At 54.7% G+C, this 57,671-nt stretch carries 50 protein-coding genes (1 of these 50 cut by a window edge); 11 read left to right on the forward strand and 39 right to left on the reverse strand.

Annotation, left to right across the window (positions count from 1 at the left end):
- Nucleotides 1-393, reverse strand: a 393-nt coding sequence (locus POTG_RS08020) for a sugar-binding domain-containing protein (protein WP_036644690.1), incomplete at its 3' end; no start/stop codon positions are given.
- Nucleotides 394-507: 114 nt separating this feature from the next.
- Between POTG_RS08020 and POTG_RS08025 the strand changes: the two genes are divergently transcribed.
- Complete coding sequence (locus tag POTG_RS08025) at nt 508-1,389, forward strand: AraC family transcriptional regulator (RefSeq protein WP_009224326.1); 882 nt, start codon at nt 508-510, stop codon at nt 1,387-1,389.
- A 26-nt stretch (nt 1,390-1,415) separates the two neighbouring features.
- Here POTG_RS08025 and POTG_RS08030 read toward each other — a convergent pair whose 3' ends face one another.
- Entirely contained in the window at nt 1,416-2,336 is a 921-nt protein-coding gene (locus POTG_RS08030) for a dienelactone hydrolase family protein (protein WP_009224327.1), read from the reverse strand.
- Between the two features lie 170 nt (nt 2,337-2,506).
- Here POTG_RS08030 and POTG_RS08035 point away from each other — a divergent pair, with 170 nt between their 5' ends.
- The 3 genes from POTG_RS08035 to POTG_RS08045 all read left to right on the forward strand — a co-directional run bounded on the left by POTG_RS08035 (nt 2,507) and on the right by POTG_RS08045 (nt 6,682).
- On the forward strand, nt 2,507-3,538 hold the full coding sequence (locus tag POTG_RS08035) for a LacI family DNA-binding transcriptional regulator (RefSeq protein WP_009224328.1): 1,032 nt from the start codon (nt 2,507-2,509) through the stop codon (nt 3,536-3,538).
- Between the two features lie 226 nt (nt 3,539-3,764).
- Nucleotides 3,765-5,207, forward strand: a complete 1,443-nt coding sequence (locus POTG_RS08040; RefSeq protein WP_009224329.1) for a tagaturonate reductase — start codon at nt 3,765-3,767, stop codon at nt 5,205-5,207.
- A complete protein-coding gene (locus tag POTG_RS08045) occupies nt 5,195-6,682 on the forward strand; it encodes a UxaA family hydrolase (protein ID WP_009224330.1) in 1,488 nt (495 codons plus the stop codon). Before POTG_RS08040 ends, POTG_RS08045 begins: the two co-directional genes overlap by 13 nt.
- A gap of 56 nt (nt 6,683-6,738) precedes the next feature.
- Here the strand turns inward: POTG_RS08045 and POTG_RS08050 are convergent, their stop codons facing one another.
- The 7 genes from POTG_RS08050 to POTG_RS08080 form a co-directional block, all read right to left on the reverse strand.
- A complete protein-coding gene (locus tag POTG_RS08050) occupies nt 6,739-8,118 on the reverse strand; it encodes an MFS transporter (RefSeq protein ID WP_009224331.1) in 1,380 nt (459 codons plus the stop codon).
- Between the two features lie 13 nt (nt 8,119-8,131).
- A complete protein-coding gene (locus POTG_RS08055; protein ID WP_036644808.1) occupies nt 8,132-8,758 on the reverse strand; it encodes a cysteine hydrolase family protein in 627 nt (208 codons plus the stop codon).
- Between the two features lie 42 nt (nt 8,759-8,800).
- Nucleotides 8,801-9,835 carry an ABC transporter substrate-binding protein gene (locus POTG_RS08060; protein ID WP_009224333.1) on the reverse strand — a complete coding sequence of 345 codons (1,035 nt, stop codon included), beginning with the start codon at nt 9,833-9,835 and terminating at the stop codon, nt 8,801-8,803.
- 54 nt (nt 9,836-9,889) lie between these two features.
- Nucleotides 9,890-10,792, reverse strand: coding sequence for an ABC transporter permease (locus POTG_RS08065; protein WP_009224334.1), 903 nt, complete (start codon nt 10,790-10,792; stop codon nt 9,890-9,892).
- A gap of 40 nt (nt 10,793-10,832) precedes the next feature.
- Nucleotides 10,833-11,615, reverse strand: coding sequence for an ABC transporter ATP-binding protein (locus POTG_RS08070; RefSeq protein ID WP_016311240.1), 783 nt, complete (start codon nt 11,613-11,615; stop codon nt 10,833-10,835).
- 123 nt (nt 11,616-11,738) lie between these two features.
- On the reverse strand, nt 11,739-12,119 hold the full coding sequence (locus POTG_RS08075) for a Na-translocating system protein MpsC family protein (protein ID WP_009224336.1): 381 nt from the start codon (nt 12,117-12,119) through the stop codon (nt 11,739-11,741).
- 205 nt (nt 12,120-12,324) lie between these two features.
- Entirely contained in the window at nt 12,325-12,498 is a 174-nt protein-coding gene (locus tag POTG_RS08080) for a hypothetical protein (protein WP_157268794.1), read from the reverse strand.
- 256 nt (nt 12,499-12,754) lie between these two features.
- Between POTG_RS08080 and POTG_RS08085 the strand changes: the two genes are divergently transcribed.
- A complete protein-coding gene (locus POTG_RS08085) occupies nt 12,755-13,096 on the forward strand; it encodes a cupin domain-containing protein (RefSeq protein WP_009224338.1) in 342 nt (113 codons plus the stop codon).
- Nucleotides 13,097-13,164: 68 nt separating this feature from the next.
- Here the strand turns inward: POTG_RS08085 and POTG_RS24730 are convergent, their stop codons facing one another.
- The 10 genes from POTG_RS24730 to POTG_RS08125 form a co-directional block, all read right to left on the reverse strand.
- Nucleotides 13,165-13,317 (reverse strand): hypothetical protein, encoded by a 153-nt coding sequence (locus POTG_RS24730; RefSeq protein WP_009224339.1) that lies wholly within the window; start codon nt 13,315-13,317, stop codon nt 13,165-13,167.
- A complete protein-coding gene (locus POTG_RS24735) occupies nt 13,305-13,541 on the reverse strand; it encodes a carbohydrate-binding protein (protein ID WP_009224340.1) in 237 nt (78 codons plus the stop codon). The genes POTG_RS24730 and POTG_RS24735 overlap by 13 nt, the downstream gene beginning before the upstream one ends.
- A gap of 27 nt (nt 13,542-13,568) precedes the next feature.
- Entirely contained in the window at nt 13,569-14,837 is a 1,269-nt protein-coding gene (locus POTG_RS08095; protein WP_009224341.1) for a glycoside hydrolase family 125 protein, read from the reverse strand.
- 111 nt (nt 14,838-14,948) lie between these two features.
- Nucleotides 14,949-15,998, reverse strand: a complete 1,050-nt coding sequence (locus POTG_RS24260) for a glycoside hydrolase family 76 protein (protein WP_198136174.1) — start codon at nt 15,996-15,998, stop codon at nt 14,949-14,951.
- On the reverse strand, nt 15,998-17,116 hold the full coding sequence (locus POTG_RS24265) for a glycoside hydrolase family 76 protein (protein ID WP_232282252.1): 1,119 nt from the start codon (nt 17,114-17,116) through the stop codon (nt 15,998-16,000). The genes POTG_RS24260 and POTG_RS24265 overlap by 1 nt, the downstream gene beginning before the upstream one ends.
- A gap of 19 nt (nt 17,117-17,135) precedes the next feature.
- On the reverse strand, nt 17,136-18,062 hold the full coding sequence (locus POTG_RS08105; RefSeq protein WP_009224344.1) for a carbohydrate ABC transporter permease: 927 nt from the start codon (nt 18,060-18,062) through the stop codon (nt 17,136-17,138).
- The gene (locus POTG_RS08110) at nt 18,059-18,946 is read right to left on the reverse strand and encodes a carbohydrate ABC transporter permease (RefSeq protein ID WP_036644696.1); all 888 of its coding nucleotides are present in this window, start codon (nt 18,944-18,946) and stop codon (nt 18,059-18,061) included. Before POTG_RS08110 ends, POTG_RS08105 begins: the two co-directional genes overlap by 4 nt.
- Before the next feature lie 28 nt (nt 18,947-18,974).
- Nucleotides 18,975-20,294, reverse strand: coding sequence for an ABC transporter substrate-binding protein (locus POTG_RS08115; protein WP_009224346.1), 1,320 nt, complete (start codon nt 20,292-20,294; stop codon nt 18,975-18,977).
- A gap of 754 nt (nt 20,295-21,048) precedes the next feature.
- Nucleotides 21,049-22,245: a GntR family transcriptional regulator gene (locus tag POTG_RS08120; protein ID WP_009224347.1), complete on the reverse strand. Its 1,197-nt coding sequence runs from the start codon at nt 22,243-22,245 to the stop codon at nt 21,049-21,051.
- Nucleotides 22,246-22,354: 109 nt separating this feature from the next.
- Nucleotides 22,355-23,236, reverse strand: a complete 882-nt coding sequence (locus POTG_RS08125) for an ROK family protein (protein ID WP_036644698.1) — start codon at nt 23,234-23,236, stop codon at nt 22,355-22,357.
- Nucleotides 23,237-23,277: 41 nt separating this feature from the next.
- On the opposite strand from POTG_RS08125, the gene POTG_RS25345 reads away from it, so the two are divergent.
- Nucleotides 23,278-23,586 (forward strand): M15 family metallopeptidase, encoded by a 309-nt coding sequence (locus POTG_RS25345; RefSeq protein WP_198136175.1) that lies wholly within the window; start codon nt 23,278-23,280, stop codon nt 23,584-23,586.
- On the opposite strand, the gene POTG_RS08130 is transcribed toward POTG_RS25345, so the two are convergent.
- The 3 genes from POTG_RS08130 to POTG_RS08140 form a co-directional block, all read right to left on the reverse strand.
- A complete protein-coding gene (locus POTG_RS08130; protein ID WP_009224349.1) occupies nt 23,507-24,463 on the reverse strand; it encodes a 3'-5' exoribonuclease YhaM family protein in 957 nt (318 codons plus the stop codon). The genes POTG_RS25345 and POTG_RS08130 overlap by 80 nt on opposite strands.
- A gap of 159 nt (nt 24,464-24,622) precedes the next feature.
- On the reverse strand, nt 24,623-26,848 hold the full coding sequence (locus POTG_RS08135; protein WP_157273360.1) for an FMN-binding protein: 2,226 nt from the start codon (nt 26,846-26,848) through the stop codon (nt 24,623-24,625).
- 408 nt (nt 26,849-27,256) lie between these two features.
- Nucleotides 27,257-31,642, reverse strand: coding sequence for a WIAG-tail domain (locus POTG_RS08140; protein WP_009224351.1), 4,386 nt, complete (start codon nt 31,640-31,642; stop codon nt 27,257-27,259).
- A 269-nt stretch (nt 31,643-31,911) separates the two neighbouring features.
- On the opposite strand from POTG_RS08140, the gene POTG_RS08145 reads away from it, so the two are divergent.
- Complete coding sequence (locus POTG_RS08145; protein ID WP_050769719.1) at nt 31,912-33,231, forward strand: MFS transporter; 1,320 nt, start codon at nt 31,912-31,914, stop codon at nt 33,229-33,231.
- A gap of 46 nt (nt 33,232-33,277) precedes the next feature.
- Here the strand turns inward: POTG_RS08145 and POTG_RS08150 are convergent, their stop codons facing one another.
- Entirely contained in the window at nt 33,278-35,251 is a 1,974-nt protein-coding gene (locus POTG_RS08150) for a glycoside hydrolase family 127 protein (RefSeq protein WP_036644700.1), read from the reverse strand.
- A gap of 131 nt (nt 35,252-35,382) precedes the next feature.
- Between POTG_RS08150 and POTG_RS08155 the strand changes: the two genes are divergently transcribed.
- Nucleotides 35,383-36,264: an AraC family transcriptional regulator gene (locus tag POTG_RS08155; protein WP_009224354.1), complete on the forward strand. Its 882-nt coding sequence runs from the start codon at nt 35,383-35,385 to the stop codon at nt 36,262-36,264.
- Between the two features lie 60 nt (nt 36,265-36,324).
- Here the strand turns inward: POTG_RS08155 and POTG_RS08160 are convergent, their stop codons facing one another.
- The 13 genes from POTG_RS08160 to POTG_RS08220 form a co-directional block, all read right to left on the reverse strand.
- Nucleotides 36,325-37,032, reverse strand: a complete 708-nt coding sequence (locus POTG_RS08160) for a hypothetical protein (RefSeq protein WP_050769720.1) — start codon at nt 37,030-37,032, stop codon at nt 36,325-36,327.
- A gap of 77 nt (nt 37,033-37,109) precedes the next feature.
- Nucleotides 37,110-37,556 (reverse strand): disulfide oxidoreductase, encoded by a 447-nt coding sequence (locus tag POTG_RS08165; RefSeq protein WP_009224356.1) that lies wholly within the window; start codon nt 37,554-37,556, stop codon nt 37,110-37,112.
- 15 nt (nt 37,557-37,571) lie between these two features.
- Nucleotides 37,572-38,285, reverse strand: a complete 714-nt coding sequence (locus POTG_RS08170) for a DsbA family protein (RefSeq protein WP_009224357.1) — start codon at nt 38,283-38,285, stop codon at nt 37,572-37,574.
- 406 nt (nt 38,286-38,691) lie between these two features.
- Nucleotides 38,692-40,404 (reverse strand): phosphoenolpyruvate--protein phosphotransferase, encoded by a 1,713-nt coding sequence (ptsP, locus tag POTG_RS08175; protein ID WP_009224358.1) that lies wholly within the window; start codon nt 40,402-40,404, stop codon nt 38,692-38,694.
- Nucleotides 40,397-40,672: an HPr family phosphocarrier protein gene (locus tag POTG_RS08180; protein ID WP_009224359.1), complete on the reverse strand. Its 276-nt coding sequence runs from the start codon at nt 40,670-40,672 to the stop codon at nt 40,397-40,399. Before POTG_RS08180 ends, ptsP begins: the two co-directional genes overlap by 8 nt.
- Nucleotides 40,673-40,804: 132 nt before the next feature.
- Nucleotides 40,805-42,880 carry a glucose-specific PTS transporter subunit IIBC gene (gene ptsG / locus POTG_RS08185; RefSeq protein ID WP_009224360.1) on the reverse strand — a complete coding sequence of 692 codons (2,076 nt, stop codon included), beginning with the start codon at nt 42,878-42,880 and terminating at the stop codon, nt 40,805-40,807.
- Between the two features lie 232 nt (nt 42,881-43,112).
- Nucleotides 43,113-43,958 (reverse strand): glucose PTS transporter transcription antiterminator GlcT, encoded by an 846-nt coding sequence (gene glcT, locus POTG_RS08190; RefSeq protein ID WP_009224361.1) that lies wholly within the window; start codon nt 43,956-43,958, stop codon nt 43,113-43,115.
- Nucleotides 43,959-44,149: 191 nt separating this feature from the next.
- A complete protein-coding gene (locus tag POTG_RS08195) occupies nt 44,150-45,736 on the reverse strand; it encodes a flotillin family protein (protein WP_036644703.1) in 1,587 nt (528 codons plus the stop codon).
- Between the two features lie 24 nt (nt 45,737-45,760).
- Entirely contained in the window at nt 45,761-46,291 is a 531-nt protein-coding gene (locus tag POTG_RS08200) for a hypothetical protein (RefSeq protein ID WP_009224363.1), read from the reverse strand.
- A 146-nt stretch (nt 46,292-46,437) separates the two neighbouring features.
- Nucleotides 46,438-47,601, reverse strand: a complete 1,164-nt coding sequence (locus tag POTG_RS08205; protein ID WP_009224364.1) for an iron-containing alcohol dehydrogenase — start codon at nt 47,599-47,601, stop codon at nt 46,438-46,440.
- Between the two features lie 189 nt (nt 47,602-47,790).
- Nucleotides 47,791-49,368, reverse strand: a complete 1,578-nt coding sequence (locus POTG_RS08210; protein WP_009224365.1) for a UDP-glucose--hexose-1-phosphate uridylyltransferase — start codon at nt 49,366-49,368, stop codon at nt 47,791-47,793.
- Between the two features lie 14 nt (nt 49,369-49,382).
- The gene (gene galE, locus POTG_RS08215; protein ID WP_009224366.1) at nt 49,383-50,369 is read right to left on the reverse strand and encodes a UDP-glucose 4-epimerase GalE; all 987 of its coding nucleotides are present in this window, start codon (nt 50,367-50,369) and stop codon (nt 49,383-49,385) included.
- A gap of 5 nt (nt 50,370-50,374) precedes the next feature.
- Nucleotides 50,375-51,550 carry a galactokinase gene (locus POTG_RS08220; RefSeq protein WP_036644705.1) on the reverse strand — a complete coding sequence of 392 codons (1,176 nt, stop codon included), beginning with the start codon at nt 51,548-51,550 and terminating at the stop codon, nt 50,375-50,377.
- Nucleotides 51,551-51,727: 177 nt separating this feature from the next.
- On the opposite strand from POTG_RS08220, the gene POTG_RS08225 reads away from it, so the two are divergent.
- Nucleotides 51,728-52,591, forward strand: coding sequence for an AraC family transcriptional regulator (locus tag POTG_RS08225; protein WP_009224368.1), 864 nt, complete (start codon nt 51,728-51,730; stop codon nt 52,589-52,591).
- 27 nt (nt 52,592-52,618) lie between these two features.
- Here the strand turns inward: POTG_RS08225 and POTG_RS08230 are convergent, their stop codons facing one another.
- Both POTG_RS08230 and POTG_RS08235 read right to left on the reverse strand, forming a co-directional pair.
- Nucleotides 52,619-53,368 carry an NAD-dependent protein deacylase gene (locus POTG_RS08230; RefSeq protein WP_009224369.1) on the reverse strand — a complete coding sequence of 250 codons (750 nt, stop codon included), beginning with the start codon at nt 53,366-53,368 and terminating at the stop codon, nt 52,619-52,621.
- Between the two features lie 13 nt (nt 53,369-53,381).
- Entirely contained in the window at nt 53,382-54,161 is a 780-nt protein-coding gene (locus POTG_RS08235; RefSeq protein WP_009224370.1) for an HAD family hydrolase, read from the reverse strand.
- Between the two features lie 208 nt (nt 54,162-54,369).
- Between POTG_RS08235 and POTG_RS08240 the strand changes: the two genes are divergently transcribed.
- Complete coding sequence (locus tag POTG_RS08240; RefSeq protein WP_009224371.1) at nt 54,370-54,636, forward strand: KGG domain-containing protein; 267 nt, start codon at nt 54,370-54,372, stop codon at nt 54,634-54,636.
- A gap of 187 nt (nt 54,637-54,823) precedes the next feature.
- The gene (gene ilvD / locus POTG_RS08245; protein ID WP_009224372.1) at nt 54,824-56,509 is read left to right on the forward strand and encodes a dihydroxy-acid dehydratase; all 1,686 of its coding nucleotides are present in this window, start codon (nt 54,824-54,826) and stop codon (nt 56,507-56,509) included.
- 92 nt (nt 56,510-56,601) lie between these two features.
- Here the strand turns inward: ilvD and POTG_RS08250 are convergent, their stop codons facing one another.
- Nucleotides 56,602-57,671 carry the 3' portion of a polysaccharide deacetylase family protein gene (locus POTG_RS08250; RefSeq protein WP_036644708.1) on the reverse strand. Its footprint extends 352 nt past the window's final position, so only the last 1,070 of its 1,422 coding nucleotides appear in the window; its start codon lies beyond the right edge, outside the window; it ends in the stop codon at nt 56,602-56,604.

Genomic DNA, 57,671 nt, shown 5'->3' on the forward strand with positions numbered 1-57,671 from the left:
CCTCTTCATCCACGCTTCAGGCAAATTGAAATCCCTTACATATGTACCCGCAGGATTGTCGTCCGGCACAAACGGCGGATCGTAAGGAATCGGATAGTTGACGTTCGTATAATGTAACTGATCATAGCCGTTCGTTTGCCAGCAGGAAGGCACGATCAGATCGTCCCAAGCGCTCACATCCGTTTCCGTCTCAAAGAAATGGTTGTCTACCTCGCGAACGCTGCGATGATAGCGGAATTTCCAGCTTCCGTTTAACGTTTGATAATGCGGTGAGCGCCCGCGTTTTCCCGTTCGGGCTGTCTCGACGCTCCCATACGGAATATAGGAGGCGCGGGCCGGCAGCCGGCCGATGTGCAGACACGATAAATTTTCCCATTCACGGTTCAGTTCCACCTAATTCACACTCCCCAAACGATTTGCTCTCATTATAGAGGTGGGATATAATCGGGCGGAAGCCACAAATCGGACAAACCACCAGACAAAATGGACAAATTGGAGGAACTCCCCATGGACCTGCTTCCGCTCAGAAGTAATTTAACCCCTTCCCGCAACGAGCTTCTGCCGTTATCCGTTTATACGGTTGGTACGGAAATTCAGCCTCCGCTCACGCGGATGAAGGGATTCTCGGCGCATCAGCTGTTCTTGACGATCTCCGGGACAGGGCAGTTTCGCCGGCTTTATGTTAACAAGGACAAATGGGACATTCTTCGCCCCGGCCAATTACTCTACATCCCTGCCGGCTGCGCTCATGAATATATGCCTTACGGGGAGGAGCCCTGGTTCGTCGGGTATGTCACATTGCTGGAAAACTTCGGCGAGGTGCTAAGCCATTGGGGCTTTGGGGATGCCCCTCGGCTGCTGCAGCTCTCGGACGTCTCGTTATTTACGGATCGCCTGCTTGCCATCTGGCAGCTGTCCGGCAACGAGCATGACCCTTGGCGAACGACCGAGCTGCTGTATTCGTTGTTTCTAGCCATCCTCAAGGATACGTCAGGCCAAACGAGCGTAGAGGCCGATTCAGGCGTCCCAGTGGTACCGCCCGCCGCTCCCCCCGCCTCATACCGGGCGTCGGTTGTAGATGTTGCGATTCGCTTCCTGCATGACCACTTGAATCGGCCGATCACCATCGCCGGGCTGGCAGGCCACGTCGGCTACTCGCAGAAGCAGCTGACCCGGCTCTTCCGGCAAGCAATGGGGTTAACGCCGCTGCAATACCTTCATCAGATCCGGCTGAAAACAGCCCGGCACCTATTGATGGATCATCCCGACATGACGATCCGTCAAGCCGCGGCTTATGTCGGCTTAGAGCCGGTTTATTTCGCCCGGCTTTACAAGCGCGAGTTCGGCCGGCTGCCGTCGGAGGAGCTTCGCGGAAGGGAAAGCGGCTGATGACCGCTCCGGGCGCGAACCCCTTCCTATGGCGCGGAATGCAGCAGATGCTGGGCGATAAATTCTGGCCACGCCGCGCGCATTTCCGCGGTTTCCATATGACCGCCGCCGGTGATGACGGTTTGCCAATGGTTGGGCTTTCCAGCGGCTCCATAGGCTTCACGTAAGCCTTGATCAAGCAGCTGTACCCCTTCAAATGGGCATAACCGGTCGTTGCGGCCAACCAGGCTGAGACGGGGGCGGGGAACGATGAGCTTTTGAATATCGAGGGTCGTAAAATGCTTCAGCAGCCCGGGTACGTAGTAATAAAACCCGTGATGTTCCAGACCGCGCCGCGCAATCAATGTTTCTGCATCAACCTGCCCGCAGAGGTCAACGACGACGCCCACCCGTTCGTCGAGCGCTGCCAGCCACCACGCCATCAGCCCTCCCATGGACATGCCGATCGTGCCGATACGCGAAGGATCGATGTCTTCCCGGGTACACAGATAGTCGATCAGCCGATAATTATCGTAAATCATCATGCCCCATAACGATCGTCCGGTCCACAACATTTCTTTTACAAGCTCGCCTTCGGTCTTGCCGCTGCGCTCATGAAAGCCCCACATATCGATGCTGCATACCGCGCAGCCTAGGCCGGTCAGCACCTTGGCAAAAGACGGTTCTTGAAGATAACCGCTGCTGCGAATCAACTCCTTGCGGCCGTTCCCGTAATTTCCGCCGTGGGAGTGATTAAACACGACAAGCGGGTAAGGTCCCTCCCCTTCCTGCGGCTTAGCGAAATATGCCGGTACCGGCTCCAGCCCGTTTAAATCCAGCAGCAAGGTCTCCAGCTCATATCCGTCCAACGCCTCCCGCTTTAATAACCGGGCGGAAACCGGTCTTTCAAAGGACGGCAACTCCCCAAGCGCCTCCCATAGCTTTGATCGCTGCTCCTCAACGTGCATATCCGCTCATCCTCTCCGTTTATTTTACCGATAATTATAGCGCTTACATTTAACTTGGGGCAAATTTTATTTTCACGTGTGCATTGCTTGTTTTTCTTGACTTTTTTAGATATCTGGGAATAGAATGAAAACGTGAAAAACTTGCGAATTCCTGCGGAAGTTGAGGTTCTATGATTACGATTAAAGACATTGCCCGCGTGGCCGGTGTGTCCCACACCACGGTGTCCCGGGCGTTAAACGGGAGCCCGCTGATTAAGCCGGAGACGCGGGCGAAAATCGAAAAAATCGCCGCCGAAATGAATTATGTTCCGAATGTCAGCGCCAAAAGTCTGGTGATGAAGAAGACGTATACGATCGGTTTGTTCTTCTCCAGCATCGATCAAGGCACGTCGGCCAGCTTCCTCGTGGATGCGATTAAGGGCATTCACCATGCGCTGGATGAAAACTACAGTCTTACTGTGCACGGGATCGACGGCATCCGCCATTTGGAGGGCATTTCGCCGCACCGCTTCGATGGTATCCTAGTCATGAGCCAAAGCGATGCCGACAATGCGTTTATTTACCATGTGAAGCAGGCGGGCATCCCGCTCGTTGTCCTAAACCGCTATCTGGACGATCCCGGCATCGTGAACGTCGTTGCCAATGATCGGGAAGGGGTGCGGGAAGCGATCAACTATGCGATCGCCCAAGGCCATCGGCGGCTGGCCATCATGGAAGGCAAAGCAGGCTTTCGGTCTGCGGCTGAACGGAAGCAAGGCTTCCTGGAAAGCTTACTCGCCCATGGTCTTGCCCTTCCCGCTGAATATCAAGTTGCCGGAGATTACAGCATCGACAGCGGGTACCGGATGATGAACGCGCTGCTGGATCTGAAGGAGCCGCCAACGCTGGTGTTTTGCGCGAACGACGATATGGCGATCGGGGCGATGAACGCCTGCTTCGCCCGGGGCGTGAACGTGCCCAATCAGGTGTCGCTGATCGGGTTCGACGATATCGTGTTCGCAGGTTACACGAATCCAGCCTTGACGACCATCCGCAAGCCGGTTGCTGATATCAGCGAGCTGGGAACCCGCAAGCTGATCGAGCTGATGCAACCCCCGAGTACAGAATCATCGGATAAGGAACAACCAACAGAACCACCTGGCGAGACCCTGTTCGTCCCAACGACGCTGGTGATCCGTCAGTCCGTGGCCAAGATCTCTTGATTTGAACTGTAGCGCTGAATTATGCTTATCGTCTGCAAGCCGCTATGGGTTGCTTCTGTTAGCCGCTAAGGGTTCGCTTCGTCCCGCACTTCGACAGCTTCTCAAGCTTGTCCTGGTCCTTTCCGGCAAGCCAGGCAGCTCGCCATACTCCAAAATGTTCACGTGTGCAAATACCTAACTTCTCTTAATCTCCTATCAGCATCTAAAACAAGGAGGCGAAAAAACGATGGACACACCGCAATACCCGCTCTTATCCCGAACCTTATTTCCCGATTTGCCTGCCTACCCGGAACGGATGATCCAGTTCGGCGAAGGGAATTTCATGCGTGCCTTTACCGCCTGGCAGGTGCAGCAGATGAACAAGCAAGGCCGGTTTCAAGGCAGCGTGGTGATGATCAAGCCGCAGAGCAGCCCGGTATCCGAACATTATGCGAAGCAGGATCACCTTTACACGGTTCTTATTAACGGGATCGCGGAGCAGCAAGTGGTCAACGAACACGAGATCAATCACTCCGTCAGCCGGCTGATCAGTCCTTACACCGATTATGAGCAATTTCTCGCTCTAGCGGAGCAAGATTCGCTGGAGTTCATCACCTCGAACACTACCGAGGCCGGCATCGCCTACAACCCGGAGGACCGCCTCACGGACGCGCCGCAGCGGAGCTTTCCCGGCAAGCTGACCGCCCTGCTCTACCGCCGCTATCAGCTGGGCAAAGCGGGATTTACGATCATCCCCTGTGAACTGATCGACCGCAACGGCGAGAAGCTGCGCGAGATCGTGCTGCGCTACGCCGCCGAATGGGATCTTGGCGATGGGTTCATTCAATGGCTTGAACGGGAAAACACCTTTTGCTGCAGCCTCGTGGACCGGATCGTCCCCGGATTTCCGCAGCAGAAAGCGGGGCAGCTGGAACAACAGCTTGGCTACCAAGACCGCTTGATGGTGACCGCCGAGCCTTACCTGCTGTGGGTCATCGAAGGCCCGGCCTGGCTGCCTGAACGGCTGCCGCTGTCCGAGGCGGGATTAAACGTCATCTTCACCGAGGACCTGCGTCCGTACCGCGAGCAGAAGGTTCATCTGCTGAACGGCCCCCACACGGCGATGGCCGCGTTGGGCTTACTCGCCGGTCTGACAACGGTCGAGGATGTGATGAACGACGAGGATTTGTCTGTGTTCGTTAGGGAGCTGATGGAGCAGGAGATCGTTCCGATGCTTGATTTGCCCAGATCCGGGCTGTTGTCTTATGCCGAGGCCGTGCGGGAACGCTTTATGAACCCGTTCATCCGACACGAGCTGGCTTCGATCTCGCTAAACAGCATCGCTAAATTCCAGACCCGGCTGCTGCCTGTGCTCCTCCGCTACCAGCGGGAACGGGGCGAGCTGCCGAAGCGGATCACGCTGGCCTTCGCCGCCTTGCTGGTTGGTTATCGGGGCGACCGGCTTGTGCGGAAGGACAGCCCGGAGGTGCTGGCCCTCTTTGATCAGGCGTGGTCGCAGCCCGCTGAAGCGATTCCGGCCCTGTTACGGGAAACGAAGCTGTGGGGAGAAGACTTATCCAGCGTTCCCGAACTGGCCGACACCCTGGAGCAATATGTCCGGAAGCTGGACGCTTTTGGCGCCCGAGCGACATTACAATGGTTGGGAGGCGGCAGCCGATGCGACGATTAATGAAAATGAACCCGCGCGACAACGTAGCGGTGGCTTTGCGGCCAATCGCAGCTGGTGAAGATCTCCAGCTTGACAAGGAGTCCGTTCGAGCGGTGCAGGACATTCCCCAAGGCCATAAAATCGCACTCACCGCCATTCCCGCCGGTTCGTCCGTTACGAAGTACGGCTATCCCATTGGCCGCGCTGTAACCGCGATCGCTCCTGGAGAGTGGGTGCACACGCATAATATCAAAACGAATCTCGCCGGTGAGGAGCAATACGAGTATCAACCGAACCTGCACCCCGTCATTTATCCGAAGCGTTCCTTAACCTTTCAGGGATACCGTCGGGCCAACGGAAAAACCGGCATACGCAACGATCTGTACATCGTGCCTACCGTCGGCTGTGTGAACGGGATTGCGGAGCAAATGATCCGCGCCTTTAAAGCGGAGCACCCGGATCTTGGCCCCTTCGATAACATTACCGTGTTGAAGCACCCCTACGGCTGCTCGCAGCTTGGGGAAGATCATCTCATGACGCGCAGCATTCTCGCAGACGCCGTGCTTCACCCCAATGCAGGCGGCGTTCTCGTGTTTGGACTGGGCTGCGAGAATAACGTCGTATCCGAGTTCCGGGAGCGGCTAGGCGATTACGACGAGCAACGCGTCAAATTTCTTGTAGCTCAGGAGGTCGAGGATGAGCTGGAGGCTGGTCTGGCGCTGCTGGAAGAACTGGTTGAGGCGGCGCGCAACGACCGCCGGGAGCCGGTGCCGGTCAGCGAGCTGAACGTTGGGCTTAAGTGCGGCGGCTCGGACGGTTTCTCCGGCATTACGGCCAACCCGCTGCTCGGCGCTTTTTCCGATTTTCTCATTTCGCAGGGCGGCTCTACGATTCTAACAGAAGTTCCCGAGATGTTTGGGGCCGAGCAGATGCTGATGGCCCGCGCGGAGAGTCAAGAGGTGTTCGAGCAGATTGTTGCTCTCATCAACGATTTTAAGCAATATTTCCTGTCCTACGGCGAGCCTGTCTATGAAAATCCCTCGCCCGGCAATAAAGCCGGCGGCATTAGTACGCTGGAGGACAAATCGCTGGGCTGCACGCAAAAAGCCGGGACCGCTCCGGTGGTCGACGTCCTGAAATACGGCGAGAAGCTGCGCAAGAAAGGCCTTAGCCTGCTGCAGGCACCAGGAAATGACCTGGTCGCCTCCTCTGCGCTGGCCGCCGCCGACTGCCAGCTAGTCCTTTTCACGACCGGCCGCGGGACGCCGTTTGGCAGCTTCGTCCCTACCGTCAAGGTCGCCACGAACAACGAACTGTTCGCCCGGAAACAGCACTGGATGGACTTCAACGCCGGGGTCTTGCTGGATACGCCGATGGAAGAAGTGCTGGAGCAGTTTATCCATTACGTTATCGCGGTAGCCAGCGGTCAACCCACCCGGAACGAGCAGAACGAGGTCCGCGAGCTGGCTATTTTCAAAACGGGGGTCACATTGTAAGCGAATCACGCCAAAAAGCCATTGCCCAGACGTTAACGTCCAGGCAATGGCTTTTTTTAGGATGGCGATACCGTCTCCTCATGGCGACGACGGTGCCGTGCTTGACGAACGGTAACAAGCAGAAGAACTACGGAACCTAACACCAACGCGAGACAAAGGACGAAAACCATCCGATAACCGTCTGCGCCGGCTATGAACGCGCCGCCTGCCGCAGTACCGAATATCATGCCAAGATTACGCGACAACGCGAGTAAACTGCTGATTAACCCCAAGTGACCAGGATCCACACGGCCCATCACCAGGCTCGTATTGGGCGAAGTGATCATCCCCATGGATGCACCCAGCAAAACAATCAATGTAATTAATAGAAACATCGGATACGAGGAGGAAAGAAAACCTAAAGCAACTAACGTCCCGGACATCGCCAACAATCCGGCCGTCAACAACGGTAAGGAACCGTGCTTGTCCGACAAACTGCCAAATAACGGGGAGGCGACGATCAACGCCAGCGGATAACCCATCATCATCAATCCGGCCATCGCCGGCGGAGTGCTAAGCTCATGGCGAAGAAACACCGGCAATACGAGTTGCGCCGAAAACGCGGCCATATACGTAACGATGGTGATCCAGAGCCCGGTATTCGTCGCAGCATCGCCGAGCAGCTTGAGATCGATGAAGGGGGAGTCGCTGGTGGAGAGACTCCACATCACAAACCCGGCGGCACAACCCGCAAACAACAGCAGCAACACGACCACAGGCAGAGATCCCCATCCCCATTCCGAGCTTAGATGAATCGCTGTGACAAGGCCGGTTAACGAAGTCCCAAACAGCAGAGCTCCGGTTACATCGATGTGCCCTTGCTCCTCCGGCTGATCCTTCGGAATAAACCGCTGGGCCATCATCCAAGCCACTAACGCGGTACCGGCCAGCAGCCAGAAGCATGCCTCCCAAGATATCCATTGAATCAGTACACCGCCCAGGCTGGGGCCGATCATCGAACCGGCGGCCACGAAGGTGCTGATCATCCCTAAGGCTCTCCCTCTCTTTTCAGGAGGAAACAGAGAAACGATCAGCGCCATGTTCGTCGCCTGATACATCGAAGCGCCAAGGCCTTGCACGATACGGAAGGCAATCAGCCAGCCCAGTGACGGGGCAAGCGCGCAGCCAAGCGCCCCTAACGCGAAACCGAGATAACCCAGATTATGCACGGACCGCCGTCCCCGGATATCCCCGAGTTTCCCCATCACCGGCAGGAGTACGGAAATGACCAGCAGATAAGCCGTAACAACCCATTGCGCGGAGGCAAGACCGATCTGATAATCTCTAGCGATATCAACCAGCGCGATGTTGAACATGCCGGCGGAACAGTTGGATAAGAATGCTCCCGTACAAATAATATATTGAACCAGTGTACGGTATTTGCCGTTCATGCCCATGCCTGCACCTGCTTTACACTTGTGTCATTGTCATTGGGTTCACGGTCGTCTTCCAAGCCCGTTCCCACAAGGAAATCACTTCCCGGGTGTCCGTGACCTCACCGAAATATCCTTCGATATTTTTGATCGTCATTTCATGAGCTTGATTGGAATAAGAGGCGCAAGCATCGCGAAGCAGCACGATGTGATAATCCAGCATAAAACCGTCCCGGGCCGTCGATTCCACGCACACATTGGTGCTGACACCGGTCATGATCAGCGTTTCGATCTTCTGGCTCCGCAGGATCGAATCGAGCCGGGTATTCACAAAAGCGCTGTATCGGTGTTTGTTCACGACAACCTCACCCGGCTCGGGGGCAACTTCGTAGAAATCCGCCCCCCAGGTGCCCTTCCGGCATACCGCCATCGATTTTCCGTTAGATCGTTCTTTCCAAGCTTCGGAATCGGTCGCTTCTTCATGAAAGGTCTGGATAAACATCACCGGTACCCCGAATTCTCTGGCCGCCGCCAGCAAGCGATGTAAATTCGGCATCATGTCGGCCACGGCACCAACGTCATTACCCGCTTGGGCTAAAGCTCCCTCCGGGTGACAGTAATCATTTTGAACATCTACCACCACGATGGCTGTCCGGCTGTTCATTAGCTTCTGCTCTAAATTCACTTCGCTTCACCTTTCCTTTCCTTACTTGGATGAATTAACGAACTGCATGTCGACCAATTGATCATAGGAGTAATCGCCCGTATAAATCCCGGTTTTGATCAGCACGTCCATGTCTTGTTTCACGGCGGCTTCCGTAATGAACCCATCCCTGCTCCATAGGCTGTCCGCATAGGCGCGGTCAAGGGAGGCCTGAATCGCAGCATCGGATAACGTAGGGAACTCGGCTTTCATGTTTTTCATCGCTAGTTCTTTGTCCTCTTGAACCACCTTCAGCGCCTCAATAATAGCGTCGGTGAACAACTGCACCGTTTCCGGATCTTTATCGATCGTCGATTGTTTCACGCTGAGCACGGAATAGGAGAAATCGCCGAAGTCATGGAATTTATAAAAGGGTTCGCCCCAGACGTCCTTGGAGATCCCGTCGCTAATTTGCGGCTCCGCCCCATTGCCGATATCTGCCGCTCCCTGCTGCACCATCGTCACGACCGTCGAGGCATCCGCCGGCTCAAGCAGAGTGACATCTTTCTCCGGATCCAGTCCCAAGTAGATCAGCAAATAACGGATCAGCAAATTAGGAGTACCGCCATGACGTCCGGCGTTGATCTTCTTCCCCTTAAAGAACTCCTTCAAATCCGCCTCTGAACTGCCGGCCGGAGCCAGCCCCTTCTTGGCTACCAAGTAGACGTTGGCTCGGTTAACGACGTTGACGATCGACACGATGGGATCGGAATTTTTCTTGTTTGCCAGCGCATTGGACTCTGTTCCACCGATGACGCCCCATGCGTCCCCGCTAACCACCGCCGTGACGTGAGCGCCGCCGGCAGCCTGAATCACTTCTACATCCAATCCCCGTTTCTTAAAGTAACCTTCCCGCTGAGCCAAATAGAGCGGAAGATATCCCGTGGAATGAACCGGTTCGGCGATGACGATCTTTTTGAGCTCTGTGCTCCCCTCTGCCGCTTCCGCCGTTGGCTCGCTTTTCCCTCCGCATCCTGCAAGTAAGCTGCCCGTCAAAGCCAATCCCAATAATAACGGTAACAGTCTGCTCTTTCTCATCCAACTTCCCCCTCATGAACATTTTCTAATTCCGGTTGACTGACAGGTTTCCCGCTACTTGACGCCGAAACCTTTGGACAACCCTCTTTCCAAGAGTACAACTCCCCAATACATGGCCATGGATAGCACAGACAAAACCACTACGCCAACCCACACGAGATTGATGTCAAGAATCGTCCCCGCATACATGATCATGCGTCCAACGCCTTGGCTGGAGGCGATGAATTCACCGACGATGGCCCCGGCAAGCGCCAGAGCAATGTTGATACGCAAGCTGCTGATGATCCAAGGCATCGACCATGGAATGACGACTTTGGTAAACACCTGCCAGCGTTTGGCCCCAAGCGAATACATCAGCTTCTCCATGTCCGGGTCCACGCTCTTCACCCCGCTGTAGGCGGACAAGGCAGATACCACAACCGTCATGGAAAAAGCCAGCGCCACTTTGGAGAAGAAGCCGATTCCCAGCAAAATGACGAGGACAGGCGCAAGAGCCAGCTTGGGCATCGCGTTTAATATAATCAAGTAAGGTTCGCTAATGCCGGCATAGCTCCGTGACCACCAGAAGGACAAGCCCAACAAAGCTCCGCATAATGTGCCGAACACAAAGCCCAGCACGGTTGAGCCTGATGTATAGGCGATATCCCCCAGCAGCCCGCCCTCTGCCACTTGCAGCCAGGTCGTTTGCCATATCGCGCTCGGGCTGCTCCAATAATAAGAATCCAGCCAACCGATCCGGGTAAACACCTCCCAGATGATGAACAGCAGAACCCCTACGGCCACCCTTCCCCAGCCGATTCTGCGGGCTTTCTTCCGCTCCGCTGCCTCCTCGTCATAAATCAGCGGTGCTGAATTTGAGGCAGACGGGGGCTTCAGCTTTTTTTCGGCTACCGTTACCGCCGCATCGGTGGATAGAGAATGGATCACAAAGGTCGATTTACGCACAGTTTCTTCCACACTTCATCCCTCCTAGATCGTTATTTTTTTATCCAAACGGTCAAAGCGCGAGTTCTTCCTCCGCATGTCCCGCCGATAACTGGTCAAGCAAGAGATGTTTCAGTTCCATAAAATCCGGGGACGTCATATCCTCCGTTTTGCGCGGGCGCTCCATCGTGACCGTGATTTTCGTTTTGACCCTGCCTGGCCGCGAAGAGAAGACATAAATATCGTCTGACAAGTAAATTGCTTCATCGATGTCGTGGGTGACGAACAACACCGTTTTTCCAAAGTCGGTCCAAATTTGCAACAGCCAATTTTGCATCGTTAGCCGGGTCTGTGCATCAAGCGCGCCAAACGGCTCGTCCAGTAAGATGATGTCGCGGTCGTAAAGCAACGTTCTCAGCAGCGCAGCCCGTTGCCGCATACCTCCCGACAATTCCTTGGGATAATGCTTATCAAAACCTTTGAGTCCATACTTCTCCATCAGGGGCAAAGCTCGATCCACCGCTTCCTTTCTAGGGACGCCGCGAATTTCCATCCCCAGAATGATGTTGTCCAGAATCGTCCGCCACGGCAGCAACATATCCTTTTGCAGCATGTAACCGACATATCCCGTCTTCCCCACGATATTCTCCCCGTCCGCAAGCACCTCTCCGGTAGAGGGTGGAATGAGTCCGGCAATGATGTTGAACAAGGTAGACTTGCCGCAACCACTTGGGCCAATGATGCTGACAAACCTTCCCGCTTCAATCTTCAGGCTCGTTTCTTGCATGGCCGGGATATCTCGGCCGTTCCGGCGAAACCATTTACTAACTCCGTTAATTTCGATTTTGGGTTGCATGCTCCACGCCTCCACTCCTTGAAATTTTCATTTTTTGATATAAAAAAATCGCCAGTCAAAACCCATAGCGCCTCCTAACAATAGCGCTGCGAGTCCAAACTGACGATTGGTCGGCTCTTTCGATTAGCGAAGTTCCGACGACTCCTTCAGATAATCCTCCACGTCGCGATCCAAGACAACGATCGTACCGGAAAATTCGGTCTCTGCATCGTAATCTTTGAGTACGGCGACGATATTCAGTTGAAATTGCCGTTCGAGGGTTGCCTTAATCTCCCGCTTGAACACCTGAAACAACAAGTAATCCAGCTGCCTCGTGGATTGAGGATAAGCCTCATCCAATAGCTTTAAGACAGGCACTCGCCCGTTCAAAGAAATAATCACAATTTTGTTGCCGACGAAATCTACTTTTTGCTGTTTTACACCCACGTTAAAGATTTGCTTATTTATCGCGTTGTAAATCCTCAAAATGTCCTGCTTCCATTCGCCAGCGGTTGAGATGGCCATACTCACACCCTCCTTCATGTCAGGTATTATATCATAACTCTTGGGTGTGATTGATTAAACTATTATTCTTGTGATTAATTATAGGCGTTCAAAAGGGATTGTCAATACATTTACGTCAAAAAAATAACATCCATCCACTCTGATGTGATGTTATTTTACATGAGAGCTATATTTAAACGTATGGCTTAGGATGAAATGTGTCAAATTACCCGGTGAGCAAAGCCAACCTGTCAATTTGCTGGTACAACCGCTCCGCTTCGTCCGCCAAGCTGGGTTGATTCAGCCGAATTGACATCGCAAGCAGCCGGTCAGCTTTCTGCTTGAGCTGCTTAATCTCCATCATGACCGCTTCTTGATCCATCCCCGGAAAACGTTTCACGAGCGTTACTCCTTTCACCACATTTTCAAAAAACATCCATATCCCCTTTCTCCAATTTACTCCAATTTGCAGTAGTGGCCATTTCACAGAGTTTTGAAATAGGGGCATTTTTTCGCAAACTTGATCTGAATCAAGAAGAAAGGAGCAACTCGATGCTAACATAGGAGACAAGGAGCAGGGATTCCGGCGATCAAACCGGAGAAACCCAGCCAAACGATCCGGTCCACGCGACCGTTACAAGGAGGAAATCATCAAGATGGAAAAATTAGCATTAGCCCAGCTTCAGGACTTCCAAGCCGAGAAATTCACCAAACGGATCGCCTTCAAAAAAGGCGAAAGCGTCGTGTTCGTGCTGAACTTTATGCCGGGCCAAGAGCTGCCAACCCACACGCATCCGAATACGGACGTATTTATTCTAGCCCTGCAAGGCAGCGGGTCGATCACGGTGGACGGAGCAACCTCGCCGCTGAATCAGGGTGAAGCACTGCATCTGGAAGGAGCGGAAGCCTTTTCCTACCGGAATGACGGAACGGAGCCCGCCAGCCTGTACGTTGTCTTAACCAAAGTTCCCGCACCAGAGTACGCGCAGAATATTTAAGACGCTAATTCTAATCGCGAAAAACAGACCGAAGGCAGGATCCCACATCCGCCCCGGTCTGTTTTTATTTACTTCTTGAGCAAGTCTCCCAGCGAAACGGTATATCCATTGGAGACATTCTTCTTGTTCTTGAGCAGACGGATCTGCACCTTCACGCCGTCCATATCATACGGTCCGTCCCATGTTAGCCGAATCTGTCCATTTTCCTTTACCGCTCGCACATGCTCAACCTCTCCTGGTGGGGTGTGGTCACGAGGCGGCTCAGGCGTAACAGGCGGTGCCGTAAATACGGCGGGATCGCCAACGTAAACTTATCCAGGTTAAACAGCCAATCCGAGCCTTTGAAGTACAGGAAAACGATATGCTTGCTGCGTACCGGAGCGGTGACCTCCGCCGAGAACATCTTAAACTCCTGCCAGCCGCCGGTTCCCGTAACCTTCTCCATTTTCGGATTGTTTTCCTTACCCGAAAGCTAGCGCATGGCAATTTCCAGACCACATAAACTGAGCACGAATTCAACAAACATGGCGTTGGACCAGGAGAACCATTCCCGCGTATACTCCGATGGATTATCCTTGTGAAACCCTTCATGCACCAGATTCGTTCCGGCATCGGTCCGCTCGAACATATCCAGAATCTCCAGCTTTTCCGATTCCTCCAGCGCGGTGATTCCCTGAATGGACAAGGCGATGTGCCAAATGTAGTCTGGCGGAGTGTGCGGGCTGCCGATGCCTTTGGCATACGTTCCTTCATAGTAGTAAGGGTTGCGGCGGCTCAGAATCATCCGGCGCGTGTTGAGATAGATCGGATCGTCTTTGCTGCAGTAATCGAGATAAGGCAGCGACAACAGGCTGGGCACGTTGGCATCGTCCATCAGATTCACGCCGCCAAGCCCGTCAACCTCGTACGCGTACACCTTCCCGAACTCCGCATCCTCGATGATGGCGTATTTTTCAATCCCCTGCCGAATGTCCTCTCGCAGCGCACGTACCTCATCGGCGAAAGCGTCATCTCCGAAAAACCGCTCATTGATCTCCAGCAAATAACCCAACACTACGATGGCAAAAAGGTTCGACGGAACGAGATAGCCGTATTTGCAGGCATCGTCGCTGGGGCGGAAGCCCGACCAGGTCATCCCCGTATAGCCGACCGGTCCCGGAAGCCGATCTGTTTCCCCGCTGTTTTCCCGGACGAACGTGTATTTTGACAGTTCCTCATGCCGCTGCTCAGTCCGCCAGGTTTGCAAAATCAACTCGGCCGCTTGCTTAAATTCCGGCGTGAAGTGGCGGGTTTCCCCGGTATTTTTCCAATAAAGATAGGCTAACTGCAGAGGATAACATAACGAATCCACCTCGTATTTACGTTCCCAAATCCAGCCGGACATCTCAGTCAAATCCGTCTGATGGCCGCGGAAATTCTCAAATTCGTTAAACGCGTTGGCATACGGGTCCCGCAGGATCGATTGGTATTGCGTTCTCAACACGCCCTCGATAATCTCGCGCAAGCCGGCATCCTGCGCCGCCGGGATCAGATACGGCCGAAGCTGGTTCACGGAATCGCGCAGCCACATGGCCGGGATATCGCCGGTCAGCATAAACACCGTCCCGTCGTCGTGGCGATGGATGGTGGTTTCCAGCGTATTTTCGTAACACCGTTTGAACATCTCCACGATTTTCGGGCGATGCTTCATTTTCGTCTCCACCAAGACAATAATATCGGATTGAGTCAGTTGCTCAGTCATGGTTAATCTCCTCCGTGTTGTCTCGTAGTCGTTGTGCTTATTGTGCTCGTTATGCTCGTTATGCTCGTTATGCCGTACGTTCGCTTCCGGCGGTTCTGTATGACATGTTCCTCACTTTCGCGCCTCCAGCCTTGCCGCCGCTTCCAGCAGCATCAAGCCGCTCAACTGGACGCTGAGCTGAACCGGCAAGGTCGGCGGCTCCTTCCAAGAAGGGCCGCACAGCGCCAGGTTCTCAAGCAGCCCGCTGGATCGAAGGGTCTCCGCATTGGCGAAAATAACCTCCCGCACGCGTGGACACTCTGGGTCGATCTCCAAGAGACGGTCGAGGTAGCGAATGAGGATGCCTTTGAATAACCCGGTATCGTCGATGCCTTCCGCGGGAAGCAGGCAAATATCAGGCTCGCACAGCTCCTCGAAGCAGGCGGCTGCGGTGCGCCTTGCATCCTCCAAGTAGGCTGATTCGCCGGTGTAGAAGTATAATTCCGCTCCCGCGCCAATAAAGACGCCCTGGCAATAGGTGAACCGCCAGTCCTTGTCGATTGTTCCGTCCCCAGTGCGGTTCATGCCATCCCAAACAAAGCCGGTCGCAGGGTCAACCAGATGCGCTTTGTTCCAATCGTATATCCGTTTGGCCCAAGCGAGATCGTCAGGCCGACCGAACAAGCCGTAAAGCTGGGCGGCAAGAATCGCAGCAGGCGCATTGGCTGGGGTATTTTTGTAATCCAGTTGATCCTTCTTCCACGCCATCCCCCCGCCGCAATGCTCATTCCAAGCCGTTTGGATGTCCGCCCACAGCTCTTGGACCTTCTCCTCATACCACGCCTCACCGGTCGCCCGGTAAGCCCGCAGCAGCGCCAGCGCCGTCCACTCCATGTCGTCGTAATAATTATGCGTGAACGTCCCGCCGTTATAACGCTCCAGACTGCGGCAGAACTGCCTCATCCGATCGGGCAGCGCCGGGTTGCCGGTCCGCTCGTAAGCATCCACCAGCACGTCGAGGACATGGGCTTGCCACCAGTAGTAGAAATTTTCGCCGGCCCGGCCCGCCGTACGCGGATACCACTGGTCCAGGATGCCGGTCTGCTCATTCCCGTAGCAGTCGAACAGGTCGCGGTGCATGCGGTCCGCCAGTTGGGCCCAGCCTAGCTCGCGGCGATCCATCACGGCATCTCCCCTTGGGGCGCAGCATCCGGCGTTAGCTCCGAGGCCGCCTGATCCGCACCCGTTTCAAGCGCTGCCGCCGCCTCCATCAGCATCACGCCGCTTAGCTGCGAGCTGAGGGACACGGCCCCCTCCGGTGCTGGACCACAGCTCCAATCCGTGCCGAACCGCGGTTGCTGCGGAGCGGCCAGCCGGCTCCAGGCGCGTTCCGCCTGAAGGGCGACGTACTCAGCAATCTCGGGATGGTCTGGAGCCGCTTGTGCCAACTGCACCAAGTAGCGGATCAGGATGCCTTTGAACAGTCCGGCATCGCCATCCCCTTCCTCCGGCAGCAGGCCGGTCTCGCTGGAGGTGAACTCCTGAAGGACGACGCGAAACGTGCGAAGCGCCGCCTCCAAGTAAGCCGCATCACCGCTTACCCGGTACATCTCCACCGAAGCTCCAATAAAGACGCCTTGGCAATACGTAAACCGCCAATCCTTGTCGATGGTGCCATCCCCGGTACGGTTCATCCCATCCCACACCAGGCCGGTGACCGGGTCGATCAGGTTCGCCGCCTGCCACTCATAGATCCGCTGCGCCCAAGCCCAATCGTCCGGATCGCCAAACGCTTGGTACAACCGGGCCGCCAGGATGATGGCAGGGGCGTTGGCCGGGGTGTTTTTATAGTCCAGCTGCGATTTCTGCCAGGCGATCCCGCCGCCCATTTGCTCGTTCCATCCGGTTTGGATGTCCTGCCACAGCAGCTGGGAGACCTCCTTGTAACGCGGTTCACCTGTGGTCTGATAGGCGCGCAGCCAAGCGAGCGCCATCCACTCCATATCGTCGTACAGCTCATTGGGCCAAGCGCCGCCGTTACGCTGAAGCAGACCATCATACAGCTGCTCCAGCCGCTGGACATACCGCCGCTCCCCTGTGCGCCGCAGTCCGTCAACTAGTACATCCACCGCATGCGCCATCCACCAATAATGGAAAATCTCATTGCAGGTTCCATTTTCACAGGGCGTTTGAATATTGTACATCCGAATTTTTTCGTTCCAGAATAATGCATCCAATGCCGTCTGAGCCAGGTCGGCCCGTTGCTGCCGGATTTCCGTCTCTTTCATGGTCGTCGTCATATGAGCTCTCCCCTCTGTCCTATCCCTTGATTCCACTAAACGCGATCCCCTGAATAAAATACCGCTGCAGCAGCAGGAACAGCACCAGGATCGGCAGAATGGCCACCAGCGCCCCCGCCATCATCGGCCCATAATCCGTCTGATAGTTGTACGAAAAAGCCTGCAGCCCCATCTGAATCGTCGCCTTCGCCGGATCGTTCAGGACGATCATCGGCCAGAGGAAGCCGTTCCAACCGGCCTGGAACGTAAAGATTCCGAGCGTCGCCAGCGCCGGCTTGGTCAGCGGCAAGTAAATGCGCCAGAAGATTTTGAATTCGCCGCAGCCTTCGATCCGCGCCATCTCCATCATGTCATTGGGCAGGGTCAGAAAGAACTGCCGCATGAAAAAGACCGCAAACGTCCCGGAAGCCCCCGGCAAAATAATGCCCCAAAACGAGTTCATCAGCCCGTACCCTCCGCTGCCGAACAGGTCATTGCCGCCTGCCAGCGGGATATGGCGCAGCACGTAGACGCTGGGGATCATTGTCACGATCCCCGGCACCATCATGGAGACCAGCAGAATGCGAAAGAATGGCTGGTTCATCCGAAATTTCAGCTTGGCAAACGCATAACCGCTCAGCGAACCGAAGAACAAGTTACATAACACCCCGGCCGCCGCAAGAATAAAGGAATTCCAGAAATAAAGACCAAAAGGCACGGTCGTAAACGCGTTGTAATAATGCTCGAACGTCAGGTTCGCCGTAAACCATTTAATCGGCAGGGTGAACATGTCTTCGTCTTGTTTAAACGAGGTCAGCACGCTCCAATAAAAGGGCAAAAACATAATGACCGCGATGATGCTGCCAACCGTATAAAACAGTACATTCGCTAATCGCTTCTGCATGGGTACACCGATTTGTGGACGCCGGGTACCGACGCCCGTTTTTATCGTCTCTGGATTTGTCATACGATCGGCTCCTCCGCTTTGGTGATTTTCATGCTGATGATTGAAAATACTAGGATCACCATCGCCAGCACAAACGCCTGCGCCGAGGCATACCCCATCTGCAATTGGTTAAAGCCCTGCTGATAGATCAGGTAGACCGGAGTTTTGGTGACGTTCGCCGGTCCGCCCTGCGTTAAGACAAACGCCTGGTCAAACAGCTGCAAGGCGCCGATGATGGACATGACACTGACCAGGAACGTCGTTGGGCGAAGCTGCGGCCAAGTGATGTAGCGGAAGCAGGCAAACCGCGACGCCCCGTCCAGCCGGGCCGATTCGTACAGATAGTCCGGCACGCCTTGAAGGCCGGCCAAATAGATGATCATGTTGGAGCCAACCGACTGCCAAAGCGTCATGACGATGATCGACAGCATGGCCGTCTCCGTTTGCGACACCCAAGCCGGGCCGGTGATGCCAAGGTATGCGAGCAGTCCGTTAATCATCCCGTATTCGGGATGCAGCATCCAGATCCATACGGTGGCCGCCGCGACGGCCGAGGTCAAGGTCGGCAGGTAATAAAACGTGCGGAACAGCTTGACCCCGCGTATCTTTTTGTTAAGCAGCATCGCAAACAGCAAGGAGATCAACAAATTCAGCGGTACAAAAACGATCGCGTAATAGAACACGTTTAAAAAGGTCTGCCAAAGCAGCGCATCGTCGATCAGGCGGCGGTAATTGTCCAGCCCAACCCAATCGTTGCTGCTCAGCACGTCATAGTTGGTGAAGCTGAGGTACAGGGCCATCACGACGGGGATGACCATGAATACGGCAAATAGCAACATAGTTGGTGTAATGAACAGATAGGCCATTCGGGCCTGATGCCGTTCGAGCTTATTGACGGATGCCATTCTTTGTTCCCCTTTCAGAGGCCGGTTTTTACTTCACGACCGCATTTTCCGCAAGCAGTTTGTCGCCTTGCTCTTGGGCTTTTTTCAGCGTCTCGTCGATCGATTGCTTGTTCTGAAGCAGCAGTTGCAGATTCGGAATCAGCGCGTTCTCCTCCATGACGGAGTATCCCGGATGTGTCGGACGCGTCTTTGCAAATTCCAACGTTTCCGTAAACGGCTTCCACAATGGATCTTCACTAAAGAACGGATCCTCAAGCGCCGGTTTAAAGCCTGGCAGGTTCAAGCTCGTTTTTGCCCACAGCAAAGCGTTGTCCTTGTTCGCCGTCCACCATTTGATGAACTCCCACGCCTCATCCGGGTGCTTGGAGCCTTGCGGGATGACAAGCCCGAAGCCGCCCATCACACTGCCTTTATCGCCATTCGGACCTGCCGGCGGCGGTACGATGCCGTATTCCAGATCCTTGCCATATTTGTTGTAGGTGCTCATCATCCAAGGTCCGGTGTACAGCATAGCCACTTTCCCTGTAACAAACGCGTCGGTACCTTCGCCAAGCCCTTGTTCGAAGCCGACCTTATAAACTTTGTCCTCGTTCAGCAAGCGTTGCCAAAACTCCAGAACCTGTTTGCCTTTTTCATTGTTGAAGTTGGTCTTGCCATCCTCGCTGAGCATTTGCCCGCCGGCTTGCTGCAGATACATGTTAAACAGCCCCGGATCGGCCATGGAGAAGCCTGCGGTTTCAAGCTTGCTGCCGTTCCATTTCGTCAGCGTCTTGGCTGCCTGCTCCAATTCGTCCCACGTCGTTGGCGCCTCCAGCCCTGCATCGGCAAACATCTTCTTGTTGTAGAACAACGCGCGGGCATCCACTGTTAACGGCAGACCGTACAATTTATCGTTATTGGTCAGTTCCTTTAAGGACTCCTCGTAAAAATCTTCTTTATTCACCCCGTCGCGCTCCATATAGTCGTCAATGGGGCGAAGCACGTTTTTCGGAGCGTACAGCGAGGTTCTCCAGCGGTCCCAGAACAAAATATCCGGCGCACCGCCGCTCGTCGCAGCCGTCAGGAATTTCGTGACCATATCCTGCTGAAGCACGTATTTGACTTCGATCTTGTCCTGCGACTTGTTGAAGGCGTCAACCATCGTCTCAAACTGCTTCTGCCCTTCGCCGCCCCAGTCGCCCCAGAACGTCAGCTTCACTTTCTCGGTATTGCCGCCACCTCCGGTGTCACCACTACCCCCGCTGCCGCCGCCGTTTCCAGCACTGCCGCCGTTACCGCCCCCTCCACAAGCAGCCAGCATCGCACCAAACAGGACGGTCACCAGCATCACGAACACCCACTTTTTCATTTGTAAACCTCCCCTTTTCATTTCGAATAACATAGTAATTAAAGCGCTTTCAATAAGGATAGTATATTGGTATCATATCATTATGTCAATAAGCAAAAATATCGATGTTGGTTGGTATATAAAGGTATGCCAAATGACCCCCTTCAACATTTGGAGAGTACAAAAATGGCTTTCCTGTAGAAATGTCATTAATGGGGAAGGGCCTTGATCGAGAAAGTCCGTAATTAGAAAGGTCCGTAAACGGAAGACAACATCCTGCCGTAAATGACCGCACCACCAAAAGTGGCGCCTAAATGTAAAAGTACAGTTGATTTTAGAGAAAGCGTCGCTTTGGGACCCTTCAACTGTAAAAGTACAGTTAAAATCCGCCTAATTCTCCCTTTTCCACTAAATCACCTTAAACTAACTGCACTTTTATATTCCAAGGCCGGTAAAAACGAAAAAATGCCGAAGTTGAACTGCACTTTTGCAGTTGAGCTTCGGCATGTATGAGTTGAGGCGGGGCAACTTGAATCCACCGTAGGGTATTTGCGATCCACCCAGCGGGTAAGCCTTCTAGCACTTCGCCTAGGGGGGTGTCCTTATGCTACTGTAGTTCCCCCAGAGGGGGTGACACTAAACACTACTGCTTGCGTCCCCACCCAGAGGGTGAGCCTAACACTACTCGCGCTCCACCTTGGAAGTGCGCCTTAAGCTACTAGGCCCCCCCTAGGAGGTAAGCCTTACGCTACTCACCCAGGGAGCAAGCCCTGCGCTACTTACGCTCCCGCTCCTCCCTTGCGGGTCCGGTGGACTCCCCGGGGACGAGCACCGCGGGCAGCTTGATTTTGTTCGCTACCGGCCGGTTCTCCATCAGGGCCAGCACGTTTTCCACGGCCAGCTTGCCCATATCTTCTTCACTTTGACGCATATGGGTGAAGGCGTAGCCCTCGCCGATGCGGAACTGCGGGCTGTCGAAGCAGATGATCGACACGTCCTCAGGAATGCGCAGGCCAAGCCGGGTCACCGCCGCTTTAGCCAGCAGCGCGATGTTGTACTCGATGGCGAAGAAGGCCGAAATCGTAGGATGGGCCTCGAGATGGCGCATGATTTTTTGAATGTCCCGTTCAATATTGTCATCGTAAAAAGAGTTCGGCAGCGTCGACGTCAAATCGCTGATCCACAGCTCCCGCTCTACAGCGATACCGCGGCCGGCATGCGCCTGCACAAACCCTTCGATCCGTTCCTCGACGGCCGACGTATCGATGGGCGGCGGAGATAACAGCGAAATGCGGGCGTGTCCGAGGTCAAACAAATGCTCCGTCGCCTCCTGCGCCGCCTTCACATTGTCGGTAATGATGGATGCCGCCGCCACGCCCTTCAGCTCCCGGTCGATCAGCACCAGCGGGAAGCGTTCGATCACCAGCTTGAGGATTTCCGCGTTGAAATACTCCCCCTGTGCCGGAAATACGATCAATCCGTCGACGCCAAGCTGCAGCAGCTTGCGTATCGTCGCTTCCTCGTTCTCCTGAACCCCAAACGTCCGCTTCAGGACAAGAAAACAATCCTGCTCCCGCGCAGCATCCTCCATCCCATAGATCAGCCGCGTTCCGTAGCTGCCGGCAAAATCCGTCAGCACAACGCCGATCAGCTTTCCGGCAGCCTCCTTGTCCGTTCTGTTCCCACTATAGATTCCGTCCAATCGGCCATTCGCCTGTTCCTCCGCGCCTGTGCCCTCGGCTTCGGGGTCCGTCACAAACGAGCCGCGTCCCGGCTTCCGAACGATAATCCCCTCGGCAGCCAGCATTTCTAAAGCTCGCTTGCTCGTAATCCGGCTAACCTGATATTCCTCGGCCAGCTCCTTCTCCGATGGAATCCGGTCTCCCGGTTTATAACTATGATCTAGGATTTTCTGCTTTACATCATCGAAAATCTTCTCGTACATCGGTTTTGACGAGGTGGTTTCACTCATGACGTTCCTCCCACGTTCCCTCACACAAGGACATGATATATATTATAATATATCATGATATATCGCTAATGTCGAACCATGCTTGAAAAGGTTCGCAGAACCCCAAGCTTCAGTTGGAGCGAGCCAAGGCCTCCAACCCCAGGGCGAGGGCGCCGCAAAGCCCAGCCTGATTCCCTAATCCCGGCGGGACAATATAATCATCAATCCCGCTTAAAATGGCTGGCGCGTTCAAATATCCGGCCAGGTTCCGCTGAACTTCCTTGCGAATCATCGGGAACAGCTGCGGTTGCTGCATCACGCCGCCGCCCATGATCACTTTTTGCGGTGAGAGCATGAGGATGGACCCGGTCACCGCCTGTGCTAAATAGTAGGCTTCGATGGCCCAGGCAGGATGGTCCGGTGCCAGCTCTTGCCCTTTTACCTTCCAACGCGCTTCAAGACTTGGCCCCGCAGCCATGCCCTCTAGACAGTCTCCGTGATACGGGCATAGACCGGGGAAGTCGTCCTCCGGATGCCGCCGCGGCAGAACATGTCCGCCTTCCGGATGAATCAATCCATGGACAAGCTTACCTTCGGCCAAGACCCCGACACCGATCCCGGTCCCCACCGTATAATACACGCAGCTGTCCAGCCCCTGAGCGGCACCCCACTTTGCCTCGCCCAAGGCGGCGGCGTTCACGTCTGTATCCCAGCCATAGGGAACATCAAAAGCCGATTTTAATTTGCCAAGCACATCATATCCGTTCCATCCCGGCTTCGGCGTTGTCGTGACATGCCCGTAAGTGGCGCTGTGTGGATTCAAATCCAGCGGACCAAACGAGCCGACGCCAATCGCTTCAACATGTTTATCGCGAAAATAAGCAATCACCCGTTCTAACGTTGGCTCCGGCAGCTCGGTTGGGAAGCTGACCTCGTCCTCGATGGCTCCGTGCTCATTTCCGACACCGCAAACAAACTTCGTTCCTCCGGCCTCAATCGCTCCGATACGCATCAAATCTCCTCCTTTGTTATGATAGGATTTACCACGACGAAGTGATCCCAAACGCCGTATACGATCTCCGCTATTATACCGGCGATAATTTCATCGGGGAGCGCATCGACGGATACAACGGCCCATTTGCCATCCTAACCCTGCGCGCAGCCCGCGCTTTGAAAAAAGTCAACGACGACTTAGAAAGCCAAGGCTACCGCCTGAAAATCATCGATGCCTATCGACCGCAGAAGGCAGTGAACCATAAACTCTCAATGCGTCCTGCCTACCCTACCATTTCAACCGGTAGATCCCCTTGTTCTCCAAGCCCCGGATCAACGGCGTCCACGCTTCGGATTCCGGCGTCGTAGCCAGCGCGTCCTCTACCATCTGCAGCTTGGCGTCCAGCGCATCGATATGGTGGAGGGCGACGGCCTCCGGCGTCTGCGGCTGCACCGGGCTGCCCCATTCCCCCAAGTTGTGGTGGGACAACACCAAATGCTGCAGGGCGAGCACCTTCGGCGAATCCAGCGCGATGCCCAGGCGAATGGCCGCTTCGGTCACCCACTGCGACGCCATCGAAATATGCCCAAGCAGCTTGCCGGGCGTACTATACTCGGACACGATGCCGAGTTCAGCCACCATTTCTTCCGGCTTGGCAATATCGTGCAAAATGATGCCCGCCTTCAGCAGGTCCGGGTTCAAGAACGCGCGCTGCGCACATAGAAAATCACCGATTTCCAGCATCCGTACCATATGGTAGGCCAAGCCGCCGAAATAAGCGTGATGATGCGTTTTGGCCGCGGGATAATGGGCCAGCTTCTCCTCCACCTTACCGACGCAAAAGCGAACGATCGCCTGAATATCCGGATCGGCAATATCGTTGATGACGGCCTGGATCGTATGGATCAGCGCTTCCGACGAAATGGGCGCAGAGCGGATAAAATCCGTGAGCCTCACGCCGTCTTCCGGCTTGGCCAACCGCATCTGCAAGATTTTCACCTGCAGCTTCTCACGGTAGGTTTGCACGATTCCCCGCACCTTCACGAGCCTCATCGGGAAAAACGTTTCCTTGTCCGTTGGCGAGGCATCCCAAAATTTGGCCGGGATTTCCCCGGTGGAATCGCACAATACGATATCTAAATAGTCTTTGGGCGGATTCGCGTTCGTCTGCTTGATCTCTAGCTCCTTCAGCAAATAAAAGCCAATAAATTCATCCTGGTTTCGTAATTGATTAATTTGCGTCACCCATAATTCCTCCAAACCCATGATAGACCCATTATACTATGGGACAGCCAAAACCTCAGCGTCTTTTCATCCCCGCCTGCCCGCCCTTCTAAGAACAAGAAAAGAACGCCTCCCCGTGAATCTCACAGGGCCAGCGTCCTTTTCATTTCAAATCAATGCTTATCTTCCGGCGTTCTCAAGCGCGTCCTTGACGGCCTCAATGACTTGTGCGGAAACCGCTTTTACGCCTTCGGTTTCGCCAAACGCTGCCGGACGATACCCGTATTTATGCAGGGAACCTTCGGCAGTTGGCGTTTCGATTTCCGCCTTGACGGCTTTCTCGTCGGCGGTTAATTGGTCTTCAGTCTTGATTTTGCCGTTCTCATCCAAATAGAAGACTTCCATTTTGAACGGAATGTTGTTTTGCACCGTCACCATCACGTAAACGGATTTGTCCTTGTTAATACCGGCGAAAATCCCGTTGATATAAGCCGTTTTGTAAGTCTCGCTGATTTCCGCTTTCTTATAAGCATTTTCGACGGCCGTTTTCAATGCGGTACTGCTGCTGGTCGCCCCAGTTACAACATCCATTTGAGCCGCTTGCTCTCTCGTTCCGGCAAACAGCAGATCGCGGGTCAGGATCGGGATCGCTCTAACGACTTCAGCGTAAGCCGAAGCGCCGCGGTCCACCATATTCACACCGACGCGATACAGCTTCAGGCCAACGATAACGCCGTTGCGCAGCGTGACATCGGCGCGGTTCGTCCCTTTGTCGTAAGCGTCGCCGTAGGTCGTGTACGTGCCGTCTTTATAATTGCCTTGCGTTTTCGACGCGTTGTTCAGCAGGTCAGCGAACGCCGCTCTGGCGGCGAGGGACAGGTTTTCTTGACCTACGATCGGCGTCATGTTCGCGCCTTTTTGAGTCAAGCCTTCGGTTAACTGAGCGACAACGGTTTGTTGCTCATCCGTCAGCTTGTCGGAAGCGATCAGCTTACCGGCATCATCAAACAGGAAGACTTTTACGTTCGAAACGTGGTCTGCTTTAATGTCAGCCAAAACCAGCAATCTGGACAGGTTGTCGACACCGGCAAACGTTCCTTCAAAATACTTCGCTTTCCCCGGAACCTTCAGCGCCTTCTCGAAAGCGCGTTCTACAGCGAGGTTCCAGCTATGGCTGCTCTCGGTGGCGCCGGCAATCGCATCAACGTCATCCTTGAAGTTCTCGATGTACGAGCCGTTCGCGAGCAGTTTGGCCGTCATCGGCGCATTTGCTTTGACCACTTCGGCATAGGCCGTGTCGCCGCGGTCAATCAGGTTGGAACCCAATCTGTACAGCTTCACATCAACCAGCTTGCCGTTGCGGATGTAGACGTCGGCTCTCTCAACCCCTTTATCGCGGGCAGAACCGTAGGCGGAGTAGAATCCATCAATATATTTCGAATCGTTGTTTACCTTGGCATTTTGCTCCGCGTCCCAATATGCGTTCACAGCGGCTTTGTACTCAGCCTCCTGGCCTTTAGAACCAACGGCGCCGGTACCTTTCGCCAACAGCTCGGCTGCGATCGCTTTCACCAATGCCGCTTGCTCGCTGGTCATATTTGCTTCTTCGATGGCATTGCCGCTGGCGTCAAGCGGATATACTTTGACAGCTGTACGCTTCGTTGCATCGAAGGTCGCAAACACCATGTATTTGCCTTCCGGATCGACACCCATATGCTCGCCGGCAAAATAAGTGACACCCTTTGGCTTCTCTTTCAAAGCTCTTTGGAAGGCACGGTCAACGGACAGCTTCCAGCCCTCGCTGGAACGGGTCGCTCCGGACACAACGTCCACTTTGGCGGCCTGCTCCTGCGTTTTGCCAAGCAGGTCCGCTTTCATCGTTTCGTAAGCGTTCCAGAGGCCGCTATAGTTGTTGCGAACGTCTCTGTCGATCAGCTTAGGGCTTGTTCTGAGCAGCTCAATCGCGGCGATTTTTCCGTCCTTGATCGTAACTTTGGCCCCTTCGGTCCCTTTGGAATAAGCGTTGCCGTAGGCCACATATACGCCGTCAACATACGGACTTTCCGCAGGTTTGACCGCCGAAGTTTTTGCCGGAGTTGTTTTCGTTGTTGTCTTTACAGGAGCTGTTGTCGTTTTTGTAGTTGTTTTGGTCGTAGTTTTTGTGGTTGTTTTTGTAGTAGTTTTGTTCGTCGTCGACTTGCTTGGCGTAGTTGTCTTGCTTGGTGTCGTTGTCTTGCTTGGTGTTGTGGTTTTGCTAGGTGTTGTTTCTTTGGTTGGCGTTTCCGATTCCGATGCGGCAGACACCACGTCAATGCTGGTCAGCTTGAAACCGGACGTCCCAACCGTAAGCGACAAGGACGATAACACCAACGTCGCGCTTACTGTAAGGCTAATCAGCTTTTTCAAATGCAATCCTCTCCCTTGTGATTTTCACCGAGTTACGTAAAGCTACATCACCTGCTCGCCGTTCATGGCATGTTCTTGTTGAATTTTCGACTGTGCTCAGATCACGATTCCGATATAACGCTCTCCAAGCAATCGCGCCCCTCCCTCTTGCACGATGTCTATCCCTTGAACCGACCCGACTCTGAATTAATGTGAAGAATTTCACATAACCTGTGAAAAAAATTAGTTGGATCGGTTCCCATTAAATACTAGGTAATTTGACGCAAAAACGCTGTACGCAAAATCACATAGCCTGAAAGATATGTCACTTTGTTATGGCTTAGCTGAAGAAAACAGCCGCCGGGATGGCTCCCGACGGCTGTTATACAAGCGAGTATTCTAGCTGACTCTATTGTGTTTTAGAAGACGTTACTGCGTGTTGCCAATCGCCATCCACGTTACGATTCCGTAGTTGACGCTAGTGTCCTTCAGCTTGGATATCGTGATGACAGCCGAGCCAGGCGATTGCTCCTTCAGCGAAGTATAATACGCAGGGTGATTGGTCATCGCAACGACAACGTAGTTGGACGAAGCAAACGGCGATTCAAATTTGATTTTAACCGTCGCCTCCTCCTCATGAGGCTTCAGCAGGAACGGAACCATGCCAAATTGCATCTCCGCCGGCTGGCCTGCCAGCGTGGTTACCGGAGCAAAGTTGAGCTGCTCCACTCCAACGGAGCCCGGCTGCAAGTGGCGAGTCCCAACGGCCTCATCCGCTAGTATAGCGCTGTCGACCGCATTTGGCGCCAAATGGGCGTTCTCTACCGACGCTGGCTGCAAATGTTCCGCCCCAACCGCGCCTACAGCCAAAGCCCCTGCATCCACTGCACCGGGTTGCAGATGCCCCCGGCCGATGGAAGAAGGCTGGATGTCTTCGCCGCCGATCCCTTCCTCAGGCAGCAAACCGTGTTGCTGAATCTCGGTGGACAGATGCCAAATATTGACGGCTTCGAGAGCGATATGGTGGGCATTCACCGCAGCATCGCTTAAATGCCGGGACTCCACGCTTTCTGCTGCCAAGTTCGCACTTTGCACGGCGTCCTCGGCCAGGTGATGGCTTTGAACGGCGGCATTTGCCAATTGCTCGCTGTGCACCACGCCTTCCTGCAGATGGCGAGTGCCTACAACCGCTTCGCCCAGATGGCGTTCCGACACAACGCCTTCCGCCAAATGCTCACCTTGGACTGCTCCATGATCCAAGTGGAAGCCTTGGACCGTCCCCTCTGCCAAGTGCACGCCTTGCACGGAACCGGCTTGCAGATGACCACTACCCACCGCTTGCTCGCTCAGCGCTTCGGAGCCAACCGCGCCGGGTTGCAGATGACGGCTGGTGATGGACGACGGCTTCAGATCCTCCCCGCTGATGCCTTCTGCAGGCAACAGACCATGCTGCTGCAGCTCAGCCGATAAATGCCAGGCATTCACAGCTTCGGGGGCAAGATGCGAGCTGTCAACCACGGCCTCCCCAAGATGCTGGGAAGTGATGCTGCCTTCGGCCAAATGCCCGCTTTGCACGGCGCCTTCAGCTAGATTCCGGCTTTGGACGGACCCATCTGCCAGGTGGCGGTTCAACACGGAACCTGCCTTCAGATGACCGCTGCCCACCGCTTGCTCGCCTAGGGCTATGGCATTTACCGCACCGGCTTGCAAATGCCGGTTGGTAATCGACCCGGCCTGCAAATCATCCCCGCTGATCCCTTCGGCCGGCAACAGACCCTGTTGCTGCAGTTCGGCAGACAAGTGTCCGTGATTCACGGCTTCGGGAGCGATATGGGTGCCTTCCACCACGGCCTCCCCAAGGTGCCGGGACTCCACGCTCCCCTCGGCTAAATGCTCGCTTTGCACCGCGCCTGCGATCAAGTTCCGGCTTTGAATGGACCCATCTGCCAGATGGCGATTCAACACGGAACCGCTCTGTAAGTGGCCGCTGCCAACCGCCTGCTCACCCAGCGCTGTAGCGTTCACCGCACCAGCTTGCAGATGCCGGCTGGTAATCGACCCGGCCTGCAAGTCATCCCCACTGATCCCTTCGGCCGGCAACAGACCCTGCTGCTGGAGCTCTGCGGACAAGTGCCCGTAATTTACGGCTTCGGGAGCGATATAGGTGCCTTCCACCACCGCCTTTCCAAGGTGCCGTGACTCCACGCTCCCCTCGGCTAAATGCTCGCTTTGCACCGCGCCTTTGGCCAGGTGCTGGCTTTGGACGGACGCCTTCGCCAGATGGCCGCTTTGCACCGCACCTGCCTGAAGATGGGAGCTGCCAACCGCCTGCTCACCCAGCGCTTTGGAGCCAACTGCGCCTGCCTGCAGGTGCTGGCTGGCGATAGCTCCCGGCTGCAGAGCCTCCCCGTCGATCCCGGCGACAGGCAGCAGCCCGCTTTGGCGCAAGGCAGGGATCATGTGGGCAGCGCTGATCGATTCCGGAGCGATGTGGTAAGATCCGATCACCGAGACTCCGAGGTGGCGGTCAGTCACGCTGCCTTTGGCCAAATGCTCGCTTTGGATCGCCCCTTCAGCCAAATGCCGGCTTTGGACAGACGCCTCCGCCAGGTGACCGCTTTGCACCGCCCCCTCCTGAAGATGGGAGCTGCCAACCGCCTGCTCACCTAACGCGTCCGTATCAACCGCACCGGCTTGCAGGTGCAGGCTGGTGATGGCGCCCGCCTGCAGATCCTTACCGCGGATCCCCGCCTCGGGAAGTAACCCGCTCTGCCGCAACTCGGCAGACAGATGTCCGGCTTCGATGGCTTCGGCGGCAATATGGCGGGAGCCCACGGCTGCGTCGCCCAGGTGGCGTCCCGTTACACTGCCTTCGGCCAAATGCTTGCTCTGTACAGCCCCAGCGGCCAGATGATCGGCTCCAACCGCGCCAGCGGACAGAGCTTCCGACCCGACGGCACCGGGGGCCAAATGCCCGGCGTCCACGGCTTGCGCCGCCAGTTTCGGACCGGTCACGCTGCTGTTCGCCAGCTTCGCAACCGTGACCGCCAGATCCCCCAGCTTATCCGTTGTCACGCTTTCCGGCGACAGCTTCAAGCTGGTGACCGCATGATCCTGGAGATGCGGCGAGAAGATGACGCCAACCCCCAGGTGCTCCTCCCGAATCGCACCGGGTGCGATCTGGCCGCGGGTGACGGAGCCCGTCGCCAAATGCCGGGTCTGCACGATACCCGATCCCAAATGGTCGGCCGTGATTTGCTGTGCACCGATGGCGGACTCCGTCACCGCGGCCGGAGCGATCGCGCGGCTCGTCACACTGTCTTTAGCCAGTTTGTCGGCCGTGACGCTGCCTGGCTGCAGATGATTCGTCGCAACCGCTCCATCCGCCAGGTGCTCCGCGGTCACCTCGGCGGACGCCAGCTTCTGCCGGGTGACCGCCGCATCGGCCAGATGCCATCCCTGCACCGCTTCCGAAGCAAGGTGACTGCTTTGCACCGCCCCTTCGGACAGGTGCTTGCCGGTAACCGCTCCCCGCGCAAGCTGCGGCGATTGCACGGCCCCTTTGGCCAAGTGCCGGGTCAATACAGCTTCGTCCGCGATTTTCCCCGGCAGCACGCTTTGATCGGCGATCTTGGACGAGGTTACCGCCTGCTCGATGATATGCGAGGTGCCCACAGACTGGTCGGCCAGCTTCGTGGAGGGGATCGATTTATCGGCAAGATGCCGCGCCTGGATGACCTTGTCAGCGATATGCTCCTGACCAATACTGCCAGGCTGAACATGTTCGCTGCCCACGGCTCCTGACGCAAGATGGTGGGATTCAATCACCATTTCACCTAAATGAGCGGAAGTAACGCTCCCTTCCTGCAGCTGCTCCGCGCCGACACTGGACCAAGCCAGCAGTTCCCGGTCGATCATACCGGGTGCCAAATGCCGCGAAGTAATGCTGTGATCCGCCAGATGGCGGCTTTCCACCGCCCGTTCCGCCAGCTTCTCTCCCGTTACGGAGTGATCGCGCAGCTTCGATGTTGTCACAGAGGCCTCTCCCAGCTTAGAGGTGTCGACCGCTCCGTTGGCCAAATGCTGCGCATTTACGGCACCGCTGCGGATTTTATCCCCCGTTACAGCTTGGTCCTGCAAGAGCTCGGACGTTACGATCCATTCCGACAGATGCCGGCTCTCCACCGCCCCTTCTGCCAGCTTCTCCCCGGTGATCACCCGATCCGCCAGCTTCTCCGGGGTGATGCTGCCGTCAACCAGCTTCTCTCCGCCGATGGAATGATCCCGGATCGCCCAGCCTTCGATCGAACCGTCAACCAAGTGGCTGCCGTTCACGGAGGAAGGAGCGATTTTGGAGGAGGTCACCGCCCGATCGGCCAGCTTGATGTTCTCCACGGCGTAATCGGCGATCCAAGCGGTGTCGATCGTCCCCCGCATGATCCGCGAAGCATCGATCGTATACGGCGCAATTTTCTCCCCGGTGACGGCCTCATCGATGAGATCGTCGGTATAAATAATGCCCCGTTCTTGGTGCGGCGCGGTTTTTTCACTCAGCAGTTCCTGCAGCGCCTGGTTTCCGTCAACGTTTCCATGCTCCGGATCTGCTCCGGGTGATGCCGTCGCGGCCTCTTTCTCTTGTTCCGGCAGCGCGGGCAGTACGGGAGCTGGGCTTTCATGAAGCTCAACCTTCTTGTCTCGGGATCGCAACGATGCCTTTCGTTCCTCAAGCAGCTTAAGCTCGTTGATATTCGGGTTATCTACGTAATAGAGCGATTTCTTTGGTCTACTTGATTTTGTTGATTTATGTCTCTTCAAGAGCCGCCCTCTCCTTTGCCAATATAATAATCTTTGGTATCATATGCGGGGGGTTAGGCTCTTGTCACAGCTTTTGGGCCTGATTGCCGCAGCACGCTGCCTCCTGAAAAAAGATGAAATGGTTTCCCCGATTTCTACCGTTTTTAGCAGAACGGCCGCACGTTACAATAACCTTACGCGTAAGAATTCGGAAGGTACGTCGAAGCACGCCAAAGTTCACCGAAGTTCGCGGAACATCCTTTAAGCTCAAGTCTTGGAGGCAACTAGACATGAAAACCGATCTCGCCATAAACACCGCTCAGAAAGCATCCGTTAACGTTAGCCCGGCCGTCCCAGAGGCGTCAGAGGAACCTAACACGGCCATACTCCTATCTGCTGAAAAAAGCCCCACTACTGCACCAAACCTCGGCTATCGCCGCTCGTTTGCGATCATTTTGACAAGCGTCGTGCTGTTAAGCTTCGGGGGGAAGCTCTATGAAATCATCCTTCCGCTGATGATGTACGACATTACCCATTCCTCTGTGGCCATGAGCAGTATGAAAACCGCGGAGCTGCTGCCCAACTTCTTCTTCGCCATCTTCATCGGCGTCTTAGTTGACCGCGTCAACAAAAAACGCTGGATCCTCTGGATGATCGGGCTGCAGGCGATGCTGCTCCTTGCCTTTGCCGTCTTGTTCCGAAGCGGGATTCATCTGCTGCCGGTCTATTACGCCATCGGCTTCCTGCTGATGACGCTGAATTATGGATATTTTAATGCCGAAGTCAGTCTTATCAAGCTGAGTGTTCCGGTCCGGGAACTGACAAGCGCCAATGCCAAGCTGAGCTTTGCCGAAACGTTTGTTGGCATTATGGGGCCAGCGTTGTCCGGTCTGATCCTGATGTTATCCGACATCTCCGATGGATTGCTCATCACGTCGTTCTGTTACCTGATATGCATGGGGTTATTTACTAGACTAAAATTGGCGGAGAAAAAAGAAACCCCGCGGCAATCCCGATTCGCCGCGGAGTTTCTGGAGGGCTGGCGCGCCTTTTGCGTGAACAAGCCGCTCGTGTTGATGACCGTGTTCGTCGTGTTTCTAAACTGTACGTACACGGTGATCAGTACGACATCGATCTACTACGCCAAGGACGATCTGGGATTGTCCTCCTCCCTGCTAGCCATTGTACTCTCGGCTTCAGGTGCCGGAGGTCTTGCCGGAAGCTTGCTGCTCAGTCGGTTAAGACAATCCTGGGGCCTGGGCAAGGTGTTTGGCGCATCCATCTTGCTGAACGTCATCGCTTATCTCCTTCTGTTTCTTAGCGATGGCCTCGTGATGTTTGCAGTCGCCCTTTTCCTATCCGGATTTGCCGCGACCTTGTACAGCGTGTCGGTGTACGCCTTCCGCCAAGAGCAGACGCCGGCGCCGCTGATGGGACGAATCGCCGGAATTACCGGGACCTGCTTCCGGATCGGCATGCCTATCGCCGTCTACGCTTCCGGTTGGGTCATCGCCTGGTGGGGCACAAGCGTGATCTTTATCACCTGCGCGATATGGAATCTGATCGTCCTGGCCGTTTACGTGCGAACCCGGCTGTGGAACGTTCAGTGAGCTGATACCCTTCTACAACCCATGCCGGTCCATCGCAAGCAAACATTTAGCGCTCGCGCACCCAAACCATCATTTCCCCTTCGCCGCGATTGGCCCAGGCGTAATACGGGATGAACTTAAGCGCTGCCGGTTGCTCCGTCAGACGCGGGGACGCGCTGTACAACCCGCCGTCCCAGTCCGGCCCGGTGATGCGGACCGCCTCGGTCCGCACGGTAACGATGCCGCCAAGAAGTTCGGCTTCGTATTCCGCGTGAAGCTCGGCCTCCCGCGGCAACACCAGCTCATGCAGGTTCGCGCCGTTGTCGGCCTGCTCCAGGCAATAGACGAGCGGGCCGCGCTGCAGCGCCACCTTGCCGGCGTTTCCACGTACGAGAGGATGGCTGTACATACGTGTCACCGGCATCGCCAGTTTCAGCTCCACAACATCCCCTGCACACCATTGCCGCGCCAGCCGGATGTAGCCGTCCTGAAGCAAAGCTCCCTCCAGTTCCACCACTTCTCCGTTCACCTGGAGACTCGCTTCCGGGCACCAATCCGGCAGCCGCAACGCCAGTGTAAAGCGGCCTTCTCCCTCCGGCTGCACCTCAAACCGCACGTTTCCACCCCAAGGGTAATTGGTCGTTTGCGTCAGCTTCACCTTGCCGCCGCTCGTTTGCAATTCGGCTTCCCCGCCGATATAGAGATGAGCATATACCGTATCGCCTTGCACTGTATAGATGTATTCGCCAAGCGATGCCAGCAGCCGGGCGATGTTCGGCGGACAGCAGGCGCAGCCGAACCATTCCTGACGAACCGTTTTTATATGGTCAAACTTATGATTGGCGCCCCCGCAAGCCTTCGGGTCGACTTCCAGCGGATTCACATAGAAGAAATGCTTGCCGTCCCGGGCCATTCCACCGACAACCGTGTTGTATAAAGCCCGCTCCATCACATTGGCGTATCTCGAGTCCGGCGAAATCCGCAGCATCCGCTGGGCGAAGAAGATCAACCCGATGGAAGCGCAAGTCTCCGAATACACCGTGTCATTTGGCAGGTCGTAATCAAACGAAAACGCCTCGCCCTGCGGCATGGAGCCCACCCCGCCGGTAATATACATCTGCTTGCCGACAATGTTGTCCCATAGCTTGCGGCAGGCGGCCAGCATCGACTCGTCACCGGTTAACGCCGCAACATCGGCCATCCCGGTCAACATATACAGCAGCCGCACAGCATGGCCCACCGCTGTCTCCTGCTCCCGTACCGGCAGATGCGCCTGATGGTAAGTGAGGTCAACGTGATCTGCATGCCCCGCCCAGTGCGTTTGACCTCCCCGCCGCTTGAGTTCTTCCTCGAAGAAGGAAGGCTTCTGCCCCCGTTGCTCAAGGAAATATTGGCTTAGACGCAAATATCGCTCCTGTCCGGTCACCTCGTACAGCTTGACGAGCGCCAGCTCGATTTCCTGATGGCCGTCGTACCCCGGCAACTTGCCGGGCTCCCTGCCAAACACGCTGTCGATGTAATCCGCGAACTTGATGACCACGTCGAGCAGCTTTCTTTTGCCTGTGGCCCGATAATAGGCGACTCCCGCTTCGATTAAATGTCCCGCGCAATACAGCTCATGGCATTCCGTCAAATTCGTCCAGCGCTTGCCCGGCTCCTTCAGGATATAATACGTGTTCAAATACCCGTCTTCCCGCTGCGCCAAGGCCATTGTGTCAATTAATCCGTCGGCGATCGCCGCCAGCTCCGGATTTGGATCCGCTTCCAAAATATAAGCTGCCGCTTCCAGCCATTTCGCCAAATCGCTGTCCTGGAACACCAGCCCGTAATATTCACCCTGAACTTGCCCTGCGGCAATTTGAAAATTGCGTACAGCGCCGCTAGGTTCGGCTCCTTCCACCCGATCGTTTAATGCCTCCCATTGATAAGGGACAACCACATCCTTCACTAAACGGATATAGTAACTCCAAAATTCGTCGCGGATGTTCACTCGATTCAGCGCAACCCGCTCGGAACGCGGCATTTGCCCGGCTAGCTTCATCGCAAAGCCTCCTCCTTTTTTCAAAAAATCATACTGACAAATCTCATTTTATCTCATATATTTAGAACGAAATACGAATTCTATCAACCTCAAAGTTATAATATTTCACATTCGAAACGGAGGAGAGTGCCTTGCCGAAACCAACCGACCTGGTGCAGCTGACGGCGCCGCCCTTGCCCTATTTTTTGGAATGCGGACATACCGTATATCAGCCCGGAGACGAACATCCCAACCGGCGGAATATCGGTATTTTTGATTGGATCGTCGTGGAATCTGGCACGTTATACCTCGGGGAGGCGGGGCAATCCTGGAGTCTGGGGGCCGGCCAATCGCTGCTGCTGTTGCCCGATCGGCACCATTACGCGGTGAAGCCGTGCGAAGAGCCTACGTCGTTTTACTGGCTGCATTTTCATACGGTCTGTGCCTGGCAGCAGCTTCCGGCAGAGGAAGCCGATCACCTCTATCCGGACGCGGACGAGCATTACAGCCGTTTCCTGGCTTCGCCATATTCCCTGCATCTGCCGAAAGCGTGGGACCTCCCCTCTCCCGACCAGACGTTCCGCTTGTTCCGGCAGCTGCTGGAGAGCCTAGGGGAACGTCAATCCCGGGCGTTTTGGAACCGGCAGCAGCGGTTCGAGGAGCTGCTTCGTGCGATGGATCTCCGGCAGTTAGAATCACATGCCTCCCCGGTAGTGACCGTTGCGGAAAAGGCTGAAGCCTACATCAAAAGCAATTTCCGTTCGGAGCTCAACAGCGGGCAGATGGCCGATGCGCTGCATTACCACTATAACTACATCACGCGCTGCATGAAGCAGGTGTATGGCATGACGCCCAACGATTACTTGCTGCATTACCGGTTAGAGCAAGCTAAGCTGCTGCTGCTCACCACGGAGTGGCCGATTGCGGATATTGCTTCTTACGTTGGCTTCAACAGCACTCCCTATTTCTCGAACCGGTTTGCCTTCAAAAATGGCTGCTCTCCCCGCGAGTTCCGCAAGCGATATATGTCATGAGGAGGTAAAAAAAACGCCCGCTGCAGAAGCCCTGCGCGGACGGTTTAGCTTTAGTTCGTGTTAATTCGTTGCCACAACGGTGTTGATGGACGCGAACGCCAGCGGGCCAAAGCCTTCCGATGCTTCGCCATGCGGCGAATTCAGCAGAAAGGCAAATCCTTGCCCGCCTATGTTCTTGACGATATACTGCTGGGTCAGCCCCTTGCCTTGGGCGATCAAGAACAGCTCGGCATCTCGCATCGTTTCGTAGAGCTGGTCGCCGGTACGCTGCTCGACTTTACCGATTTTAGACATCTCGCTTTTGGCCGACTTCGCCAGCTCCTCGATGTTGTAGTCGGCAGGCAGCTTGGTAATGACCACATGAAAGTCTGAGTCGTAATTCATCATTAACTTGTTGGTTTTGGCATCAAAGGAGAAGATGTCGAACATATAAAAAGCGTAGCCCTCGCCCCTCTGCAAAGTGGCGGTTCGCGTCTCTTTCATGCCTTCCAGCTCAACCTCGATCGATTTCTCAGCCGGCAGCTCCGATGTTGCACCGGAGTCCGTCGACTCTGTGGCAGGAGCCGTCCCCTGCTTCGTTTCGGCTGCGGCGTCATCCGGCACGTTGTTGTCTGTATCCGTCTGGTTCCCGTTCGTTTCACCGCTTGCATTCATCCCAGGCTCGGAACTGTTCCCGAAGCACGCGGTCAGCGAGAGCACCAGCAGGATCATCCCCAGCCAGCCGGTGGTCTTCTTCCATTTCGTTTTTAGTACATTCTTGTTGTTCACTTCGAACACCCCCGCATATACAGACGGGCCGAACCTCAAAAAAGTTGCCATCACGAGGGAGGGAAATATTGCAGGTATTATTGTTCCTCAACTTCTTTGCCCTCGCGAGCGGCCAATAAGAACAAGACGATCAGCACGAAGGCAACTAGCGCCATGAACGGAATCGTAATAAATCCGAGCCAGCCTTGGCCTAAGTAATCGACGTTGCAAGGTACGCCAATTTTGCAGGGAAGCAGCTTGGCTAACGCCGGGATTTTTTGCTCGCTGTAATGATAAATGGAGATCATGCCGCCGATGATGCTGAGCGGAAGCACGTATGGAATGATCTGACGGTCGTTCTTATACGCGGCGATCCCCAGCAAGATGACCTGCGGGTACATGAAGATCCGCTGGAACCAGCACAGCCGGCACGGCTCATAATGCAGCACTTCGCTTAGATATAAGCTGCCCGCCGTCGCGACCATCGCAACCAGCCAGGCGAGGTAGATGCCATAGTCCTTCAAAAACCCCCGCATCATCCCCATTCCTCCCTCATATTCTTATTCTCCGGCCAATTCGTTATCGATGGTCTTCTTCAGCGTCTCATAATCGCCTAGGTTGCCGGCATATTCAATACCGTTGATGAAGAACGTCGGCGTGCTGTCTACGCCCAGCTTGTCTCCTCGAGCCAACTGCGCTTGCACCTCGTCCTGGTACGTTGCTTCGGCGATATCTTTCTGCAGCAGGTCGTAATCGATGGGCAGCTCCAGTTCTTTGGCCAGATTGACCAAAAATTCAGGCGAAGCCCAACCGTTGTTCTCCTCCCCCTGGCGTTCAAAAATCGCATCGAAATACTTCCAGAACGCATCATTGCTTTGATGATACACCGATTGAGCGGCCAGCGCGGCCGTAAAGGAATCGGAGCCGATAAACGGCAGATTCATGAAATAAAAAGCGACTTTACCTTGATCTATATAATCCTTCACCAATTCCGGCTTAATCAGTTCATTTACATGTTTACACGACGGACATTGATAATCCCCGAACTCTACAATCTTTACCGGGGCATCAGCTTGTCCTAACACAGGCAGCGCAGCATAATCAAATTCGACAGGCTTCGGTTTCGGCTGAATCGTCAACACGACGATGATCAGAATCAGAAGCAACCCCACGGTCGAAAACCAGATCAGTCGTCTCCTCTTTAATTGCTGCTGCAGCTTTTGTTGTTCGGCTTTGCGCTTGGCCAAAGCGTTCTTTGTTGTTTTCGGCGGCATGCGATCCCTTCTTTCTATTTAATAGTTCAATTTCAAAATACGTTTTATCCTGCAACCATTCTAGTTACAAAAGCAAGATTCGTCAAGTTGAACCCAGAACCTCGCAGGACCTTCCCAACGAAAAAGTGTGATGGTTCGTACTCATCAAAGATTTATGCCTCTTCAGGCCTCTTTTACACCATTATCCCTTTCCTTCAGAAATAGGGGATCAAGATAGATCCTATTTATCCAAGCCATTCTGTGTTCCCCACCCCCTGATGCAACGGGATAATCGTTAAAAAGAGAGCCAGACACCTCTATAAAGCCGCAACCAAGAAAAAAACCGGCGCCCTAACGGCACCGGTTCAAGAGGAAACCCGTATTTCCAGTTGGAAAAGATCTTAAATTCTTACGAATCTAACAATTCTTATGCTTCGATAGAGCGAACCAGCTCGACGACTTGTTCAGCCGTCTGCATTTGCAGCGCCTTCGCCGCCAGCTGCTCCATTTCCGCTTTGGACAGCTTGGAGATTTGCGAACGAGCCGGCAGGATCGAAGTCGCGCTCATGCTGAATTCGTCCAGCCCAAGTCCGAGCAGCAACGGAATCGCCGTTGCATCGCCAGCCATTTCGCCGCACATGCCGGCCCACTTGCCTTCTTTGTGCGCTGCATCGATGACCATTTTCACCAAGCGTAAAATCGATGGGTTATATGGCTGGTACAAATAAGATACGCGTTCGTTCATGCGATCGGCTGCCATTGTATATTGAATAAGGTCGTTGGTACCAATACTGAAGAAGTCCACTTCTTTGGCGAACTGATCGGCCAGGACCGCAGTCGAAGGAATCTCCACCATAATGCCGAGTTGGATCTCGTCGGAGACTTGAACGCCTTCGGCTTGCAGCTTCTCCTTCTCTTCCAGGAGCAGCGCCTTCGCCGCACGGAATTCATCCAATGTTGCGATCATTGGGAACATGATACGCAATGTGCCGTATACGCTGGCGCGAAGCAAGGCGCGCAGCTGCGTGCGGAACAAGTCCTTCTGCTCCAGGCACAGGCGAATCGCTCGGAAGCCCAGGAACGGGTTCAGTTCCTTCGGCAGATTCAAATACGGCAGCTCTTTGTCGCCGCCGATATCCAACGTGCGGACAACAACCGGCTTGCCTTCCATTTTTTCCAGCACGGTCTTGTAAGCATTAAATTGAACATCCTCTGAAGGCAGCTCTGTGCGGCCCATGTACAGGAATTCCGTCCGGTACAGGCCTACCCCTTCACCGCCGTTCTCCAGTACGCCAGCCACGTCGTTTGGCGTGCCGATGTTCGCGGCCAATTCCACGTGAACGCCGTCTTTGGACATCGTCTGCACCTCGCGCAGCTTCTTCCATTCTTCGATCTGCACCAGGTACTTATCACGTTTCGCTTTGTATTCGCTCAGGACATCCTCGGTCGGATTGATGATGACGCTGCCGTCCAATCCATCCACGATCACAAGATCGCCGCTGTTTACCTTGTCCAGCACCTCTTTGGTGCCGACAACCGCCGGGATTTCCAGCGAGCGGGCCATAATCGCCGAGTGCGACGTGCGGCCGCCGATATTCGTTGTAAAGCCCTTGACGTAATTGCGATTCAACTGTGCCGTATCCGACGGCGTCAAGTCTTCCGCAATCACGATGACTTCCTCATTGATGTCAGCCGGATTGACGTAATTCAGTCCGAGCAAATGCGTAAGCACACGCTTGGTGACGTCCCGCATATCTGCTGCGCGTTCCTTGAGGTAGGCGCTTTTCATATTTTCAAACATCGTGATGAATTCATTTGCGGTTTCATTCAAAGCGTATTCCGCACTAACGCTCTCAGCGGTAATTTTATCGCGAACCGGCGTCAACAGCTCAGGGTCGTTCAAGATCAACAAATGAGATTCAAAAATCTCCGCTTTCTTCTCACCAAGCTCTTGAAGCGTGCGCTCTTTGATCGCTTCAAGCTCTTGTTGAGATTTGGCCAAAGCTTCGTCCAAACGTGCCAGTTCCGCAGCGGAATCGGAAGCATCCCGACGATGAATCGTATAGTCGGGATGCTCCAGCTTGAAAGCTTTGGCGATGGCCACGCCAGCCGAAGCGGCAATACCTTCGATCTTAAGCATTCACTTCTCCAAGCCCTTCGTTAACCATCACTTCGGTGAGCGCTTGAAGTGCTGCCTCGGCCTCTTCGCCTTCAACGATCAGCTTCAGCGAATCGCCTTGTTCCAGACCCAAGGACAGTACGCCGAGAATCGATTTCAGGGTCACTTTCTTGCCGCCGGCTTCAGCGAAGGATTCGGCCCCCTTGAATTTGTTAGCAGTGTTCACCAGAGCCGTTGCCGGGCGTGCATGAATTCCGTCTTCATCCGTAATTTTGAACATTCTTTCCATGAGTGATCCTCTCGCTTTCTGAATTATAGTTTTTGGAAAATGATATATGATACGCTCCTCACCCTATTGTAAGGGAACGTGGGAACCAATGCCAAATGCACCGCCGTGATAGAACGACGGCGCATTGGAGCTTTACTTGATGGTGACGATGTCGGCTTCGCCTTTGGACAGCTTGCCGGTTTTGTTCAGCTTCACGGACGCGCCCTCTGGCAGGTTCGAGAAGACGATTGGCGAAATGATGGATGGTGCATGCTCTTTCACATAATCCAGGTCCACTTCCAGGATCGGTTGTCCAGCAGCGACCAGATCCCCTTCCTTCACCAGTACATTAAAGCCTTGGCCTTTCAGCTTGACGGTATTTACGCCGATGTGCACCAGCACTTCTTTCCCGCCGTCCGACATGATGCCGATGGCATGCTTGCTTGGGAAGACGTTAAATACTTTCCCGTAAACCGGGGAACCAATCACGCCGTCGTGCGGAAGCACTGCAAATCCGTCGCCGGTCATTCGTTCCGAGAACACCGGATCAGGTACATTGGAAATGTCCATCAGCTCACCGTCCACCGGCATCACGATATCTTCCTTGATGATCGCGTCGCCGTCTTGGGCCGCTTGTTGTTCCACTTCAGCAGGTTTAACTTCTTCGGTCTTCACAGCTGCTTCGGAGTTTTCCGCAGGCCGCGGTGTCTTGCCGCTCATAATATCGGCAATTTGCGATTTGATCGTGTCGGAACGCGTTCCGAAGATCGCTTGGATGTTGTTGCCTACTTCAAGCACACCGGAAGCGCCCAGCTTCTTGAGCTGATCCTTGTTGACGTTCGATTTATCCTTAACTTCAACACGCAGCCGGGTGATGCAGGCATCCAGGTGAACGATATTCTCTTGACCGCCCAGCGCGGATAAGATATTATGCGGCAAATCGTCCTGAGAAGTTGCTCCTCCAGCTGCACCTTCCTCATCGGCAACTTGATCTTCGCGGCCCGGCGTTTTCAGGTTAAACTTGCGAATCACGTAACGGAAACCGAAATAGTAGATGACCGCCAGGATCAGACCAACGATAATGACGTTCCACCAAGGTGTCCGGTTTGGAATCACCCCGAAAATCAGGAAGTCGATCAAACCGCCGGAGAAGGTCATCCCGATCTTCGTTCCCAGGAGATGCATGGTCATGAAGGACAAACCTGCGAAAATCGTATGAACGGCAAACAACGCCGGTGCAACGAACAGGAACGAGAACTCCAGTGGTTCCGTAATCCCTGTCAAGAAGGAAGTCAATGCTGCCGAGCCCATAATCCCGGCCACATATTTCTTATGCTCTGGACGAGCTTCGTGGTAAATCGCCAGCGCAGCGGCAGGCAAACCAAACATCATGAACGGGAATTTACCGGTCATAAATGTACCGGCTGTAAACGGCACGCCGTCACGCAGCTGTGCCATGAAGATTGATTGGTCCCCGCGCACGAGCTGACCTGCGCTATTGATGTATTCGCCGAACTCGAACCAGAACGGCGAGTAGAAGATATGGTGCAGACCAAACGGAATTAACGCCCGTTCGACCACCCCGAAAATAAACGCGGACAACGTCCGATTTTGCCCCAACATAAAGTGGGAAGCCAAGTTTAATCCGGTTTGGATCGGTGGCCATACGACAACCATCATCAAACCGAGCAGAACTGAAGTAGCGGCCGTCATAATCGGCACGAACCGTTTCCCGGCGAAGAAGCCGAGGTAAGACGGAAGCTCAATCCGGAAGAACCGGTTATACATTGCGGCAGCCAGGATACCCACGATAATACCGCCGAATACCCCCGTTGCCAGCGTTGGAATACCAAGTACATTGGCATAGGCCGGATCGGTTCCGATCATCGACGGCACCACGCCAATGACCGTCCCCATCGTCACGTTCATGACGAGGTACCCGATAATGGCAGCCAGACCGGCAACCCCTTCACCGCCTGCCAAACCAACGGCGACGCCAACTGCAAACAGCAAGGCCAGGTTCGTAAAGACGATTTGGCCGGCGTTCATCATGACTGTAGCTACAGCATGAACAGCGTGGTTATCCAATGCGGGAACCAAATTTAGGAACTCAGGGCTGACCAGCATATTACCGATCCCGAGCAGCAGGCCTGCCGCCGGAAGAAGAGCTACCGGAAGCATCAGCGCTTTACCTACCCGCTGTAAAACCCCAAACAAACGCTTAAACATAAATACCCTCCTGTAATTACATAGTGGACTAACAAAAACAGGCATGAGCCAATATAGGTCATTTGTGCTGTACCGTGATCGCTTACGGATATAATACCCCGTAACCGTCCAGTACAATCCAAAAAAACCTTTATCAACTCATGCCTGATCGAATCAGTCACACATTGTGATTATGAAGTTGTTGTTAATGCATTAGGAATTATAGCAGACCTTCTTTTTTCGCGCAAGCAAGCTATTGAAGATTTGCCGGAGCCACACGGTGTAAATGCATGGTTAAATAACTAACCTCTGCCTTATAAACCGGCAGCTTGAGCCGTTGCTCCATAACTTTTGTCAATTTATAGGCAAGCGAATACAACACAGGATACTCCTGCTTGAGCAGCAATTCCAGCTTGTCGACTTCGCTGACTTGCTCTCCCCGCCGAATCCGCTCGATCGCGAACCGCAAATGGGTGAGCAGACGCGAATAGTCCAGCGAATTGCGGAGGATCGAGAAGCGAAGCTCCTTCTCGATGATGCCTACCAAATCGGCGATCAACTGGGCATGTCCGCGGACCTCGCTGATGTGACGGTTGGTGATGGCGCTGTTGATGTGAAGCGCAACGAAGCCAATTTCGTCTTCACCAAGATCAATGCCCAGCCTCTCCTTGATCAAACGAATGGCATATTCCGCCAATTCATATTCCAGCGGATAAATTTCCTTCGTCTCGAACAAAAATGGATTATGAAACGCGATGTCCTGCTCCGCCCGTTTTATCGCAAACGCCAAGTGGTCAGTTAACGCGATGTGAATATGCTCATTAAGCTCGGTTTGAGTTTTCCCGGAAATATACATAATAATTTCGCCGATGATCTCGATCAGCTGTTCATCCACCTGGTGCACGAGTTGCTTGTATTGCTCCTGCTCCTGCTGGTTCGTAAGGATAAACATCTTCTCGACGGCTTCCAGCGAAATGGAATCTCCCGTTTTTCGGTTAAATCCGATGCCTTTGCCGATGACAACGACCTCGCCATGCTCCGGATGATTTGCGATGATGACATTGTTATTCAACACTTTGGCCACGCGCAGGCTGTTCACAACACAGTAGCACCTCTTTTCCTATATTCCGAAAACGGTTAAGCCCATTATAATGGATTTTTTGGGCGCCGTCAGCCGATTCCCAGGCATTTCAAAGGCGTCCTCACTCTGATGATGAGCGGGACGCCGGTTTCTTTTTATCCTAGGACAAGATACACGGATGGAGGGCGGTTGTCAAGCCACCTTAGGCCCTACTTTTGGTCTGGGTCGGCTGCCTTCGAAGCCGCGGTTTCCAGCACAACCGGATCTGGCACCTTTCCGCCTGCTGCAGACTTGACGGAAGCCGTCTCAAGCTCCGGTGTTGCGGCGACAACTTTGCCTTTGGTCAGGCTTTGGATCAACCGATCGAGTTCGATCCCGGAGACGCTCTTGAGCATGTCAGGCGCTGTGGCCATCAGTTCGGTCACGTAGTTGCTGACGCGAGCGGCTCCCTCGCCTTTGCCGGTATCGACGACGGTCAGCTTGTCGATGGAGGACAGCGGTGCAGCGATCTTGCTTGCCAACTCCGGCAGCATCTTCATTACGATATCGAGGATCGCCGCCTCGCCGAATTTCTGGAACGCTTCGGCCAGCTTCTCCTTCGCTTCGGCCTCGGCCAAGCCGCGCAGACGGATGATTTCGGCATCCGCCGTCCCTTTGGCCCGTTCGGCATCCGCAATCGCCAGGCCTTCTAGCCGCTTCTGTTCAGCGGAAGCTTTGGCCTGCGTTTCGATCGAGTATTGCAGCGCATCGGCTTCCCGCATCTTCCGGGCTTTTTCCGCTTCGGCGGCCTGCTCGACGGCATAACGGTCCGCATCGGCCTTTTTCTTCACTTCAGCATCATATTGCTTCTGACGGACGATAATTTCTTTGTCCTGCAGATCGATTTCCCGTTCCTTCCGCACCAGCTCGACCTTCATCTGCTCTTCGACCATCACTTGCTTAGCCCGAGCTTCCTGAATGTGATAAGCTTGGTCGGCTTCGGCTCTGGCAGTGTCCTGCTCCTTCTTGAAGGACGCTACCTTCAGTTCCTTCTCTTTCTCAGCCTCGGCGATGTTCGTATCGCGCACCAGCTCGGCCTTCTGCCCAGCTTCCTCGGCCAGCGCTTTCTGGATCCGTGCATCCCGCTGGGCTTCGGCCTCAGCGATGTCGGCGTCCCGCTTAACCGCAGCGATCCGCGGCTTCCCAAGCGCCTCCAAATAACCGTGCTTATCCCGAACGTCCTTGATCGTGAACGAAACGATCTGCAGTCCCATTTTCTTCAGATCCCGGGCTGCGACGCTTTGCACTTCCTGAGCAAACTTGTCGCGGTTGCGATAGACTTCCTCAACGGTCATCGAGCCCAGGATGGAACGCAGATGGCCTTCCAGCACTTCCTGTGCCTCGCCCTTCAGCGATTCGATGGGTTTGCCCATAAATTGTTCGGCGGCTGTTGCGACGTCTTCGATCGAGCTGCCCACTTTAATGATGGCCACGCCGTCTGCAGATACCGGCACCCCTTGCTCGGTGTAGACCTCGGGCGTCATCACGTCAAGCTTATGGGATAGCAGCGACATAAACTCGGCTTTCTGAAAGATCGGCCAGATAAATGCCCCGCCGCCGCGCACGATTTTGATTTTGCGGCCGGATTGGTCGTCGGAAATGTTTTTGCTGCCTAGAAAAGACCCCGTCACAATCATCGCCTCATCGGGGCCCACCGTTTTGTATCTTGCCCAAAACGCCAGCCCAAGCACGACAATGACTGCAATCACGATCACGGGGATCAGTAGGAAATCCGGAAAACTTTCGAACAATGACATCAGCTCCCTCTTCTTTAATTGGCATTACATCGGGTGGGGGTAAAGCTCGGAAACCTGGACGGTCCCGTCCTTCGCCGTCCCGATCACAACGACGGCTGTTCCGGCGGGAATCTCCTTCCGATCCCAGCTGGAGGCGATATGCAGCGAATTGCCGCCTACCTGCTTCACCATCACTTCGCCATACCCTTGCGCCGGAATGGGCACGGTGACTTCGCCGATTTTACCGGGCAGCTCCGATTCAGAGAATCCCGTGGAATTTTCACTGTTCTCCATCGGTTTCACATAGGCGAAATACACGGTAGCAGACAGCAGGACGGCTGCAACTATCGCTAAAACCACTACAACAGCCGTGCCAAGCCCGGTGTATCGGTCCAGCAAAATACCGGCTCCGCCAAAGGACGTGATCGCCGAGGCCGTGATGATCGGCTTGAGAAAATCCGCGGACAGGAAATCAAACACGCCATCCAGCCAGCTTCCGATCAAGTCACCAAGCACGGCGCTGATGACGGCAAACAAAGCACCGCCGACGAAACAACCCCAAAACAGCGCTTCCATCCCGTTCCTCCCTCTACCCAAAATATTGTTGGACTCTACAATTAAATACGTAAATTGGTGAAATATGTTTCAAAAAAAGAAAAACCGGCCTACGACGCCAAGTCGTGAGACCGGTTATTTTAAGTAGGGATCTATGAAGCGGGGATTTACAGCGACATCCGATAAATTTCGAGCACGTCCTGTTTATCCAACACGGCAAAATTGCCAAACGAACCAAAGCGGACCGCTTTATCGGCCATAACTTCCAGTTGACTGTCGTCAATGCCGTAATCCGCCAAGCGGCTTGGTGCGCCAATCGAGTTCCAGAATGACCGCAACGCTTCGATGCCCTCAAGCGCCACTGCCTCATCGCTCTTGCCGGCAGGATCGACATGGAAGACGTTGATCGCCAGACGCTTAAAGCGGGCGACATCCTGCTTCAGGTTATATTTCATCCAGTTCGGGAACAGGATGGCCAGGCCGCCGCCATGCGGAATATCGTAAACCGCCGACACAGCATGTTCGATGTTGTGAGTAGCCCAGTCCCCGGACAAGCCCATGTTCAGCACGCCGTTCAGCGCCAATGTGCCGCACAGCAGAATCGTTTCCCGGAGGTCGTAGTTTTCCAAATCCTGTACCAGCTTCGGTGCCGTTTCGATCACCGTCCGCAGCAGCCCTTCGCAGAACTCATCCTGCAGCGGAGTGTTTGGCGTTGGATGGAAATAATGCTCGAATACATGAGACATGATATCCACCATGCCGTACACCGTTTGGTCTTTCGGCAAGGAAACCGTGAACTGCGGATCAAGGATGGAGAATGCAGGATAAGCCAGCTTGCTGCTCCAACCCAGCTTCTCCTTAGTTTCTTCGTTGGAAATGACGGAGTTTCCGTTCATTTCGGAGCCAGTTGCGGCCATCGTAAGTACCGTTCCGAGCGGCAGGGCGGCTTTCGGTACGGCTTTGCGCTCTGCGAAATCCCACATATCCCCGTCGTATTTAGCCCCGACGGCAATCGCCTTCGAGCAGTCCAGCACGCTGCCGCCGCCGACGGCAAGAACCAGCTCGATGCCGTTGGATTTGCACAGCTCGACCCCGCGGTGCACCGTCGAAAGACGCGGGTTCGGCTCAACGCCCGCAAGCTCCGTCACTTCGGCGCCGATTTCCCGCAGAATGGCCGTCACTTGATCGTACAGCCCGCTGCGTTTAATGCTGCCGCCGCCGTAGACTAGCAGCACTTTTTTGCCGTAAGCCGGCACCTCGTTGCGAAGCGCCTCCAGCTGGCCTTTGCCGAAGATCAGCTTGGTTGGATTATGAAATACGAAATTGTCCATGCCTTAACTCCTCCTAAAATTTGGTTATGTAAATGGAGCGTTTCTACAATGCGCTGGTGCTATTTCTAGCCTCTTCGAACTCCCAAACTATTATACTTCTAACTGTAACAAAATAACAAACAGAAAAAGGGATCATCCCAAACCTTTATCGATTTGGAACGCCCCTTTACTTCTAAATTCGGTTATGCCTTACCGTCTGCGGTAACCAACCGATTCAACAAAGCGTTCGAAAGCCTCACAGCCTTCGGGCGTCGCTTTAAATACGCCGGCATGTCCAAGGATCTCCGCGAACTTGCGGCCAACCTCATCACGCAGCAGCGCTTCGGCCTCTTCACGACCCAACGACATGCCAACGCGTGCAACCAGTTCCTTCACCCAGTCCGCATGCACGGCCAAGCGGGCATTCGGATCGGATACAGTTTGCTCATAGAGCGCCTTATCGCCGCTCAGAATGTCAGCAACCCCCGCCAGTTCTTCCTTCAGCCGGCCCGGAAGGATGGCTACGCCCATGACTTCAATCAGGCCGATGTTCTCCTTCTTGATGTGATGCATCTCGCGGTGCGGATGGAAAATCCCTTCGGGATGCTGTTCGTCCGTCCGGTTATTGCGCAGGACGATGTCCGCTTCATACCCGCCGTCCGCGCTGCGGCGAACGATCGGCGTTACCGTGTTATGCGGCACGGATTCCCCCTCCTGCTCGGAGAAGGCCAGGACGCCAACAGATGGGTCGCTGTATTGCTTCCATTTTTCGTACAGATGATCTACCGCTTCCAACACGGCTTCCCGCTCTTGGCCGTTCACCCGCAGCACAGACATCGGCCACTTCACCCTGCCGACGGTGACGCCGGCGAAGTCCGGATGGACGTAGACAGCTTCGACTGGAGCTTTTTCCAATGGAAACGTGTGGCGTCCCCCCTGGAAATGGTCGTGCGTCAGAATCGACCCGCCGACGATCGGCAGATCCGCGTTGGAGCCGATGAAGTAATGCGGGAACAACGTCGTGAATTCCAACAGCCGCTTAAACGTATCGCGGGTCAGCTTCATCGGAATGTGATCGTGGTGGAACACGATACAATGCTCGTTGTAATAGACGTAAGGCGAGTATTGGAAAAACCACGGCTCCCCGTTCAGCGTCAGTGGAATAACTCGCAAATTCTGGCGGGCTGGATGATTCAGTCGTCCGGCATAACCAACGTTCTCGCGGCACAACTGACATTTAGGGTACACCGGAGGCGGCAGCAGCTTCGCCATCGCGATTTCCTTCGGATTCTTCTCCGGTTTGGACAGGTTAATCGTGATTTCCATGTCTCCAAACGGCGTCGGCTGCTCCCAATAGATGTTCTGACGCACCCGGTCCATCCGGATGTAATTGCTGGCTACCGACAACTTATAGAAGGCGTCGGTCGCGGCGGCAATTCCCTGCTCGCTTTCCGTTTTGCGGAAGGCGGCGATTGTTTCCGACGGGCGCGGCATGAGCAAGCCCATGATTTTCGCATCCAGCAAATCGCGGTACGTAGCGGTATCTTCCGGAATCAAGCCGATCGTAAGCCCGTAATCGATCAAGATCTCAAGCGGCTCCTGCGGTCCGGTCAGCGCCTCCTTCGCCACTTCGCCGGTGTACGGCTCATCAAAGGAGAACAGCTCCAGGAGACGATTGCGCGAATAGTCCACGTCCCACCAATCGATCAGGCCCTGCTCGAGCGCATAATTCACTAGCCGTTCAATCGCATGAAGCGCGTCTTGACGACTTCTCTCTTCTACTCCCATCCCATAACACTCCCTTAGTCGTTATAACCGTTCGGATGGCTGTTATGCCATTGCCATGCGCTTTCAATGATGCCGGGCAGCTTGTTGCGAGTCGGATTCCAGCCCAGCACGCGGCGGGCTTTATCCGAGGAAGCGATGAGCACCGCCGGATCGCCGGCGCGGCGCGGGCTGATCGCGACCGGGAAGTCGCGGCCGGTGACCTGCTTCACGGTTTCGATCACTTCCTTGACCGAGAAACCTTGCCCGTTGCCAAGGTTAAATACGTCGCTCTCTCCGCCGCCCAGCAAATGATCCACCGCGCGCAGATGGGCATCTGCCAAATCACTCACGTGGATATAGTCGCGGACACAAGTACCGTCCGCCGTGTTGTAGTCATCGCCGAACACCTGGATGGACGGACGTTGTCCCAAGGCCGCTTGAATGATCAACGGGATCAAATGGCTTTCCGGGCGATGGTCCTCGCCGATTTTGCCGCTCTCATGGGCACCAGCCGCGTTGAAGTAACGCAGGGACACGTATTTGATCCCCAACACCTGATCGAACCAAGCCATCATCCGTTCCATCGTCAGCTTCGTTTCGCCATACACGTTCGTTGGCCGGGTCGGATCACTCTCTTCAATCGGCACTTTTTCCGGTTCGCCGTAGGTTGCCGCCGTGGAGGAGAACACGATCTTGCGCACATTCGCCTGATCCATCGCATCCAACAAGCAAAGCGTCCCGTACACGTTATTGTCAAAATATTTGACCGGATCCTTCATGCTCTCCCCAACCAGAGAGTTCGCGGCAAAATGGATGACCGCTTCGATCTCGTTCTCGGCAAACAACTTGGCCAACAGCGCCTTATCGCGCAGATCTCCTTCATACAGCTTACCGCCGAGCAACGCCTCGCGATGTCCGGTCTGCAGGTTGTCGATCACGACGACCTCTCTTCCTTGCTCCAGCAGCGCCGCTACTGTATGCGAGCCGATATAACCGGCTCCCCCCGTAACCAGTATCGCCATGATGATTACTCCCCTTTCATCTCATGTACTCCGTCGCCTACGCCGCACACGTAAAATTCGCCTTCCAGCCCTGTCCGTTCCTTATAAGACCGACCAACCTCGGACACGAACCGCTCTACCGAATCCTCATGCACCAGCGATACTGTACAGCCGCCAAATCCGGCCCCGGTCATCCGGGCGCCCAATGTGCCTTCGATCTTCCGTGCTTCCTCAACCATCACGTCCAGCTCCAGGCAGCTCACCTCGTACAAGTCACGCAGCGAATCATGGGAGGCGTTCATCAGCTCGCCAAAAGCCTTCAAATCGTTGGCGCTCAGCGCATCCACCGATTTCAGCACGCGCGCGTTCTCTTCCACCACGTGTTTGGCCCGTTTATACAGCACTTCGTTCGTAAAATCTCCCCGCCACTGCTCCAACTGCTCCGGCTTCAGGTGGGCCAAGAACTCCAAGCCCGGCTCGCGTTTTTGCAAAATCTCCAGCGCAGCATCACATTCCGAACGCCGTTCGTTGTATTTGGAATCGACCAGCCCGCGGCGTTTCTTCGTATTGCCAATGACCAGCTTATACGCGCCTGTCCGGAACGGGACCAGCTTGTATTCCAAGGTGTCGCACATCAGCAGGATCGCATGGTCCTTGGCCCCGTTCGCCACCGCGAACTGGTCCATAATGCCGCTGTTTACGCCGACATATTGATTCTCAGCCCGCTGAGACAACCGGGCGATTTCCACCTTGTCGAGCTCCTTCCCTTCCATGCTCACGAACGCCAAGGCCGTTACCACTTCAATCGATGCGGAGGAGGACAAGCCCGCACCGTTCGGAATTTCGCCATGGAACAGCAGGTCATACCCGCTCGTAAGCGAGATGCCCAGCTTCTTCAGCTCCACGTAAACGCCGATCGGATAGTCGATCCATTCACCGGTTTTGCTTGTGCCGAGCTCTTCCAGTGCCAGCTCTGCCGTGTAAGGCAGGTTGCTGGAAGCAAAGGCGACTTTGCCGTCAGCGCGCTTGCGGATCGCCAGCGTCGTCCCAAATTCCAACGCCGCCGGGAACACATACCCCCCGTTGTAGTCGATATGCTCACCGATCAAGTTCACCCGTCCTGGGGCGTTAAATACGCGAATCGGCTCAGCGCTTTCCCCATATTTGAATATAAACAATTGTTCCATTTCCTGCTTTTTCATCAACGTACACCCCATCGTCATGAAATCTTTGATTCTTGTACCCAGTATAATGAAATCGCTTTGCTTTGATAATGCAACTTTGCGAGAACAATATAGATAAATGTGACTTTTCGGAGTAAAATGGGAGCGAAGTCTTATGGGGCATTATCCGTCCCCCTGGTCAAAGGAGACTATCCCATGTTCAAAGAAACCTATAGCGCGGCCGCCAACCCGGATTTGATCGAGACAGATGAGCTGCATGTTCTGTTCGCCGGCGAAAGTCAGACCCTTCCCGATCACCGGCTGGGCCCGAAAATTTATGATTATTTCCTTCTGCATTTCGTAGAGCAAGGCAAGGGCACGTTCCGGACCGAATCCGCCTCCTATGAGCTGAGCGAAGGGGATGGCTTCCTGATTCTCCCCGATCAGCTCGTCAGTTATGCTTCCGATGTGGCCGAGCCTTGGCGTTATCGTTGGATCGCCTTCACCGGAGTTAAGGCGGCGGAGCTCGTGAAGCGAGTCGGCTTCACCCCGCAGCAGCCGGTGTTCCGGCAAGGCGGGAACAGCCCGATCCCTGCCATGCTCAGCAGCGTGTTACAAGCATTCCAAACGAAAAAAAACAGCTCCCATCTGCTGTCGCTGGGGCTGCTTCATCAAATTATGGCCGAAGCTCAAGAGACGCTTGGCATGGCCTCCGCGCTGCCGTCGGGCGAATCGGGCGTTCAGCGGATCGTGAAGCAAATGATTCATTATATGGCCAGCCAATACGCGCATCCGGTCTCCATCGAGCAGATGTGCGCATCCTTGGGCTATAATCGAGCTTATCTTTCGCGGATTTTCAAAAAAGAAACGGGCTTCACCCCCGTCACCTACCTGCTGAAGTTGAGAATCGATAAGTCCCGCCAACTGCTGCGCGAACGTCCCGAGCTGTCGATCGAGCAAATCGCCGCTTCTGTCGGCCTTACCGATCCGCTCTACTTCTCACGGCAGTTCCGCCGGTTTCACAACGAATCACCAAGCGAATATCGCCGGGCGGTCACCCGGAATCCCGCGAAGGAGTGAGTCTACGCAAAATTCGCGAGCCTCGTCTCACTCCGCCAAGTCCAGCTTCCGGGAAACGGCCCCCAGCACCTCGCCAATCGGCTCGGTGATCAAGAGGTCAGCCCGGTTATCATACGCGGTGGACGAGGCGTTGATCAGCACCGTCCGTTCGCCGCGGAAATAGGTGACCAGATGAGCTGCGGGCTGCACCGTCAGCGAGGTTCCGCCGATCACCAGCAGGTCAGCGCCGGCGATCGCCGTTACCGTGTCCTGGATCACCTGCTCATTCAGGTTCTCCCCATACAGCACCACATCCGGCTTGATGATGCCGCCGCAGCTGCAGCGCGGCACGACGTCTTCGCTGTCCATGACGTCCTTTAACGTATAGGTACGGCCGCATTCCATGCAGGTGTTGCGGTGCACCGATCCGTGCAGCTCCAGCACGCGGCGGCTGCCCGCCTGTTGATGGAGCCCGTCGATATTTTGCGTCACCACGGCGCTTAGCTTCCCTGCTCGCTCCAACTCAGCCAAACAGCGGTGCGCGGCGTTGGGCTGCGCCTCCGGATGGAGCATTTTCGTCTTATAGAAATCGAAAAATACGTCCGGATGCCGATCGAAGAACCTCCGGCTCAAAATCTCCTCCGGCGCATAAGGCGACGCGTTCTCCATCTGATAGATGCCCGCCGCCGAACGGAAGTCAGGGATTCCGCTTTCGGTAGATACCCCGGCCCCTCCAAAAAATACAATGTTTGAACTCTCCTCAATCCATGCTGCCAACGTGTCGATCTCTTTGCTCATCCGCTCGAACCTCCTATGGATGTATCGTCAACTCGCGATAATTGGATATAATAACGTCCGCGGCCCGCAAATAAACTGCTTCCTGGGCCTCTTCACCGTACTCCTCCGACACGCCAATGGTCATCACGACGCCTGCACGCTTTCCCATTTGCATATCGGCATTGCTGTCGCCAATGACCACCGCTTCGCTTGGCGATAGCCCCAGTTCACGGCAGGCGAGCAGCGCCATGTCCGGCCCCGGCTTGCCCCGGGCAACGCGATCCCGGCCAACCACGCTGGCGAACGCATCCCGGATGCCAAGCCATTCCAGATGCTCCAGCGCCTCCGAGGTTGAGTCGGAGGTGACGACCGCCAGCTTCACACCCGCCTCACGGCAACTCTGGACAAAATCGCGCAGCCCGGGCAAAGGCACCGCTTCCCGCCGCCGCTTGAGCTCCGCCATCGCCGTTGCATTTAATTCGCGAACAACGGTTGTCGCTTCGTTCCAAGGCAGCCCTGCGGCATATAACGTCGATGCCAGTAGCGCAATGATCTCTTCTTCCGTCCCCATCGCAATCGGACCGGTTTTGTCGTAACCGATCACCCGGTTTCGCTCATCCGTTTGAAGGCCTAGCAGCGCGGATTTGTTGAACCCGCCAGGCGAGCCCAACTCAGCCAGCTTCCGCTCCATCAGATCGGTTAAGACCGCGGCCCAGCTGCCCCATAGCCCCATAAAATTCAACAGCGTTCCATCTTTATCAAACAAAATGGCCTTGCAAGCTGCTTTCTGCCCGCGCACTTCGATCGTGGCCATCCTCGCTCCCCCTTCCCTACATTGTCCTTATTATACCATTTTCACAGGTGTGGGCTGCGGCGGCTCCTAAGTTCATCTCGTTACTTCCTAATTATTTAATAGGTATCTTTTGGCGAATCCTTAAAATTTTAGATAAATCCGTTTCAACATGGAAATCCGTGGTAAATAAAACATACGTACTCCAAAATAAAATCCAAGGAGGGATTCGATGGCACGAAGCCAAAGCAAGATGACCCGGGAAGAAGCAGGACGTCTGGGAGGACTGGCCACGGCCAAAAACCACGGCAAAGCCTTTTATAAGCAAATCGGGCAAAAAGGCGGCGAAGCGACCTCGAAAACCCACAACCGCGAATTTTATCAGGAAATCGGCCAGAAGGGCGGCGAGGCGACATCCCAGAAGCATGATAAAGGCTTTTACCGGGAAATCGGCCGTAAAGGCGGGATCGCCCGCAGTAAACCCGGAATCGAAGCGTAAGTCTTAAGAAATCTCCGGAACCCCCGGAGATTTTCTTTGTTTTTATAGACCCGATCCACACCATTCCCCATGCTTTTTCCTGTGATCGATAGGTAGAAAATCATAACCACTTATGATAGACTTTAGAGAAAACCTTTAGCGGTGTAAAGCTCCAAAACTATAATGAATCATGGGAGGATCGGAGATCATGCCAGCCAAGAAAATGCGTTCTGATATGATCAAAAAAGGCTTCGACCGCGCGCCGCACCGCAGCTTGCTGCGTGCTGCAGGCGTGAAGGAAGAAGATTTCGGCAAACCGTTTATCGCGGTCTGCAACTCTTATATCGATATCGTGCCTGGACATGTGCACTTACAAGAGTTCGGTAAAATCGTTAAGGAAGCGATCCGCGAAGCGGGCGGCGTTCCGTTTGAATTCAATACCATTGGTGTAGACGACGGGATCGCGATGGGACACATTGGGATGCGTTATTCCCTGCCAAGCCGGGAAATCATCGCCGACTCGCTCGAGACTGTAGTTTCCGCGCACTGGTTCGACGGGATGGTTTGCATTCCGAACTGCGACAAAATCACGCCAGGGATGATGATGGGCGCCTTGCGCGTCAATATCCCAACCGTCTTTGTCAGCGGCGGTCCAATGAAAGCCGGCGTCGACAGCAAAGGACGCAGATTGTCCTTGACCTCCGTCTTTGAAGGCGTTGGCGCCCACCAAGCCGGACAAATCAGCGACAAGGACTTGCTCGAACTGGAACAATACGGCTGTCCGACCTGCGGTTCGTGTTCCGGTATGTTCACGGCCAACTCGATGAACTGCCTCGCTGAAGCGCTGGGCTTGGCGCTGCCGGGGAACGGCACCATCCTCGCTGTCGCCGAAGAGCGCCGCGAATTCGTCCGGAAGTCTGCGCAGCAGCTGATGAAGCTGATCGAGCTTGATCTGAAACCGCGCGACATCGTGACGAAGGAATCGATCGACAACGCTTTTGCGCTGGATATGGCTATGGGCGGCTCCACGAACACCGTCCTGCATACGCTGGCTTTGGCCCAAGAAGCAGGAATCGATTACCCGCTGGAACGGATCAATGAAGTGGCCAACCGCGTGCCGCATATTGCAAAGCTGGCTCCGGCGTCCGATATCTTTATCGAAGACGTGCATCGGGCTGGCGGCGTCAGCGCCGTGCTCAACGAGCTGCTGAAGAAGCCGGGAGCCATCTACGGCGATCAAATCACCGTTACCGGCAAAACGCTCGCCGAGAACGTCGCCGGATGCGAAATCCTCGACCACAACGTCATCCGTCCGATCGACAATCCGCATTCCGAGAAAGGCGGACTTGCTATCCTGTATGGTAACCTGGCGCCGGAAGGCTCCGTCATCAAGGTGGGAGCTGTTGACCCTTCGGTTGGCGGATATCATAAAGGCCCGGCGATCTGCTTCGACTCGCAGGAAGAAGCGCTCGAAGGGATCGCGAACGGTAAAGTCAAAGAGGGTTGCGTTGTTGTCATCCGCTATGAAGGACCAAAGGGCGGTCCAGGCATGCCTGAAATGCTGGCTCCAACGTCGCAGATCGTCGGCATGGGTCTGGGCGCGAAGGTCGGTCTGATCACCGACGGACGCTTCTCCGGCGCTTCCCGCGGAATCAGCATCGGTCATATCTCTCCTGAGGCTGCTGAAGGCGGCCCAATCGCTTTCGTTGAAGACGGCGACATCATCGAGCTGGACTTGAATAACCGCAAAATCGAGCTGCATGTCAGCGATGAAGAGCTCGCGCGCCGCAAAGCCAATTGGAAAGGCTTTGAGCCGAAGGTCAAAACCGGTTATCTGGCCCGTTATTCCAAACTGGTCACCAACGCCAGCTCCGGCGGCGTGATGAAAATTTAATTTAGCTTAACTCAAAAGGCCGTACCCGGATCATTTTAGATTCGGGTACGGCCTTTTCTTTTAGAGTTAACAAAAATAATGGATAAGAGCGATTAACGCGTAGGCAAGGATACGCTAAGCAAAGACTCCTCTTCCACGGCCTCCGGCTTCTCATCCACCGTATGGCTGCTGCGATGCGAGCCGTTCTCGGCGAACCGCTCCAACAGCACATCCATCGGCATCACGATCATCTTCGGTACCAGCTCCTGAGGTTGCTCTTTTAATCTTGAGGTACCGGCAGGGTGAATAACACTCATTAATAATTTCAAATAGATTTTCGTCGAGCTGGCAAACCAGCCCTTCGGTAAATCCTTAATTATAAACCCAAATTGCTCCGGACCCCGGTTAATCATGCTGACGCCATACAGCGCCTTAACGTCTTTTAACTCAGGATGCTCGATCACATATTTGGCAAAAAGGGGTAGCGTCTTCTCCATTTTGCGGATCATTTGAATCGCCAAATGCACGCTTGTTCTGGAGCGAGCCCCATACTCAAACAATTTTTTGTTGTCAAAATGAAGCTCCATCACTTGATCTCCAGATTCCAATGTCTTCCCATTGTTCATCGCCACCGGCTCTCCATGATAGGATCGGACTCGGAAATGAAGGAAAGGATCCTCCGGTTCGGGAGCTTTCAATTGAAAAAGGATGTGGAAGATCTTCTCCCAAACGAGCCATAAGGCTACGATACATCGCTTAAACCAGGTAATCTTCACTGGCGTTCTCCCCTTCGGCGTTGCAGTTTCAACCCGTTTGCCTTGAAGCTTGGCCTCTTCCGTCGCCTGAATCAATTCATCAATGCGGATGCTTCGCAATCCGCGGCGATCCGCTTCCGTCAGCACGCGCTCGAGCGCGATCAGCATTTCCGCCGGCGCTCCGGTGTTCGCACCTAGTGTGGCACCACAGTCGTGCAGGAGAAAGACCTCACCGCCCCGCAGCTTCTTCAGCATACGCTCCGTTAACCGGTCAGCGCCGACCTTGACCCGCCAATCGCCGAACATAGCCGACCACAGCACGATCTGTGTATTTCCGCGGTTCGCAAAATCAAACAAGTTGACAATGCCCCACGGCGGACGATAGTAATGAGAATTGAAGCCCGTCACGTCATGTATGATCTGATTCG

The sequence above is a fragment of the Paenibacillus sp. oral taxon 786 str. D14 genome (genome assembly GCF_000159955.1).
GTDB classification, from domain to species: Bacteria; Bacillota; Bacilli; order Paenibacillales; family Paenibacillaceae; genus Fontibacillus; species Fontibacillus phoenicis.

What these genes read in the sequence shown, in the direction of transcription:
- POTG_RS08105 (WP_009224344.1), bottom strand. Translation starts at nt 18,062, where the DNA reads ATGACAAATCCAGAGACGATAAAAACGGGCGTCGGTACCCGGCGTCCA.
- POTG_RS08115 (WP_009224346.1), bottom strand. Translation starts at nt 20,294, where the DNA reads ATGAAAAAGTGGGTGTTCGTGATGCTGGTGACCGTCCTGTTTGGTGCG.
- POTG_RS08060 (WP_009224333.1), bottom strand. Translation starts at nt 9,835, where the DNA reads ATGAGAAAGAGCAGACTGTTACCGTTATTATTGGGATTGGCTTTGACG.
- POTG_RS08165 (WP_009224356.1), bottom strand. Translation starts at nt 37,556, where the DNA reads ATGGGGATGATGCGGGGGTTTTTGAAGGACTATGGCATCTACCTCGCC.
- POTG_RS08055 (WP_036644808.1), bottom strand. Translation starts at nt 8,758, where the DNA reads ATGAACAGCCGGACAGCCATCGTGGTGGTAGATGTTCAAAATGATTAC.
- POTG_RS08150 (WP_036644700.1), bottom strand. Translation starts at nt 35,251, where the DNA reads ATGAAGCTAGCCGGGCAAATGCCGCGTTCCGAGCGGGTTGCGCTGAAT.
- POTG_RS08110 (WP_036644696.1), bottom strand. Translation starts at nt 18,946, where the DNA reads ATGGCATCCGTCAATAAGCTCGAACGGCATCAGGCCCGAATGGCCTAT.
- POTG_RS08095 (WP_009224341.1), bottom strand. Translation starts at nt 14,837, where the DNA reads ATGACTGAGCAACTGACTCAATCCGATATTATTGTCTTGGTGGAGACG.
- POTG_RS08240 (WP_009224371.1), top strand. Translation starts at nt 54,370, where the DNA reads ATGGCACGAAGCCAAAGCAAGATGACCCGGGAAGAAGCAGGACGTCTG.
- POTG_RS08220 (WP_036644705.1), bottom strand. Translation starts at nt 51,550, where the DNA reads ATGAAAAAGCAGGAAATGGAACAATTGTTTATATTCAAATATGGGGAA.
- POTG_RS08045 (WP_009224330.1), top strand. Translation starts at nt 5,195, where the DNA reads ATGCGACGATTAATGAAAATGAACCCGCGCGACAACGTAGCGGTGGCT.
- POTG_RS08125 (WP_036644698.1), bottom strand. Translation starts at nt 23,236, where the DNA reads ATGCGTATCGGAGCGATTGAGGCCGGAGGAACGAAGTTTGTTTGCGGT.
- POTG_RS08200 (WP_009224363.1), bottom strand. Translation starts at nt 46,291, where the DNA reads ATGGAAGCGCTGTTTTGGGGTTGTTTCGTCGGCGGTGCTTTGTTTGCC.
- POTG_RS08235 (WP_009224370.1), bottom strand. Translation starts at nt 54,161, where the DNA reads ATGGCCACGATCGAAGTGCGCGGGCAGAAAGCAGCTTGCAAGGCCATT.
- POTG_RS08075 (WP_009224336.1), bottom strand. Translation starts at nt 12,119, where the DNA reads ATGGCCATCTCAACCGCTGGCGAATGGAAGCAGGACATTTTGAGGATT.
- POTG_RS08040 (WP_009224329.1), top strand. Translation starts at nt 3,765, where the DNA reads ATGGACACACCGCAATACCCGCTCTTATCCCGAACCTTATTTCCCGAT.
- ilvD (WP_009224372.1), top strand. Translation starts at nt 54,824, where the DNA reads ATGCCAGCCAAGAAAATGCGTTCTGATATGATCAAAAAAGGCTTCGAC.
- POTG_RS08180 (WP_009224359.1), bottom strand. Translation starts at nt 40,672, where the DNA reads ATGGAAAGAATGTTCAAAATTACGGATGAAGACGGAATTCATGCACGC.
- POTG_RS08025 (WP_009224326.1), top strand. Translation starts at nt 508, where the DNA reads ATGGACCTGCTTCCGCTCAGAAGTAATTTAACCCCTTCCCGCAACGAG.
- POTG_RS08120 (WP_009224347.1), bottom strand. Translation starts at nt 22,245, where the DNA reads ATGAGTGAAACCACCTCGTCAAAACCGATGTACGAGAAGATTTTCGAT.
- POTG_RS08195 (WP_036644703.1), bottom strand. Translation starts at nt 45,736, where the DNA reads ATGTCATTGTTCGAAAGTTTTCCGGATTTCCTACTGATCCCCGTGATC.
- POTG_RS08210 (WP_009224365.1), bottom strand. Translation starts at nt 49,368, where the DNA reads ATGGGAGTAGAAGAGAGAAGTCGTCAAGACGCGCTTCATGCGATTGAA.
- POTG_RS24260 (WP_198136174.1), bottom strand. Translation starts at nt 15,998, where the DNA reads ATGGATCGCCGCGAGCTAGGCTGGGCCCAACTGGCGGACCGCATGCAC.
- POTG_RS08170 (WP_009224357.1), bottom strand. Translation starts at nt 38,285, where the DNA reads ATGCCGCCGAAAACAACAAAGAACGCTTTGGCCAAGCGCAAAGCCGAA.
- POTG_RS08145 (WP_050769719.1), top strand. Translation starts at nt 31,912, where the DNA reads ATGAAAACCGATCTCGCCATAAACACCGCTCAGAAAGCATCCGTTAAC.
- ptsG (WP_009224360.1), bottom strand. Translation starts at nt 42,880, where the DNA reads ATGTTTAAGCGTTTGTTTGGGGTTTTACAGCGGGTAGGTAAAGCGCTG.
- POTG_RS08230 (WP_009224369.1), bottom strand. Translation starts at nt 53,368, where the DNA reads ATGAGCAAAGAGATCGACACGTTGGCAGCATGGATTGAGGAGAGTTCA.
- POTG_RS24265 (WP_232282252.1), bottom strand. Translation starts at nt 17,116, where the DNA reads ATGACGACGACCATGAAAGAGACGGAAATCCGGCAGCAACGGGCCGAC.
- POTG_RS08030 (WP_009224327.1), bottom strand. Translation starts at nt 2,336, where the DNA reads ATGCACGTTGAGGAGCAGCGATCAAAGCTATGGGAGGCGCTTGGGGAG.
- galE (WP_009224366.1), bottom strand. Translation starts at nt 50,369, where the DNA reads ATGGCGATACTGGTTACGGGGGGAGCCGGTTATATCGGCTCGCATACA.
- POTG_RS08085 (WP_009224338.1), top strand. Translation starts at nt 12,755, where the DNA reads ATGGAAAAATTAGCATTAGCCCAGCTTCAGGACTTCCAAGCCGAGAAA.
- ptsP (WP_009224358.1), bottom strand. Translation starts at nt 40,404, where the DNA reads ATGCTTAAGATCGAAGGTATTGCCGCTTCGGCTGGCGTGGCCATCGCC.
- POTG_RS24735 (WP_009224340.1), bottom strand. Translation starts at nt 13,541, where the DNA reads ATGGAGAAGGTTACGGGAACCGGCGGCTGGCAGGAGTTTAAGATGTTC.
- POTG_RS08050 (WP_009224331.1), bottom strand. Translation starts at nt 8,118, where the DNA reads ATGGGCATGAACGGCAAATACCGTACACTGGTTCAATATATTATTTGT.
- POTG_RS08035 (WP_009224328.1), top strand. Translation starts at nt 2,507, where the DNA reads ATGATTACGATTAAAGACATTGCCCGCGTGGCCGGTGTGTCCCACACC.
- POTG_RS08070 (WP_016311240.1), bottom strand. Translation starts at nt 11,615, where the DNA reads ATGCAACCCAAAATCGAAATTAACGGAGTTAGTAAATGGTTTCGCCGG.
- POTG_RS08225 (WP_009224368.1), top strand. Translation starts at nt 51,728, where the DNA reads ATGTTCAAAGAAACCTATAGCGCGGCCGCCAACCCGGATTTGATCGAG.
- POTG_RS08205 (WP_009224364.1), bottom strand. Translation starts at nt 47,601, where the DNA reads ATGGACAATTTCGTATTTCATAATCCAACCAAGCTGATCTTCGGCAAA.